51 protein-coding genes (2 of these 51 only partly in view) are annotated in these 55587 nt (G+C 70.5%); 22 read left to right on the top strand and 29 right to left on the bottom strand.

The features are described 5' to 3' along the window. On the top strand, positions 1 to 156 hold the 3' end of the coding sequence (locus tag ACIO1C_RS30910) for an enoyl-CoA hydratase/isomerase family protein (protein WP_401869663.1). Its footprint begins 648 nt before the window's first position; the window shows 156 of its 804 coding nt (coding positions 649-804); the start codon falls outside the window, past its left edge; the stop codon is at positions 154 to 156. A 314-nt stretch (positions 157 to 470) separates the two neighbouring features. Here ACIO1C_RS30910 and ACIO1C_RS30905 read toward each other — a convergent pair whose 3' ends face one another. Further along, the gene (locus ACIO1C_RS30905; protein WP_401869661.1) at positions 471 to 1061 is read right to left on the bottom strand and encodes a DNA-3-methyladenine glycosylase I; all 591 of its coding nucleotides are present in this window, start codon (positions 1059 to 1061) and stop codon (positions 471 to 473) included. Next, positions 1058 to 1411 carry a DivIVA domain-containing protein gene (locus tag ACIO1C_RS30900; RefSeq protein WP_401869658.1) on the bottom strand — a complete coding sequence of 118 codons (354 nt, stop codon included), beginning with the start codon at positions 1409 to 1411 and terminating at the stop codon, positions 1058 to 1060. Before ACIO1C_RS30900 ends, ACIO1C_RS30905 begins: the two co-directional genes overlap by 4 nt. Positions 1412 to 1586: 175 nt before the next feature. On the opposite strand from ACIO1C_RS30900, the gene folP reads away from it, so the two are divergent. Then, a complete protein-coding gene (gene folP, locus ACIO1C_RS30895; protein WP_401869656.1) occupies positions 1587 to 2456 on the top strand; it encodes a dihydropteroate synthase in 870 nt (289 codons plus the stop codon). Between the two features lie 9 nt (positions 2457 to 2465). On the opposite strand, the gene ACIO1C_RS30890 is transcribed toward folP, so the two are convergent. Together ACIO1C_RS30890 and dapE are read right to left on the bottom strand one after the other, a co-directional pair. Continuing rightward, the gene (locus ACIO1C_RS30890) at positions 2466 to 3215 is read right to left on the bottom strand and encodes a TIGR00730 family Rossman fold protein (RefSeq protein ID WP_401869653.1); all 750 of its coding nucleotides are present in this window, start codon (positions 3213 to 3215) and stop codon (positions 2466 to 2468) included. A 126-nt stretch (positions 3216 to 3341) separates the two neighbouring features. Beyond that, the gene (gene dapE, locus ACIO1C_RS30885) at positions 3342 to 4421 is read right to left on the bottom strand and encodes a succinyl-diaminopimelate desuccinylase (protein WP_401869650.1); all 1080 of its coding nucleotides are present in this window, start codon (positions 4419 to 4421) and stop codon (positions 3342 to 3344) included. Positions 4422 to 4511: 90 nt separating this feature from the next. Here dapE and ACIO1C_RS30880 point away from each other — a divergent pair, with 90 nt between their 5' ends. Together ACIO1C_RS30880 and ACIO1C_RS30875 are read left to right on the top strand one after the other, a co-directional pair. Then, a complete protein-coding gene (locus tag ACIO1C_RS30880; RefSeq protein WP_401869648.1) occupies positions 4512 to 5507 on the top strand; it encodes a hypothetical protein in 996 nt (331 codons plus the stop codon). Between the two features lie 288 nt (positions 5508 to 5795). Continuing rightward, positions 5796 to 6254: an ATP-binding protein gene (locus ACIO1C_RS30875; RefSeq protein WP_401869645.1), complete on the top strand. Its 459-nt coding sequence runs from the start codon at positions 5796 to 5798 to the stop codon at positions 6252 to 6254. Between the two features lie 93 nt (positions 6255 to 6347). On the opposite strand, the gene dapC is transcribed toward ACIO1C_RS30875, so the two are convergent. Continuing rightward, positions 6348 to 7442 carry a succinyldiaminopimelate transaminase gene (dapC, locus tag ACIO1C_RS30870; protein ID WP_401869643.1) on the bottom strand — a complete coding sequence of 365 codons (1095 nt, stop codon included), beginning with the start codon at positions 7440 to 7442 and terminating at the stop codon, positions 6348 to 6350. Positions 7443 to 7556: 114 nt separating this feature from the next. Then, positions 7557 to 7877 carry a ferredoxin gene (gene fdxA / locus ACIO1C_RS30865; protein WP_003985062.1) on the bottom strand — a complete coding sequence of 107 codons (321 nt, stop codon included), beginning with the start codon at positions 7875 to 7877 and terminating at the stop codon, positions 7557 to 7559. Between the two features lie 141 nt (positions 7878 to 8018). Here fdxA and ACIO1C_RS30860 point away from each other — a divergent pair, with 141 nt between their 5' ends. Together ACIO1C_RS30860 and ACIO1C_RS30855 are read left to right on the top strand one after the other, a co-directional pair. Beyond that, complete coding sequence (locus tag ACIO1C_RS30860; protein WP_401869640.1) at positions 8019 to 9020, top strand: GNAT family N-acetyltransferase; 1002 nt, start codon at positions 8019 to 8021, stop codon at positions 9018 to 9020. A gap of 51 nt (positions 9021 to 9071) precedes the next feature. After that, positions 9072 to 9920 carry a tetratricopeptide repeat protein gene (locus tag ACIO1C_RS30855; protein ID WP_401869693.1) on the top strand — a complete coding sequence of 283 codons (849 nt, stop codon included), beginning with the start codon at positions 9072 to 9074 and terminating at the stop codon, positions 9918 to 9920. Between the two features lie 33 nt (positions 9921 to 9953). On the opposite strand, the gene ACIO1C_RS30850 is transcribed toward ACIO1C_RS30855, so the two are convergent. Genes ACIO1C_RS30850 through ACIO1C_RS30840 form a run of 3 tightly spaced genes read right to left on the bottom strand, consistent with a single transcriptional unit; the run spans position 9954 to position 13838 of the window. Continuing rightward, positions 9954 to 10916 carry an SDR family NAD(P)-dependent oxidoreductase gene (locus tag ACIO1C_RS30850; protein ID WP_401869638.1) on the bottom strand — a complete coding sequence of 321 codons (963 nt, stop codon included), beginning with the start codon at positions 10914 to 10916 and terminating at the stop codon, positions 9954 to 9956. A 43-nt stretch (positions 10917 to 10959) separates the two neighbouring features. Continuing rightward, the gene (locus ACIO1C_RS30845; protein ID WP_401869635.1) at positions 10960 to 11544 is read right to left on the bottom strand and encodes a TetR/AcrR family transcriptional regulator; all 585 of its coding nucleotides are present in this window, start codon (positions 11542 to 11544) and stop codon (positions 10960 to 10962) included. Positions 11545 to 11585: 41 nt separating this feature from the next. Then, positions 11586 to 13838, bottom strand: a complete 2253-nt coding sequence (locus tag ACIO1C_RS30840; protein WP_401869632.1) for a prolyl oligopeptidase family serine peptidase — start codon at positions 13836 to 13838, stop codon at positions 11586 to 11588. A gap of 157 nt (positions 13839 to 13995) precedes the next feature. On the opposite strand from ACIO1C_RS30840, the gene ACIO1C_RS30835 reads away from it, so the two are divergent. The 8 genes from ACIO1C_RS30835 to ACIO1C_RS30800 all read left to right on the top strand — a co-directional run bounded on the left by ACIO1C_RS30835 (position 13996) and on the right by ACIO1C_RS30800 (position 21623). Next, the gene (locus tag ACIO1C_RS30835; RefSeq protein ID WP_161310061.1) at positions 13996 to 14190 is read left to right on the top strand and encodes a hypothetical protein; all 195 of its coding nucleotides are present in this window, start codon (positions 13996 to 13998) and stop codon (positions 14188 to 14190) included. A 45-nt stretch (positions 14191 to 14235) separates the two neighbouring features. Then, positions 14236 to 15123 carry an N-acetyl-1-D-myo-inositol-2-amino-2-deoxy-alpha-D-glucopyranoside deacetylase gene (mshB, locus tag ACIO1C_RS30830; protein ID WP_401869629.1) on the top strand — a complete coding sequence of 296 codons (888 nt, stop codon included), beginning with the start codon at positions 14236 to 14238 and terminating at the stop codon, positions 15121 to 15123. Beyond that, a complete protein-coding gene (locus tag ACIO1C_RS30825) occupies positions 15120 to 15530 on the top strand; it encodes a DUF6113 family protein (protein ID WP_401869626.1) in 411 nt (136 codons plus the stop codon). Before mshB ends, ACIO1C_RS30825 begins: the two co-directional genes overlap by 4 nt. 331 nt (positions 15531 to 15861) lie before the next feature. Continuing rightward, the gene (locus tag ACIO1C_RS30820) at positions 15862 to 17838 is read left to right on the top strand and encodes a hypothetical protein (protein WP_401869623.1); all 1977 of its coding nucleotides are present in this window, start codon (positions 15862 to 15864) and stop codon (positions 17836 to 17838) included. 232 nt (positions 17839 to 18070) lie between these two features. Beyond that, positions 18071 to 19012, top strand: coding sequence for an ABC transporter ATP-binding protein (locus tag ACIO1C_RS30815; protein ID WP_401869620.1), 942 nt, complete (start codon positions 18071 to 18073; stop codon positions 19010 to 19012). After that, complete coding sequence (locus ACIO1C_RS30810; RefSeq protein ID WP_401869617.1) at positions 19009 to 19746, top strand: ABC transporter permease; 738 nt, start codon at positions 19009 to 19011, stop codon at positions 19744 to 19746. Before ACIO1C_RS30815 ends, ACIO1C_RS30810 begins: the two co-directional genes overlap by 4 nt. 92 nt (positions 19747 to 19838) lie before the next feature. Then, positions 19839 to 20960 (top strand): sensor histidine kinase, encoded by a 1122-nt coding sequence (locus ACIO1C_RS30805; protein WP_401869691.1) that lies wholly within the window; start codon positions 19839 to 19841, stop codon positions 20958 to 20960. 48 nt (positions 20961 to 21008) lie between these two features. Next, entirely contained in the window at positions 21009 to 21623 is a 615-nt protein-coding gene (locus ACIO1C_RS30800; protein WP_401869614.1) for a response regulator transcription factor, read from the top strand. Positions 21624 to 21792: 169 nt separating this feature from the next. On the opposite strand, the gene ACIO1C_RS30795 is transcribed toward ACIO1C_RS30800, so the two are convergent. From ACIO1C_RS30795 to ACIO1C_RS30775, 5 genes are all read right to left on the bottom strand, one after another. Further along, on the bottom strand, positions 21793 to 22866 hold the full coding sequence (locus ACIO1C_RS30795; RefSeq protein WP_401869611.1) for an ABC transporter ATP-binding protein: 1074 nt from the start codon (positions 22864 to 22866) through the stop codon (positions 21793 to 21795). Continuing rightward, a complete protein-coding gene (locus ACIO1C_RS30790; protein WP_401869609.1) occupies positions 22838 to 23833 on the bottom strand; it encodes an ABC transporter ATP-binding protein in 996 nt (331 codons plus the stop codon). Before ACIO1C_RS30790 ends, ACIO1C_RS30795 begins: the two co-directional genes overlap by 29 nt. Positions 23834 to 23846: 13 nt before the next feature. Then, positions 23847 to 24845: an ABC transporter permease gene (locus tag ACIO1C_RS30785; RefSeq protein WP_401869606.1), complete on the bottom strand. Its 999-nt coding sequence runs from the start codon at positions 24843 to 24845 to the stop codon at positions 23847 to 23849. Next, entirely contained in the window at positions 24838 to 25761 is a 924-nt protein-coding gene (locus tag ACIO1C_RS30780) for an ABC transporter permease (RefSeq protein WP_161312458.1), read from the bottom strand. The genes ACIO1C_RS30785 and ACIO1C_RS30780 overlap by 8 nt, the downstream gene beginning before the upstream one ends. Positions 25762 to 25871: 110 nt before the next feature. Continuing rightward, on the bottom strand, positions 25872 to 27524 hold the full coding sequence (locus ACIO1C_RS30775; RefSeq protein WP_401869602.1) for an ABC transporter substrate-binding protein: 1653 nt from the start codon (positions 27522 to 27524) through the stop codon (positions 25872 to 25874). Between the two features lie 362 nt (positions 27525 to 27886). Between ACIO1C_RS30775 and ACIO1C_RS30770 the strand changes: the two genes are divergently transcribed. The 5 genes from ACIO1C_RS30770 (at position 27887) to ACIO1C_RS30750 (ending at position 34009) form a co-directional block, all read left to right on the top strand. Beyond that, a complete protein-coding gene (locus ACIO1C_RS30770) occupies positions 27887 to 28915 on the top strand; it encodes an ABC transporter permease (protein ID WP_401869599.1) in 1029 nt (342 codons plus the stop codon). A 77-nt stretch (positions 28916 to 28992) separates the two neighbouring features. Continuing rightward, positions 28993 to 30777, top strand: a complete 1785-nt coding sequence (locus tag ACIO1C_RS30765) for an ABC transporter substrate-binding protein (RefSeq protein ID WP_401869596.1) — start codon at positions 28993 to 28995, stop codon at positions 30775 to 30777. Between the two features lie 85 nt (positions 30778 to 30862). Beyond that, the gene (locus tag ACIO1C_RS30760) at positions 30863 to 31843 is read left to right on the top strand and encodes an ABC transporter permease (protein ID WP_401869593.1); all 981 of its coding nucleotides are present in this window, start codon (positions 30863 to 30865) and stop codon (positions 31841 to 31843) included. Between the two features lie 11 nt (positions 31844 to 31854). Next, entirely contained in the window at positions 31855 to 32916 is a 1062-nt protein-coding gene (locus ACIO1C_RS30755; protein WP_401869590.1) for an ABC transporter ATP-binding protein, read from the top strand. A gap of 25 nt (positions 32917 to 32941) precedes the next feature. Continuing rightward, complete coding sequence (locus tag ACIO1C_RS30750; protein WP_401869588.1) at positions 32942 to 34009, top strand: ABC transporter ATP-binding protein; 1068 nt, start codon at positions 32942 to 32944, stop codon at positions 34007 to 34009. 190 nt (positions 34010 to 34199) lie between these two features. On the opposite strand, the gene ACIO1C_RS30745 is transcribed toward ACIO1C_RS30750, so the two are convergent. The 8 genes from ACIO1C_RS30745 to ACIO1C_RS30710 all read right to left on the bottom strand — a co-directional run bounded on the left by ACIO1C_RS30745 (position 34200) and on the right by ACIO1C_RS30710 (position 46120). Further along, positions 34200 to 35129 (bottom strand): GNAT family N-acetyltransferase, encoded by a 930-nt coding sequence (locus ACIO1C_RS30745; RefSeq protein WP_401869585.1) that lies wholly within the window; start codon positions 35127 to 35129, stop codon positions 34200 to 34202. 133 nt (positions 35130 to 35262) lie between these two features. Then, complete coding sequence (locus ACIO1C_RS30740; protein WP_401869583.1) at positions 35263 to 36411, bottom strand: ABC transporter ATP-binding protein; 1149 nt, start codon at positions 36409 to 36411, stop codon at positions 35263 to 35265. Beyond that, positions 36404 to 37462, bottom strand: a complete 1059-nt coding sequence (locus tag ACIO1C_RS30735) for an ABC transporter ATP-binding protein (RefSeq protein ID WP_401869580.1) — start codon at positions 37460 to 37462, stop codon at positions 36404 to 36406. The genes ACIO1C_RS30740 and ACIO1C_RS30735 overlap by 8 nt, the downstream gene beginning before the upstream one ends. 11 nt (positions 37463 to 37473) lie before the next feature. Then, positions 37474 to 38430, bottom strand: a complete 957-nt coding sequence (locus ACIO1C_RS30730; RefSeq protein WP_401869579.1) for an ABC transporter permease — start codon at positions 38428 to 38430, stop codon at positions 37474 to 37476. Beyond that, entirely contained in the window at positions 38423 to 39352 is a 930-nt protein-coding gene (locus ACIO1C_RS30725; protein ID WP_401869577.1) for an ABC transporter permease, read from the bottom strand. The genes ACIO1C_RS30730 and ACIO1C_RS30725 overlap by 8 nt, the downstream gene beginning before the upstream one ends. Before the next feature lie 134 nt (positions 39353 to 39486). Next, entirely contained in the window at positions 39487 to 41124 is a 1638-nt protein-coding gene (locus ACIO1C_RS30720) for an ABC transporter substrate-binding protein (RefSeq protein WP_401869575.1), read from the bottom strand. A 448-nt stretch (positions 41125 to 41572) separates the two neighbouring features. Further along, positions 41573 to 43447, bottom strand: coding sequence for a translational GTPase TypA (gene typA / locus ACIO1C_RS30715; protein ID WP_401869572.1), 1875 nt, complete (start codon positions 43445 to 43447; stop codon positions 41573 to 41575). Between the two features lie 324 nt (positions 43448 to 43771). Beyond that, positions 43772 to 46120, bottom strand: coding sequence for an ABC transporter family substrate-binding protein (locus tag ACIO1C_RS30710; protein ID WP_401869570.1), 2349 nt, complete (start codon positions 46118 to 46120; stop codon positions 43772 to 43774). 254 nt (positions 46121 to 46374) lie between these two features. On the opposite strand from ACIO1C_RS30710, the gene ACIO1C_RS30705 reads away from it, so the two are divergent. After that, positions 46375 to 46602 (top strand): hypothetical protein, encoded by a 228-nt coding sequence (locus ACIO1C_RS30705; protein WP_401869568.1) that lies wholly within the window; start codon positions 46375 to 46377, stop codon positions 46600 to 46602. A 153-nt stretch (positions 46603 to 46755) separates the two neighbouring features. Here the strand turns inward: ACIO1C_RS30705 and ACIO1C_RS30700 are convergent, their stop codons facing one another. Then, a complete protein-coding gene (locus tag ACIO1C_RS30700) occupies positions 46756 to 47310 on the bottom strand; it encodes an isochorismatase family protein (protein ID WP_401869566.1) in 555 nt (184 codons plus the stop codon). Between the two features lie 165 nt (positions 47311 to 47475). Here ACIO1C_RS30700 and ACIO1C_RS30695 point away from each other — a divergent pair, with 165 nt between their 5' ends. Beyond that, the gene (locus ACIO1C_RS30695) at positions 47476 to 48549 is read left to right on the top strand and encodes a hypothetical protein (RefSeq protein ID WP_401869563.1); all 1074 of its coding nucleotides are present in this window, start codon (positions 47476 to 47478) and stop codon (positions 48547 to 48549) included. A 66-nt stretch (positions 48550 to 48615) separates the two neighbouring features. After that, positions 48616 to 48933 carry a hypothetical protein gene (locus tag ACIO1C_RS30690; RefSeq protein ID WP_401869561.1) on the top strand — a complete coding sequence of 106 codons (318 nt, stop codon included), beginning with the start codon at positions 48616 to 48618 and terminating at the stop codon, positions 48931 to 48933. Positions 48934 to 48965: 32 nt separating this feature from the next. Here the strand turns inward: ACIO1C_RS30690 and ACIO1C_RS30685 are convergent, their stop codons facing one another. The 6 genes from ACIO1C_RS30685 to ACIO1C_RS30660 all read right to left on the bottom strand — a co-directional run. Then, positions 48966 to 51524, bottom strand: a complete 2559-nt coding sequence (locus tag ACIO1C_RS30685) for a SpoIIE family protein phosphatase (protein ID WP_401869559.1) — start codon at positions 51522 to 51524, stop codon at positions 48966 to 48968. A gap of 199 nt (positions 51525 to 51723) precedes the next feature. Continuing rightward, the gene (locus ACIO1C_RS30680; RefSeq protein ID WP_401869557.1) at positions 51724 to 52200 is read right to left on the bottom strand and encodes an ATP-binding protein; all 477 of its coding nucleotides are present in this window, start codon (positions 52198 to 52200) and stop codon (positions 51724 to 51726) included. Between the two features lie 196 nt (positions 52201 to 52396). Then, the gene (locus ACIO1C_RS30675) at positions 52397 to 52810 is read right to left on the bottom strand and encodes a (deoxy)nucleoside triphosphate pyrophosphohydrolase (protein WP_401869554.1); all 414 of its coding nucleotides are present in this window, start codon (positions 52808 to 52810) and stop codon (positions 52397 to 52399) included. A gap of 26 nt (positions 52811 to 52836) precedes the next feature. Then, complete coding sequence (locus tag ACIO1C_RS30670) at positions 52837 to 53016, bottom strand: SPOR domain-containing protein (protein WP_327234668.1); 180 nt, start codon at positions 53014 to 53016, stop codon at positions 52837 to 52839. 223 nt (positions 53017 to 53239) lie between these two features. Beyond that, a complete protein-coding gene (locus ACIO1C_RS30665; RefSeq protein ID WP_401869551.1) occupies positions 53240 to 54937 on the bottom strand; it encodes a purine-cytosine permease family protein in 1698 nt (565 codons plus the stop codon). Between the two features lie 279 nt (positions 54938 to 55216). Beyond that, positions 55217 to 55587, bottom strand: partial view of a GntR family transcriptional regulator gene (locus tag ACIO1C_RS30660; RefSeq protein ID WP_401869549.1) — the final stretch only. Its footprint extends 382 nt past the window's final position; only the last 371 of its 753 coding nucleotides appear in the window; the start codon falls outside the window, past its right edge — the gene reads right to left on this strand; it ends in the stop codon at positions 55217 to 55219.

Raw genomic sequence — 55587 nt, 5'->3', positions numbered from 1 at the left:
CTGAAGGAGTCGCTGGCGTATGGGGCGGGGCGGACGTTGGAGGAGGCGCTGTCGAAGGAGGCGGAGTTGCAGTCGGTGGCGGGTTCCTCCGACGACCACGGAATCGCGGTCGAGGCGTTCCTGTCGAAGACGCCGGCAAGGTTCGTAGGCCGCTGACGCCCTCCGGGCCGGGCCTTTTGTCCTCAATCGCCGGACGGGCTTGATTTTGCCCGCTCCGGGGCGGGGGGAGTCGTTCACTTCCCGTCCGGCGTGAGGGGGGGGCGGGGTCGGAGGAGGTGCGTGTGTCCGGACGTAGAGCGTGTTTTGTGTCGCATGGCGACCGTTGCTAAGACAAGTCGCTGAACGCGACGTAAAACATGCAGTCCGGACATACGTACCTCCGGAGGCCCCACCCCCCGCCACCACGACAAACCAAGCCCGTCCGGCGATTGAGGACAATCAGTAACAGCAACGAACACCGGGCAAAACGATCAGCGGAACTCGCAGCCCAAAACGTGGTCGTTGACGAGCCCGCACGCCTGCATCAAGGCGTACGCCGTCGTCGGGCCCACAAAGCGGATCCCCCGGCCCTTCAAGGACTTCGCAAGCGCCGTGGACTCCTCCGTCACCGCCGGGACGTCCGCCCCCGTCCGGGGCGCCGGGCGCGTCGTCGGGTCGGGGGCGTACGACCAGATCAGGTCGTCCAGCTCCCCCGGCGACCACCCCGCCAGGACAACCGCGTTCGCCAGCGTCGCGTCGATCTTCGCGCGGTTGCGGATGATCCCCGGGTCCGCCAGCAGGCGCGTACGGTCCGCGTCCGTGAACTTCGCCACAGTGGCGATGTGGAAGGACCCGAACGCCTCCCGGAACCCCTCCCGCCGCCGCAGGATCGTGATCCAGGAAAGGCCGGACTGGAACGCCTCCAGGGAGATCCGCTCGAAGAGCGCGTCGTCGCCGTGGACGGGCCGGCCCCACTCGGAGTCGTGGTACGTGACGTAGTCCTCCGCGGACGTGCCCCACGGGCAGCGCAGGCGCCCGTCCGCGCCCACCACCGCGCCGGCCGCAGGCTCCGCACCGGTCATCGGGGGCCTTCCCAGCCGGGCTTCTTGAAGAGGTCGGGCGAGGAGACCGCCGTTGCCTGGGCCCCCGCGAGCGCCGCCTCCAGCTCGGCGATCCGCGCGTCGCGCTCCGCCAGTTCCGCGCCGAGGCGGCCGAGGGCGTCGTCCACGTCGGCCATGCGGTAGCCGCGCAGCGCGACGGGCAGGCGCAGGGCCTCGACATCCGCGCGGCCGACCGGGCGTGTCGCGGGCAGCGGGTCCACCAGCTGTTCGGGCGCGGTCTCCGGCAGGACCGCGCTGTCGCCGCCGCCGACCACCGCGAGGGTGACCCCGGCGACGACCACGACCATCGCGATGAGCAAGAACAAGAACACGTGCTTCTCCCCGGGCAGGAAACGTCCGGTGCCGATCGTGCCATGGGATCGCGGCGGAGACCGACCCGGCGCCGCTCCCGGGTGCCGGCGCCCGGGACCGAACCCCGCGCCGCCGCCACCCGGCGGAGACGCGGTCTAAGGTCGCAGGCGAGTGGACGTGAGGAAGGAAACACGCATGCGCGGGACCCTGCGGCTGGGACGGCGGGAATTCGGGGCGGACGAGCCGGTGATCATGGCGATCGTGAACCGTACCCCTGATTCCTTCTACGACCAGGGGGCGACCTTTCGCGACGAGCCCGCCCTCGACCGCGTGGAGGACGCCGTCGCGCAGGGCGCCGCGATCATCGACATCGGCGGGGTGAAGGCCGGTCCCGGTGACGAGGTGACCGCCGAGGAGGAGGCACGCAGGACGGTCGGCTTCGTGGCCGAGGTCCGCCGCCGCCACCCCGACGTGGTGATCAGCGTGGACACCTGGCGGCACGAGGTCGCCGAGGCCGTCTGTGACGTGGGAGCGGATCTGCTGAACGACGCGTGGGGCGGCGTGGACCCGAAGCTGGCCGAGGTGGCCGCGCGGTACGGCGTCGGGCTGGTGTGCACCCACGCGGGCGGCGCCGAGCCCCGGACGCGTCCGCACCGGATCGCGTACGACGACGTGATGGCGGACATCCTGCGGGTCACCCTGGGCCTCGCGGAGCGCGCGCGGGCGCTGGGGGTGCGCGAGGACGGGATCCTGATCGATCCGGGCCACGACTTCGGGAAGAACACCCGGCACTCGCTGGAGGCGACCCGGCGGCTGGGTGAGATGGCGGACACCGGCTGGCCGGTCCTGGTGTCGCTGTCGAACAAGGACTTCGTCGGGGAGACCCTCGACCGGCCGGTCAAGGAGCGGCTGATCGGCACGCTCGCGACGACGGCGGTGTCCGCGTGGCTGGGGGCGCGGGTCTACCGCGTCCACGAGGTGGCGGAGACCCGCCAGGTGCTGGACATGGTGGCGTCCATCGCGGGCCACCGGCCCCCGGCGGTCGCCCGCCGGGGACTGGCGTGACAAGAGCGTCTACTTGCCGGTCTCCTTGGTGACCAGCGCCACCGCTTCGTCCACGTCGTCCGTGAGGTGGAAGAGCAGGAGGTCCTTCTCGGAGGCCTTGCCCTGCGCCACGACCGTGTTCCTCAGCCACTCGACCAGGCCGCCCCAGTACGCCGTACCGAAGAGCACGATGGGGAAGCGGGTGACCTTGCGCGTCTGGACGAGGGTCAGGGCCTCGAACAGTTCGTCCAGGGTCCCGAGGCCGCCGGGCAGGACCACAAATCCTTGCGCGTACTTCACGAACATCGTCTTTCGTACGAAGAAGTAGCGGAAGTTCACGCCGATGTCGACGTGCGGGTTGAGTCCCTGTTCGAAGGGCAGCTCGATCCCGAGGCCGACGGAGACGCCCTTCGCCTCACGTGCCCCCTTGTTCGCCGCTTCCATCGCGCCCGGGCCGCCGCCCGTGATCACCGCGAATCCGGCCTCGACCAGGGCGCGGCCGATCCGGGTGCCTGCCTCGTACTCGGGTGTGCCGGCCGGGGTACGGGCGGAGCCGAAGACGCTGATCGCGCTCGGCAGTTCGGCGAGGGCGCCGAAGCCCTCCACGAACTCGGACTGGATGCGCATCACCCGCCAGGGGTCGGTGTGCACCCATTCCGAGTCGCCCTCGGTGTCCAGCAGCCGCTGGTCGGTCGTGCCGGCCTGCACCTGTTCCCGGCGGCGGATCACCGGTCCGAGCCTCTGCTCCTCCGGCTTCCGCGCTCCCTCAGGCATGCCCATGAGCTGCTCCCTCCGCTGCGGTGCTTTGTTCTGGGCAAGGGTAGGTCCACGGACGTGACAAATGGCGAAATTCCGGTGGTCGGCAGGGCGGAGACCTGGCGTTCCCGCCCCCGGCCCGGAAATACGTCAGGCGGTGAGCCACTCCCGCAGCCGGTTCTCGCAGTGGGTGATCCGCTCGACCGCCACGTGTTCGTCCCGTTTGTGGGCGAACAGCGGGTTGCCGGGGCCGTAATTGACGGCGGGGATCCCGAGCCCGCCGAAGCGCGCCACGTCCGTCCAGCCGAACTTGGGCCGGGCCGTGCCGCCGACCGCCGCCATGAAGGCCGCCGCGGCGGGGTGGGAGAGGCCGGGGAGGGCCGCCCCCGAGTGGTCGTCCACGACGAACTCCGCGACACCGCAGCCGTCGAAGACCTCGTGGACGTGGGCCAGGGCCTCCGCCTCGCCGCGGTCGGGGGCGTAGCGGTAGTTGACGGTGACCGTGCAGGAGTCGGGGATGACGTTGGTGGCGACGCCGCCCTCGATCCGTACGGCGTTGAGGCCCTCCCGGTACTCCAGTCCGTCGATCACGGGCCTGCGGGGCTCGTACGCGGCGAGCCGGGCGAGGATCGGCGCGGCGGCGTGGATCGCGTTGGACCCCATCCAGCCGCGCGCGGAGTGGGCGCGTTCGCCCTCCGTACGGAGGAGGACCCGCAGGGTGCCCTGGCAGCCGCCCTCGACCTCGCCCTCGGAGGGCTCCAGCAGGATGGCGAAGTCGCCCTCCAGCCAGTCGGGGTGGGCGTCGGCGACGTGCCCGAGGCCGTTGAGGTCGGCGGCGACCTCTTCGTTGTCGTAGAAGAGGAACGTGAGGTCGCGGTTGGGCTCGGGGACCGTCGCGGCGATGCGCAGCTGGACGGCGACGCCCGACTTCATGTCGCTGGTGCCGCAGCCCCACAGGATGCCGTCGCCGTCGAGCCGGGAGGGCACGTTGTCCGCGATGGGGACGGTGTCGATGTGTCCGGCCAGGACGATCCGCTCGCCGAGCCCCCGGTTCGTACGGGCCACGATGTTGTTGCCGTACCGCTCGACGGTCAGGTGCGGCAGCGGGCGCAGCGCCAGCTCGATCGCGTCGGCGAGGGCTTTCTCGTCGCCGCTGACCGAGGGGAAGTCGACGAGGGCGGCGGTGAGCGCCGGTCCGTCCAGGGTGAGGTCGAGCGCGGTGTCGGACATGGACAGGACCCTAGACGAATCGTCCGGGGTGGGGGGAATGGGCCCTGACGGACGCGATCCGGACCGGGGACCCTCCAGTACGGTGGGCGCGTGTCCGACACCGTCTCCCCCTCCCGTCGCGGCCGCCCCCTGCGGATCGCGGCCGCCTTCGCCGTCCTGCTGGGCCTGGTGGCCTATGTCGTGGTCCAGTACGTGACCGGTGGCGGCGGCCCTCCCCGGTGCACGGTCCGGGCGGCGGGTGCGGGGAGCGGCGACGGCGGTCCTGTGTACGAGATGACGCCGGAGCAGGCGGCCAACGCGGCGGTGATCTCGGCCGTGGGCACCACGCGCGGGCTGCCGGAGCGGGCGGTCACGATCGCGCTGGCGACGGCCCTCCAGGAGTCGGCCCTGCGGAATCTGGGGCACGGCGACCGTGACTCGCTGGGTCTCTTCCAGCAGCGCCCCTCCAAGGGCTGGGGTACGACGGCGCAGATCCTCGATCCGGTCTACGCGGCGGGGCAGTTCTACGACCACCTGGTCAAGGTGCCTGGCTATTCGCGGCTGCCGCTGACCGAGGCCGCGCAGCGGGTGCAGCGCAGTGGTTTCCCGCAGGCGTACGCGAAGCACGAGCCGGACGCGGCGCTGCTGTCGGCGGCGCTGACCGGCCGGGCGGCGGCGGCGCTGACCTGCTCGTCGCTGGAGAGCGCGGTGCCGGGTGATCCGGCGAAGGTACGGGCGGAGCTGGTGCGGTCGTTCGGTCCCGGGGTGCTTCCCAAGGACGCGAGCGTGTCGGCGGGGGCGCCCGCCCATGAGGTGTTCGTGCCGGTGGGAGCGGTCGTGAAGTCGGACGCCGGGGAGGACGCCGGGGAGAAGGACGCGGCCGGGGGTACCGCGAAAGGCGGCGCGGCGCAGCGGCGCGGCTGGGAGCTGGCGCAGTGGGCGGTGGCGCAGGCGTCGGTCCTGCGGATCGACGAGGTCGCCTACGCGGGCCTGGTGTGGAGCGCGAAGGACGCGGGGCAGGGCTGGCGGACGGACGGCGGGGCGGGGTCCGGTGAGACCTCGAAGGCGACGGGCGCCGCGAACGTCCAGATCCGTACCGCGCGGTAGTTCGGCCCGTCACCCGCACGAGTCCCCCGGGGGCCGGCGTGACCGCCTTTCTTCCGGCGAATCGAACGGTGTGGGCCGTCCGGGTCACTTCCCTTGCGGCGCCTGGGGAGTGACGGTTTACCACCCGCGACGGAACACACTTGTTTGCCCGTTTTTATCCGGGGCCGGCCCGGCGGCGCATTACCAACTCTTTACCCGGGCGCACCGCAACTTCCGCCGCCCTTCGAGGGGTTGTCACAGTGTCCGATCGACGGACAAGCACTGTTTCTCTCCCGTCAAAGGAGCATCATGTCCCTCCCCCTGACCCGTCGGATCGCCCGTGCCGCGCTGCTCGTCGCGGCGGGCGCAGCTCCCGTGGTCGGTGCGGCCGGCTCCGCAGGCGCCGCGGCGCTGCCGCAGACCACCGACCTCGGCGCCATCAGCGCGCTCGACGGCGCCGCCGTGGGTGACACCGTCGACAGCGGCGCCCGGACGACGACCGCCGTGGCGGGCGAAGCCGGCAGCCAGGCGGTCAAGAAGACCGTTCCCGCCGCGGGCAAGACCGTCGGCGCGGCCGGCAAGACCGTGACGCCCGCCGCGCAGAAGCTGGCCGGTGACACCGCGGGCAGCGCAGGCGAGGTGCTCGGCGAGACCGCCTCGGCCGCCTCCGGCAGCGCCGCCCCCGCCCCCGCCTCCATGCTCGGCGGCCTGCCCACCTCCGGACTCCCCACCGGCGGACTGCCGGTCGGGGGCCTGCCGATCGGCTGACCCGCGCGACGCGCCCCAGGCGTGTCCGTGACGGCGTGAAGGGGCCCGGGGAGCTGACAGCTCCCCGGGCCCCTTCACACGTGTGCCGGCCGCTCAGCCGAGCCGCTTCACCGCGGCCTCGATCCGCTCGTCGGTCGCGGTGAGCGCCACCCGTACATGACGCTCGCCCGCCGGACCGTAGAAGTCACCGGGCGCCACCAGGATGCCCAGCTCCGCGAGGTGCGCCACGGTGTCCCAGCACGGCTCGTCCCGGGTCGACCAGAGGTAGAGGCTCGCCTCGCTGTGGTCGATCCGGAAGCCGTGCGCCTCCAGCGCGGCGCGCAGGGCGTCGCGGCGGGCCGCGTACCGCTCCCGCTGCTCCCGTACGTGTGTGTCGTCGGCGAGCGCCGCGACCGTCGCCGCCTGCACGGGCGCGGGGGTCATCATCCCGCCGTGCTTGCGGATCTGGAGCAGCTCGCCGAGGACCGCCGAGTCACCGACCAGGAAGGCCGCGCGGTATCCGGCGAGGTTCGAGCGCTTGGAGAGCGAGTGGACGGCCACGATGCCGTCGTACGACCCTCCGCAGACGTCCGGGTGCAGGACGGAGACGGGCTCCGCCTCCCAGCCCAGCTCCAGGTAGCACTCGTCGCTGAAGACCAGCACGCCGTGCTCGCGCGCCCAGGCGACGATCCGGGTCAGCTCGTCCTGGCCCAGCACCGCCCCGGTGGGGTTGGACGGCGAGTTGAGCCACAGCAGCCGCAGACCGGCCGGGTCCAGCTCGGTCGGGTCGTCGTAGGGCACGGGCTCAGCGCCGCAGAGCCGCGCCCCGACCTCGTACGTCGGGTAGGCGAGCCGGGGGTACGCGACCCGGTCGCCCGCGCCGAGGCCGAGCTGGGTCGGGAGCCAGGCGACCAGTTCCTTGGAGCCGACCACCGGCAACACGTTCGAGTGGGTCACCCCGCGCGCGCCGAGCCGCGCTTCCGCCCATCCGGTGAGCGCGTCACGCAGCTCCACCGTCCCCCACACCGTCGGATAGCCGGGGGAGTTCGCGGCCCCGGCGAGGGCCCGCTGGACCGCGTCGGGGACCGGGTCGACCGGCGTGCCCACGGACAGGTCCACGATCCCGTCCGGATGGGCCGCGGCCGTCGCCTTGTAGGGCTCCAGCTTGTCCCAGGGGAAGACGGGGAGACGCGAAGAGACTGCGGACACGGTGCTCACTCTTTCTCGTACGGACGCTTTCCCGTACGGACGGACGTGCGCCGGCCACGGGAAACACCGCGGCCCCGTACGGCGGGCGCGCCGTACGGGACCGGGGGCGCGCTGTCAGCCGTTCTGGGGCGGCAGCGCGGCGATGAAGGGATGGTCCCGCTCGATGAGGCCGAGCTTGGAGGCTCCACCGGGCGACCCGAGCTCGTCAAAGAACTCCACGTTCGCCTTGTAGTAGTCCTTCCACTCCTCGGGGGTGTCGTCCTCGTAGAAGATGGCCTCGACCGGACAGACCGGCTCACAGGCTCCGCAGTCGACGCATTCGTCCGGGTGGATGTACAAGGACCGGGAGCCCTCGTAGATGCAGTCGACCGGGCACTCCTCGATGCACGCCTTGTCCTTGACGTCGACACAAGGCTGCGCGATGACGTAGGTCACGCTGTCGTTCCTCCTCGATAGGGCGGCGGCGGGCCGATCTGCGGCTCCGTCCACGGGCGCGCGGGAGCGCGGCGTCGTCGATGCCCGCATCTAGTATCTCCGTTCCTGGGCACGATCCGAACAGGAGGGGCGTACCGAGCTGTGGAATTCACCGCCGGCGGACGGTTCGAGGTCCGTATGACACAGGCTGACGTGGGCAAACGGGTATCAGTCAGACAGCTGACGGAGAACGGCGGCCCGGCGGAGAAATTCACCGACACGGTCGGCGTTCTCACATCCTGGGACGACGGTGTGCTGCTGATCACACGCAGGACCGGCGAGAGCGTCCGGGTCCCGGAATCGTCCCTGGTCGCGGGCAAGGTGGTGCCGCCCGCGCCGGCCCGGCGGCGGGGCCCCTCGGCGACGTTCGCGGAACTGGCGCTCGTCGGCGCGCGGGCCTGGCAGCCGGTGGAGAGCGAACCGCTCGGCGCGTGGCGGCTGCGCGCCGCCGCCGGATTCACCCGCAGGGCCAACTCGGTGCTGTCCCTGGGCGAGCCCGGCATACCGCTGGACGAGGCGCTGGAGCGGGTGCGGCGGTGGTACGGGGAGCGGGGGCTGCCCCCGTACATCCAGACCGCGACCGGCGCCGAGGGCACGCAGGAGGCGCTCTGCGCGGAGCTGGAGAAGCGTGACTGGTCCGCGGAGGTGAGCGCCGAGATGCGGGTCGCGGCCCTCGCGCCGCTCGGCGACCGGGACGCGGACGTGGCACGGGTGCGGCTGGACCGTACCTGCGACGAGGCGTGGCTCGGCCGCTACCAGCGCTCGTCGGAACCAGAACCGGGACCGCACGTCCTGCACGTGCTGAACAGCGGACCCTCGGTGTGGTTCGCCGGCGTCCCCGGCGAGGCCGGGAGGCCGGCCGCGATCGGCCGGTGTGTGGTCGACGGGCGCTGGGCGGGGTTCATGGCGGTGGAGGTCGGGGAGGACCAGCGGCGCCGGGGCCTGGCCACGGCCGTGATGACCGCGCTCGCGCGCCGCGCCCTGGAGGAGGGCGCGTCGGCGGCCTGGCTCCAGGTCGAGGCCGGGAACGACGGGGCGCGTGCGCTGTACGAGGGCATGGGCTTCGCGGTCCACCACCACTACCACCACTACCGGCCGGCGTGAGCGGGTGCCGGTCGTGAGGGGGTATCGGCCGTGACGGGGTACGAGTCGCCCATGGACCCGGAATCGACAGGCCGGCGGCAGCGGTTCGCCGAGGAGGCACGCGGGGAGCGCCCCGACCTGGCCACGCTGTGCCTGCTGATCGGGGCGGAGGGCGAGCCGGCCCTGGGTGAGGCGGGCCTGGACGCGGCCCAGGCGGAGCTGGACCGGCTGGCCGGGCTGCTGCCGTACGGGGTCAGGGGGTCGCGGGCGTGGGCGGCGGCCCTCGCCGAACTGCTGGGCGGACGCCTGGGCTTCCGCGGCTCCCCCGGCGACTACGACCGTCTGGAGTCCTCGCTGCTGCCCGCCGTGCTGCGGCGCAGGCGGGGGCTGCCGATCCTGCTGTCGGTGGTCTGGATGGAGGTCGCCCGGCGGGCGGGGGCGCGGGTGTACGGGGTGGCGCTGCCAGGACACTTCGTGATCGGCCTGGGCGATCCCGCCGAACAGGTGCTGGCCGACCCCTTCGCGGGCGGCAGGCCGCTCACCGGCCAGGACGCGAAGAACCTGGTCGCGGAGGCGACGGGCACCGCGCCGGGCCCCGGGGACGGCTTCTCCCCCGACCTGATCTCCCCGGCCGACCCGCTGGACATCGTGCTGCGGGTCCTGAACAACATCCGTGCCTGGGCCGCCGCCCGCCCGGAGCGCAGTGACGTGGCGCTCTGGGCGGTCGAACTCTCCCTGCTCCTGCCGTCCCACCCGGCGCGGCTGCGCTACGACCACGCGCATGTGCTGATCCAGCGCGGGGAGTTCCTCTCCGGGGCGACGGAGATGGAGGCGTACGCGGAGGTGGTGGCGGCGGTCGAGCCGTCGACGGCGGAGGCGATACGGCGCAGGGCTCGGGCGGCGCGGGCGATGCTCAACTAGGCGATGCTCAACTGGAGGCTGTCCGGGCCTTCCTCACGCGACGCCGAGGAGCCTGGTCGTCTCCGCCCACAGGAGGTCCGCCGCCTCGGGGTCGAGGGCATAGGGGGCCACTCCGCTGCGGCCGTCACCCTCCTCCGTGACGACGACGGCTTCGTTCGCGTCCTCGAAGTAGCGGCCGGTCACGCCCTGGACGAGCGGCGACGCGGCGAGCAGGACCGAGGTGGCCGCGCCCTGCTCGGCAGTCTTCCAGCCCGGGGGGACCTCCAGGCGGCGGCCCTGCTCGTCCGTGGCGCCCACGTAGCGCAGCTGGGCGTCGTCGAGGTGGCGCTGGAGGTTGGTCATGATGCCGCCGGGGTGCAGCGCGTTGGCGGTGATGCCGTCGGCGGCCCACTTCTTGGCCAGGGCCACGGCGAACAGGACGGTCGCCGTCTTCGACTGGCCGTAGGCGGACCACGCCTCGTACGGGCGCGAGACGAAGTGGATGTCGTCCAGGACGACCGGGGAGATCAGGTGGGCCGAGGAGCTGACGACGACGATCCGGGCGCCCTGGGCCGCCGTGAGCGCGTCGTGGAGGCCGAGGGTCAGGGCCACGTGGCCCAGGTGGTTCGTGGCGAACTGCGTCTCCCAGCCCTCCGGGGTCGTGGTGCGCTCGGGCAGCGCCATCACCCCGGCGTTGTTGACGAGGATGTGCAGCGGCTCCGTACGGGCGGCGGCGAACGCGCCGACGGTGGAGCGGTCGGCCAGGTCGAGGCGGGCGACGTCGACGGCGCCGCGGCCCGTGGTGGCCCTGATGTCGGCGGCGGCGCGCTCACCGGCGTCGGTGTCGCGGACGGCGAGGGTCACCCGGGCGCCGGCGGAGGCCAGGGCGCGGGCGGTCTCCCGGCCGATGCCGGAGGCGCCACCGGTGACGACGGCGTTCTTGCCGGTCAGGTCGGTGCCGGCGATCACCTCGGCGGCGGTCGAGCGGGCGTCGAAGGGGGTGGTGACACGGGACATGGCTGTGCTCCGATCGGGAGGGTGGTGGGGCGTCCGCGCGTGGTCAGCCGGCGGTGCGGCAGATCATCCGTACGGCCCGTGCGGTCCTGTCGCGGAACTCGGCGCGGGTGGCCGCGGTCTGCTTCCAGGTGAGGGCGGCCGAGAAGAGGAGGTCCATGACGTCGTCCGCGCCCAGCTCCGGGGTGAGGACGCCGGGCGGGGCCAGGGCGGCGATCCGGTCGCTGATCGTCGCCCTGGCCCGCTCCTGGTAGTCGTGGAACATGGACCCCAGCTGGGGGCCGCTGTTCTCCAGCAGCTCGCCCAGGTCCCTGGCCACCTGCGTGTCGACGTACTGGCCCATCAGCGCGTCCAGCGCGCCGACGACCCGCTCCTCGAAGCCGAGCGTCCCGTCGTCGAAGCACGCCTCCATGGCCAGCTGGGCCCGTTCCATCACGCCGCCCATCGTGGCGCGGTAGAGCTCTTCCTTGTTCGGGAAGAGCAGGTAGAGCCCCGGCCGGGAGATGCCGGCCGCCTGCGCGACCTCCGCCATCGACGTCTTCTGGAAGCCGTAGCGGCCGAAGACGCCGAGGGCGGCCGTGAGGACGGCGGCGCGTTTGGGGTCGTCGGGATCCGTCTCTGAACTGTTCACCCTTGACACATTAGACAACTTGCAGCCATCTGTCTAATGTGTCAGCGACCCGCCCCCAGGGACCGCTTGAGGAAGTCCACCTGGAGCAGCAGCAGGTTCTCCGCGACCTGCTCCTGGGGCGTCATGTGCGTGACGCCCGTCAGGGGCAGCACCTCGTGCGGGCGGCCCGCCGAGAGCAGGGCCGACGAGAGGCGCAGGGTGTGCGCCGCCACCACGTTGTCGTCGGCCAGGCCGTGGATCAGCATCAGCGGACGGGCCGGGTTCTCCGGCGCCGACAGGCCGTCGTCGGTGACCAGCGAGTTGGCCGCGTAGACCTCCGGCGCCCGGTCGGGGGTGCCGAGGTAGCGCTCGGTGTAGTGGGTGTCGTACAGCCGCCAGTCGGTGACCGGCGCGCCCGCGACCGCCGCGTGGAAGACGTCGGGGCGGCGCAGGACCGCGAGGGCGGCGAGGTAACCGCCGTACGACCAGCCCCGGATCGCCACCCGCCCGGTGTCCAGCGGGAAGCGGCCCGCCAGGTCCTGGAGCGCCTCGACCTGGTCGTCCAGGGTGAGGACGAAGTTGCCCTTGACGGCCTTCTCCCAGGCCGGGGAGCGGCCCGGCGTGCCCCGCCCGTCGGCGACCACCACCGCGTACCCCTGGTCGGCGAACCACTGCGAGGTGAGGTGGGCGTTGTGGGCGGCGACCACCCGCTGGCCGTGCGGGCCGCCGTACGGGTCCAGCAGGACCGGAAGCCGACCGTCCGACTCCTGGTAGCCGGTGGGGAGCAGGACGGCGCACGGAATGCGCCGCGCGCCCCCCTCCGTGAGCGTCACGGCCGCCGTGAGCACCGGCTGTTCGGCGTACGAGGCGACGGAGGCGACCTGTTTGCCGTCCCGGAACACCTGGGCGGAGAGCCCGGCGGCCGTCGGGCGGGCCGACACCAGGACCGTCACCCGGCCGGCCCTGACGGCGGAATGCACCCCCGCGCCCGCCGAGAAGCGCTCGATGCCCAGCTCGTTGACGCGGTAGACGTGCACCTCGCCGGTCTCGGGCTCCGCCGCCTCCTCGCCCGCCGAGGCCGAGACCAGGACGTCGTGCTCGCCGATGTCCAGCACGGCGCGCAGCTGCAACTGCGCCCCCGTGAGCGCCCGGTCGCCGACCACCAGGACCCGCGCGCCCCCTTCGTCGGCGATCCGCACCAGCCGCCCGTCGGGCGCCCAGGCGGGGGTTCCGGGGAAGAGTTCCAACCAGGCCGGGTCCTCGTCCCGGTGCACCGTCCGGGTCGTTCCGGTGGCCGGGTCCACGGCCAGGTACAGCTCACTGGTCTGGTCGCGGGACTGGACGAGCAGCAGGGGCGCGCCCGCGGCCGACCAGTGGACCCGGGCGAGGTAGGGGTGGCGGGCCCGGTCCCAGGTGACCTCCGTACGCTCCCCGCCGAGGTCGTCAATACGCCGTCCGCCCCCGTCCTCCGTACGCTCCCCGTCCCCGTCGTCCGAGGCCTGAGCCCCGTCCGCCCCCGCCGGCCCGTGCAGGCCGACCAGGAACAGCCGTACCTCCGCGTTGGGCGTCCCCGCCGCCGGGTACGCGGCCTTCACCGGCTCCCGGTCCGGGTGCGCCGGATCGGCGGTCCACCAGCGGTGCACCGGGGCCGTGTCGACGCGGGCGACCAGCAGCCGGTCGGACTCGGGCGACCACCAGTAGCCGCGCGAGCGGTCCATCTCCTCGGCCGCGATGAACTCCGCCCGGCCGTACGTGACGTTCTCCGGGTCCTCGTCACCCCCGGGGGCCGCCAGCGCCCGGTCCCCCTCGCCGTCGGCCCCGACGACCCGCAGGGCGCCGCGCGCCGTGTAGGCGATGTACCGCCCGTCGGGCGAGGGCCGGGGGTCGATGACCGGTCCCCGTACGGGCAGCGCGCGGGCGGTCCCGGCGCGCAGCTCGGCCGCGAACAGCCGCCCGGACAGGGCGAAGGCGGCCAACTCGACCGCGCCGTCCACCGCGTAGCCGACAATTCCGGCCGATCCTTCGCGGCTCCGCTCACGCCGGGCGCGTTCTTCGGCCGAAAGCCGCTCGGTGGCACCGGCGAGCAGCGTCGCGGGGTCTGCGGCGACCCGTTCGGCGGGTCCGCCCCCCGCGGCCGTACCTCCGTCGAGGTCCAGCACCCAGAGGCGGTTCACCCGGTCCGTCCCGTCGGCGGACCGCAGGAAGACCACCCGCGCTCCATCGGGTGACACGGTGAACGCGCGAGGGGCGCCCAGGCTGAACCGCTGGGTCCTGGCGTACTGACGCGGGAACGAGAGCTGCTGCCTCAAGGTCATGTGACCGAATCTAGTATCCGTGCGCCCCCTTGTGCTGCTGTGCACCGATCAATGCGTACCAACGGATAGTTATGATCCGTAGCGCTAGGTGGGTAGGAATCTGTCGGCACATGCGTCCTGCGATGTCCGGGCTGAATATTTATGGAGGTGAACCGTCGTGGCACTCTCGATTTCGGCGGTGGTGCTGCTGGCGGTCATTGTCTTCCTGCTGATCCGGAAATCCGGGCTCAAGGGAGGGCACGCGGTCGTCTGCATGCTGCTCGGCTTCTATCTGGCCAGCTCCTCCATGGCCTCCACCATCAGCGAACTCACCACGAACGTGGCGGGGATGATCGGCGGCATCAAGTTCTGACCGGGGCGTGTCGGGCGGGCGGAGCCCGCCTCGTACGCTGTCCCCATGACCGATCCAGCCGCCCGCCGTCTGCTGCTGGTGCACGCGCACCCGGACGACGAGTCGATCAACAACGGGGCCACGATGGCCCGCTACGCGGCCGAGGGCGCCCGGGTCACGCTCGTGACCTGCACCCTTGGCGAGGAGGGCGAGGTCATCCCGGCCGCTCTCGCGCACCTGGCGGCCGACCGGGAGGACCGTCTCGGCGACCGCAGGACCGGTGAACTCGCGGCCGCGATGAAGGAGCTGGGGGTCGCCGACCACCGCTTCCTGGGCGGCCCGGGGCGGTTCAGGGACTCCGGGATGATGGGGCTGCCCCAGAACGACCGCGAGGACGCCTTCTGGCACGCGGAGCCGGACACCGCCGCCGCGCACCTTGTCGCGGTGATCCGTGAGGTCCGTCCGCAGGTGCTGGTGACGTACGACCCCCACGGCGGGTACGGACATCCCGACCACATCCAGGCCCACCGCGTCGCGACGCGCGCCGCGGAGCTGTCCGGCGACGTCGGTTTCCGGCCGGATCTCGGAGCGCCCCACACCATCGCCAAGATCTACTGGAACCGCGTGCCGCGCTCGGTCGCGGAGGAGGGTTTCGCCCGGCTGCGCGCGGCCGGTGACCTCTTCCCGGGTGTCGCCGAGGTCGGCGACCTGCCGGGTGTGGTGGACGACGCGGAGATCACCGCGGAGGTCGACGGTACGGCGTACGCGGAGCGCAAAGCGGCCGCGATGCGTGCCCACGCCACCCAAATCGCCGTGGACGGGCCGTTCTTCGCCCTCTCCAACGGCCTCGGGCAGCCGCTCTTCGCCACCGAGTACTACCAGTTGGCGCACGGCACGTCCGGGGCGCCCGCGGGTGTGCGGGAGACCGACCTGTTCGCGGGTACGGTCGCATGAGCGGGCAGCGCGAACCCGGGCCGTACGGCACCACGCCGGCAGGACCGGGACGTATCGCCGCTTATCTTCTCCTGCTGGTGCTCGGCGCGGTGGTGGGGATCGCCGGTTCGCTCGTCCAAGGCGGTTGGTTCCCCGGCGGTTTGCTGCTCGCGCTGGTCGCCACGGCGGCGGTTTTCACCGGTGGGATGCGGGTAACCGGCACGCAGCTGGGCGTCGGAGCGCCCGCGGCGGGCTGGTTGGTGGCGGTCATCCTGTTGAGTATCGGCAGACCTGAGGGGGACGGAGCCTTCGCCGCGGGCCTCGGACCGCTCGTCTACCTGCTCGGCGGGATGGTGGTGGCTGTGATCTGTGCCACCATGTCGCGGTTGCCGCAACCGGGCCCGAAGTCCGGCCGACTTGGGAAGTGACGCGCCCGTCTGCTGCTGAATTGACCGTGTCCGTCACACCGCCGGGGCTCTCGCTCCGTACGGTCGTCGGTTACGGGTCGGCGCAGCCCAGTATGGTGGTGCGCGCTCCGGGCCGTCCCCTCCTGCATGGGGGACCGAGAAGTTGAGTGCCAGTAAGAACGGGCGGCGGAGCCAACCGGGAGAACCTGCTTTGAGTCGTGAAACTGACAGTTCGTCCTCCGGGCCCCAGGGGCGCGGCGGAGCAGCGTACCCCTCGGGGACACCGCCGTACGGATCCCGCCAGTATCCGTCGCCGCATCCCCAGCAGGACGCCTCGGAGGAGACCGGCGTCATGCCCGTCCCCCAGCCGGACGAGCCCAGAACCGAGACCACGCTGACCACCCGCATCCGGATCAACATCCCGGGTTCGCGGCCGATCCCCCCTGTCGTGATGCGTACGCCCATGGGCGACGGCGAGGGCACGGACGGCCGCGGCGCGGCCGCCGCCGCCGCCGAGCAGACGGGCACGTTCGCGCGCCCCGACGCCGGCCCGGAGCGGCAGGACGAGGCCGACGCGCGGCCCGAAGGGGCCGCGGAGGACGGCGCGGCGACGCCCACCAGCGACTGGTTCGCGCCACGCAAGGGCTCGAACGCGCCCCCGCCCGGCGTCGGCATGGGCGCGGGAGCGGCCGCCGTCGCGGGCACCCCGGGCCAGTCCCCGGCGGGCCAGGGCGGTGGCGAGGGCCGTCCCGAGCTGCCGTACCACCCCGAGGGGCAGCGGCAGACGCCGCACAGCTCCCTCGGCGACCTCGACACCGGGGCCGGTCCGCGCCCCGGAGCGGGGGGCAACGCCTTCACTCCGGGCGGGCACACCCCGCCGGGCGGTTTCCGGCCACCCGGGGACGGGCCCAACGGCCCGACCACGGGTCCGGTCACGGGCAGTTCGCCGCTGACCACCCCGCCCTCGGCCTTCACCCCGCCGGGGACCGGCCACGGCGCCCCCGGGTCCGGGCAGGGTCCCGGCGCGTTCGGCGGGGGTCCCGGCGGTCCGCCGCGGATGTCCGACGACACCGCCGTACTGACCCCGCAGGTGCACGCCCCCGAGCCGTCGCCCGGCGGCGGCCATGTCTCGGGCGACACCCTCACCAGCGGTATCCCCGTGGTCCCGCCGGAGCACCGCTCGCCGTTCCCGGGCTCGGCCCCGGGCGCCGGCGGCCCGCCCCCCGGCCGGACCGCGCACCCGGACGACCCGGCCGGCCGCGGCCAGGACGCCGACCGGGCGATGCCGTCCTTCCCCGGCGGCACCGGCACCACCCCCGCCGCGCCTGGCGGCCCGTCCTCCGCCCCGCGCCCCAAGGCCGCCGCCGCCCCGGCGCCGAAGAAGAAGGGCCGCTCCAAGCTGGTCCTGCTGACCGTCGCGCTGGTCGTGGTGGCCGGCGGCTTCTACGGCGCGGGCCTGCTGATGAACCACTCCGCGGTCCCCAAGGGCACCACGGTCCTCGGTGTGGACATCGGCGGCGGCACCCGCGACCAGGCGGTCAACGTCCTCGACACGCGCCTCGGCAAGCTCGCCGCGACCCCGATGGAACTGAGTGTCGGCGGCAAGACGGAGAAGCTGCCGCCGGACAAGGCGGGCCTCACGCTGGACAGCCAGGCGACCGTCAGGAACGCCGCGGGCAGCGACTACAACCCCGTGTCGGTGATCGGCTCGCTCTTCGGCGGCAAGCGGATCGTGGAGCCGGTGATCCCGGTGGACGAGGAGAAGCTGAGCGTCGCGCTCACCGACCTGGCCGGGGTCTCGGGCTCCGCCAGGGAGGGCACGATCAGGTTCGAGCCGGGCAAGGCCGTCGCCGTACCGGGCAAGGCCGGTGAGTCGCTGGACGTCAAGCGGTCGATGCTGTCCGTGCAGGACGCGTACCGGGCGCAGGTCCAGACGGGCAAGGTGACGGTCGTCGAGCTGCCCGTCACCACCCGCCAGCCGGTGATAAGCCAGGCGGAGATCGACCGGGCGATGAAGGAGTTCGCGGAGCCCGCGATGTCCGACCTGGTCACGATCCAGGCGGGGGGCAAGCAGATCCAGTTCGGTCCCGCGAAGTCCCTCCCCAAGATCCTGTCCATGAAGGCGGTCGACGGGAAGCTCGTCGAGTACTACGACCGGAAGGCCATCGACCAGCTGCTCGAAGGTGTCTTCGACGGCATCACGGTCACCCGCGCCGACGGCCAGGAGCACCCGGTCAACTCCGCGGACGTGGCCCTCGCCATGCAGAAGGCGCTGCGCGGCAAGACGCCCGCGGAGCGCACGCAGGAGATCAACCTCGACCCGAGCTGACGACGGTCGGGCGCCGTGCGACAGGCGCTCGCCCACCGCTCTCCCCGGAGCCCCCGCCCCTCACCGGGCGGGGGCTCCGTCCTTTCCCGGAGACCCGGAGACCCGGACACCCGGAGACCCCGAGACCCGGACACCGAGACCCGAAGACGTGTGCGGAAGATGACGGATGTCATACGGGGTCCACGACCCGGGACACTGACGCCGGTACGGCTCCGGGCGCCACGATGAGTCCATGACGACGACCACCGCACCCCCCACCACGACGTCCGTCGTGCGCTTCGAGGACGTGCACAAGCGGTACGGCGCCGTGCACGCCGTCGCCGGCCTGTCCCTCACGCTGCGCCCGGGCGAGACCGTGGCGCTCCTCGGCCCCAACGGCGCCGGCAAGTCCTCCGCCCTCGACCTGCTCCTGGGCCTGAGGAACGCCGACTCCGGCACGGTGACCCTGTTCGGCACGAGCCCCCAGGAGGCCCTCGCGGCGGGCCGGGTCGGGGCCATGCTCCAGAGCGGCGGGCTGATGGAGGAGGTCAGGGTGAGGGAGCTGGTCAAGCTCGCCTGCGACCTGCACCCCAAGCCGTATCCGGTCTCCGAGGTGCTGGCCAGGGCCGGGATCACCCAGATCGCCGACCGTATGGTCCACAAGCTCTCCGGCGGCCAGGAGCAGCGGGTCCGCTTCGCGCTCGCCACCGCCGGCGCCAACGACCTGATCGTCCTGGACGAGCCGACCACCGGCATGGACGTCACCGCCCGCCAGGCCTTCTGGGCGACGATGAAGGAGCAGGCGGACCAGGGCCGTACGGTCCTCTTCGCCACCCACTACCTGGAAGAGGCCGACGCGATCGCCGACCGGGTGCTGGTCCTCTACAAGGGCCGGCTGCTGGCGGACGGGACGGCCGCCGAGATCAAGGCGAAGGCCGGCGCCCGCCGGATCTCCTTCGACCTGGACCCCGGCGAGCACGGCGTGATCGACGAGAACGACCTGCGTGAGCTGCCGTTCCTGAGCACGCTGTCCGTCTCGGGGACCACCGTGCGGATCCAGTCGCACGACGCCGACGCGACCGTGCACGCGCTGTACCGGGCGGGTCTCTACCCGCAGAACCTGGAAGTGGCCGGGCTGGGCCTGGAGCAGGCCTTCGTCGCCCTCACCGAGGCCGAGGAGGCCAGGACCGCGTGAACACCCTGATCAAGCTGGAGATCACCCGCACCCTGCGGAACAAGAAGTTCATGTTCTTCTCCGTGATCTACCCGGCGGTGCTGTTCCTCGTGATCGCGGGCCCCCAGGACAACGGCGAGGTGCCTGGCACCGATCTGTCCCTGGGCGCCTTCTACATGGTCGCCATGGCCTCCTTCGGCGCCCTCACCGCCGTCCTGATGGGCAACAGCGAGAAGATCGCCAAGGAGCGGGAGAAGGGCTGGGTCCGGCAGCTGCGGCTGACCGCCCTGCCGGGGCGCGGCTATGTGCTCGCCAAGATCGCGAGCTCGGCCGTCGTCGCGCTGCCGTCCATCCTGATCGTCTTCGTCGTCGCGGGGATCTCCAAGGGCGTGCGCCTGGAGGCCTGGCAGTGGCTCGCGCTGACCGGGGTCATCTGGGCCGGCAGCCTGGTCTTCGCCGCGCTGGGGGTGGCCGTCGGCTACCTCGCCTCGGGGGACGCGGTCCGGCCGGTCACGATGATCCTGTACTTCGCGCTGTCCATCCTGGGCGGGCTGTGGCTGCCCACCACCACGTATCCGCGGTGGCTCCAGAACATCGCGGAATGGCTGCCCACCCACGCCTACGCGGCCCTCGGGCAGGCCGTCGAGCTGGGCGGCTCGCCGCACCCCAAGGACGTCGCGATCCTGGTCGCGTACTTCGCGCTCTTCGCCGGTGGCGCCGCCTGGCTCTACCGGAAGGACACACTGAAGGCGTGAGAACGAAGACCTTCGCGCCCGTGGGGCAGCCACCGGAGCAGTCCCGCGCCGGGCAGCCACCGGAGCAGTCCCGCCAGACCCTGGTGAAGCTGATGTGGATCGGCATCTGGCTCGCCTTCCTGGGCGCCCCGCTGAGCGACATCTTCAGCGGCGCGCACACACCCGGGGTGGATGTGCTCGGCGGGCTCGGGCTGACCGCCTTCGTCGCGGTCTACCTGGGCCTGATCTTCCGGCACACCGCGAGGACGCTCGACCCGCGGACGGTCTACGCGGCGCTGGCCCTCATGTTCGCCCTCTCGCTCCTGCTCTCGGCGACGCTGGACTCGCCGTGGCTGGTCCTGTTCGTGTACACGTCGGTGGCGGCCGGGGCGGCGCTGCCGCCGTCCTTCGCCAGGCCGGCGATCCTCGTCGCGGTGGCCGCGATGGTGGTGACCGGCCTGTGGACGGACGAGGGGCGCGACTTCGTCACCTCCCTGGTGATCCCCGCGCTGCTCGGCGGCTTCGCTATGTCGGGCGTACGGCAGCTGGTGCGTACGACCGTCGAGCTGCGCGAGGCGCGGGCCACCGTCGCCCAGCTCGCCGCCAACGAGGAACGGCTGCGGCTGGCGCGGGACCTGCACGATCTCCTCGGCCACTCCCTCTCGCTGATCACCCTCAAGAGCGAGCTGGCGGGCCGGATGCTCCCCGCGCGGCCGGAGCGGGCCGCCGAGCAGGTCGCGGACATCGAGCGGGTCAGCCGCCAGGCGCTCACGGACGTACGGGAAGCCGTGTCCGGCTACCGCAGGCCCACGCTGCCCGGGGAGCTGGCGGGGGCCCGTACGACGCTGGCGGTCGCCGGCATCACCGCGGACGTGCCGACCGGCCTGCCGCCGGGCCTGCCGGACGGCGGGCTCCGCGAGAAGAGCGAGGCGGCGCTCGCCTGGTCGCTGCGGGAGGCGGTCACCAATGTCGTACGGCACAGCGCGGCGCGCCGCTGCGTGGTCTGCCTGACGCCGCGCCAGACGCTGGAGGGGCCCGTGCTCGAACTCACCGTGGAGGACGACGGCGTGGGGACGGCCGGGACGGGCACCGCCGGGTTCGGCAACGGCCTGACCGGCCTGACCGAGCGCCTCGGCGAGGTCGGCGGAACGCTGGAGACGGGGTCGACGCGGGGCGGATTTGTCCTGACCGTCCGCGCCCCGCTGACCCCTGCCCCGGACGGCCCCTTGCGCTGAGGAAACCGGCCCGCCCCAGGGCGGGACCGCGCTGTCTACTCTGGCCCCATGGTGAGACCCGTGAGAGTCCTCCTCGCCGAGGACCAGTCGATGGTGCGCGAGGCGCTGGCCGCGCTGCTCGGCCTTGAGCCGGACATCGAGGTGGTCGCGCAGGTGGCGCGCGGTGACGAGGTGCTCGCGGCGGCGCGCGCCCAGGAGGTGGACGTCGCCCTCCTGGACATCGAGATGCCCGGGATGACCGGGATCGAGGCGGCGGCGGTCCTGCACGAGGAACTGCCCGGGCTCAAGGTGGTCGTGCTGACCACGTTCGGCCGGCCCGGCTATCTGCGCCGCGCGATGGAGTCGGGGGCGGACGCCTTCCTGGTCAAGGACGCGCCCGCGGCCCAACTGGCCGATGCCGTACGGCGGGTCCTCGCCGGGGAGCGGGTCATCGACCCGACCCTGGCGGCGGCGGCCCTGGCGGACGGCGCGAATCCGCTGACGGACCGGGAGCGCGGGATCCTGCGGGCGGCGGCGGACGGCTCGACCAACGCGGAACTGGCCGCGGCCCTGCACCTGTCCCAGGGCACCGTCCGCAACTACCTGTCGACGGCGATCCAGAAACTGGCGGCCCGCAACCGCGCGGAGGCGGTCCGGATAGCGCGGGAGAAGGGCTGGCTCTAGGCGGCGCCCCGCCGGCCGGAGAAGACGTGCCCGCACGGCAACCGGCCGGGACCCTGGAGTCCCGGCCGGTTTACGGCACCCGCACGGCCGTACGTTGTTCAGACTGACGCGTCCGTATATCGGTACCGGGTCCGTCAAGTTGCCTGCGTGTTAAAGAAATTGGTGTGCTTTATTCACTTTCGTCCCCCGAATCCGTACCGTCGCCGTTTTCGTCCCGCCCGGTCGGTACGATCTGCCGCTCCTCCGCGAAATGGCAGGCGGAGGGGTGCGCCGCCGGCCCGGACGCCTCCGCGAAGACCTCCGGGACCGCCAGGAGCGGCTGCTCCCGCGCGCACACCTCCTGGGCCTTCCAGCAGCGCGTACGGAAGCGGCAGCCGGACGGCGGGTTGGCCGGTGACGGCACGTCACCCACCAGGATGATCCGCTCCCGGTGCTCCCGCGCCGTCGGGTCGGGCAGCGGCACGGCGGAGAGCAGCGCCTGGGTGTACGGGTGGGTGGGGTGGTCGTAGATCTCGGCGTCGCTGCCGATCTCCGCGATCCGCCCCAGGTACATGACCCCGACCCGGTCCGAGATGTGCCGGACGATCGACAGGTCGTGCGCGATGAAGATGTACGACAGGTCGAACTCGTTCTGGAGCCGTTCCATCAGGTTGATCACCTGCGCCTGCACGGACACGTCCAGGGCGGAGACGGGCTCGTCCGCGACGATGATCTCCGGCTGGAGCGCGAGCCCGCGGGCGATGCCGATGCGCTGGCGCTGGCCGCCGGAGAACTGGTGCGGATACCGGTTGATGTACTCGGGGTTGAGTCCGACCACGTCGAGCAGGTCCTGGACCCTGCGCCGCCGCTCGCCCTTCGGCGCGACCTCGGGGTGGATCTCGAAGGGCTCCCCGATGATGTCCCCGACCGTCATGCGGGGGTTGAGCGAGGTGTACGGGTCCTGGAACACCATCTGGATGTTCCTGCGCACCGCCTTCAGCGCCCGCCCGGACAGCTTGCTGATGTCCTCGCCCTTGTACCGGATCTCCCCGGACGTCGGCCGTTCCAGGTTCACCAGCATCTTGGCCACGGTCGACTTGCCGCAGCCGGACTCCCCCACGATGCCGAGGGTCTCCCCCGCGGCCAGGTCGAAGGAGACCCCCGAGACCGCCTGGACCGCCCCGACCTGCTTCCTGACGAGGATCCCCCGGGTCAGCGGGAAGTTCTTGACCAGGTCACGCACTTCGAGAATGGCCTCGGCCATCGAGCGTCTCCCTCCAGAAGTAGCAGGCGCTCTCGCGGCCCCCGCCGACCTCGAACAGCGGTGGCACGTCCTTGCGGCAGACGTCCTGGGCCAGGGGGCAGCGCGGGTGGAAGGCGCAGCCCGGCGGGATGTTCGTCAGGTTCGGCGGCAGCCCCTGGATCGCGTACAGCTGGGATCCCTTCTGGTCGAGCCGGGGGATCGAGTCCAGCAGGCCGACGGTGTAGGGGTGGGCCGGCTTCTTGTAGATCTCGAAGACGGGGGCGGACTCGACGATGCGTCCCGCGTACATCACCGCGATCTTGTCGGCGACGTCGGCGACCACGCCGAGGTCGTGGGTGATGAGGATCAGCCCCATGTTCAGTTCGCGCTGGAGTTCCGCGAGCAGCTCCATCACCTGGGCCTGGACGGTCACGTCCAGCGCGGTGGTCGGCTCGTCCGCGATGATCAGCGCGGGCTCCAGGGCGAGCGCCATCGCGATCATGATGCGCTGGCGCATCCCGCCGGAGAACTGGTGCGGGTAGTCGTTGACGCGCTCGTGCGCGGCGGGGATCCGTACCCGGTCCATCAGCTCGACCGACTTGGCCTTGGCCTCCTTGCGGGACATCCCCCGGTGCACGATGAACATCTCGCCGAGCTGGGCGCCCACGGTGAGCACCGGGTTGAGCGAGGAGAGCGCGTCCTGGAAGATCATCGCCATCTTGGCGCCCCGGATCTTCCGCCGCTGGTCCTCCTTGAGCTTGAGGATGTCCTGGCCCTGGAAGATGACCTCGCCGCCGGTGATCTTCCCCGGTGGCATGTCCAGGATCCCCATGATCGCCTGGGCGGTCACGGACTTGCCGGAGCCGGACTCGCCGAGCACGGCGAGGGTCTCGCCCGCTTCGACGGAGTACGTGACGCCGTTGACGGCCTTGGCGACCCCCTCGCGGGTGTGGAACTCCACGTGCAGGTCGCGCACTTCGAGCAACATGGGACCGGGCTCCTCAGCGCAGCTTGGGATCGAGGGCGTCGCGTACGGCGTCGCCGAGCATGATGAACGCGAGCACGGTGAGCGCCAGCGCCCCGGCCGGCCAGAGCAGCGCGTGCGGGGCGTTGCGGACGTTCGGCGAGGCGTCCGAGATGTCGATCCCCCAGGAGACGGTGGGCGGTTTGAGGCCGACACCGAGGTACGAGAGGGTCGCCTCCAGCGAGATGAACGTGCCGAGCGCGATGGTCGCGACGACGATGACCGGGGCGATGGCGTTGGGCATGATGTGCCGGATCAGCATCCGGGTGTTGGAGGCGCCGAGCGCGCGTGCCGCCTGGACGTAGTCGTGCTGTTTGACGGTGATGACCGATCCCCGGGCGATGCGGGAGATCTGTGGCCAGCCGAGCACGATCATGAACCCGACCACGGGCCAGACCGTGGAGCTGGACACCACGGACAGCAGCACCAGGCCGCCGAGGACGACGGGGATGCCGAAGAAGATGTCGGTGATGCGGGAGAGGACCGCGTCCCAGCCGCCGCCGTAGAACCCGGCGAGTCCGCCGAGGATCGAGCCGACGAGGGCGACGCCCGCGCTGGCGCAGACACCGACGGTGACCGAGGCCCTGGCCCCGTAGACGGTACGGGTGTAGACGTCGCAGCCCTGTGCGTCGAAGCCGAAGGGGTGGCCGGAGCGGGCCCCCTGCTCGGAGTCGATCAGGTTGCAGGTGAGCGGGTTCTGGGTGGCGATCGAGTACGGCCAGATCGCGATGACCACCAGGAACAGGATGATCAGCCCCGAGATGATGAAGACGGGGTTGCGCCGCAGGTCGCGCCACGCGTCGGACCACAGGCTGCGCGCCCGCCCCTCGGAACCGCCCTCGGGGCCCTCGGGCTCCTTCTCCAGCGTGGCTCCCTCGCTGGTGGCGAGGTCCATCGCGCCACCGGCTCCGGTCGCCGCGATGGCACCACCGTCCTCCGGGGCTCCGTCCTCGGGGGGAAGCTGGGGCTCAGGCATACCGGATCCTCGGGTCGAGAACGGCGTAGAGGAGGTCGACCAGCAGATTCGCCACCAGGAAGACGATGACCAGGACGGTCACGAAGCCGACGACGGTCTGGGTGTTCTGGCGCAGGATGCCCTGGTAGAGCTGGAATCCGACGCCGTGGATGTTGAAGATGCGCTCGGTGACGATCGCGCCGCCCATGAGTGCCCCGATGTCCGTGCCGATGAAGGTGATCACCGGGATCAGGGAGTTGCGCAGCAGGTGCCGGATGACAACCCGGTGGCGCGGCAGGCCCTTGGCGGTGGCGGTACGGACGTAGTCGGAGCGGGCGTTCTCGGCGATCGAGGTCCGGGTGAGCCGGGTGACGTAGGCCAGGGAGACCGAGGCGAGCACCAGCCCCGGGACGATGAGTTCGTCGAGCGGCGCCGAGGAGGAGACGGACGGCTCGATGATGTTCCACTTCACGCCGAGCAGCAGCTGGGCCAGCAGGCCGGTGACGAAGGTCGGGACGGCGATGACGACCAGGGTCAGCAGCAGGACGCCGGTGTCGACGAAGCTGCCGCGGCGCAGTCCCGTGATCACGCCGAAGACGATCCCGATGATCAGCTCGAAGACGATGGCGACCAGCGTGAGGCGGATGGTGACCGGGAAGGCCGAGCCCATCAGGTCGATGACCTTCTCACCGTTGAAGGCGGTGCCGAAGTTCCCGGAGAACACGTGGCCCATGTACGTGAGGTATTGCTGCCAGAGGGGCTTGTCGAGGCCGAAGTCCTTGCGCAGCTGGGTGATGGTCGCCGGGTCGCACTGCTTGTCACCGCACAGGCCCGCGATGGGGTCTCCCTGAATATTGACCATCAGGAAGATCAGCAGCGTGGTGCCGATGAAGACGGGGATCATCTGCAGCAGACGCCGGATCACATAACGTCCCATGGACGGCTCCGGGGGTCGTGGGATGCGGGGCGCTCAGGGGTGGGCGGGGCCCTCGGCGAACGGTGTGCGGCCCGGCACGGGGTGCGCGCCGGGCCGTACACCGCGGTGGGTCAGTCGACCTTGATCTCGTTGTAGACGGGGACGCTGAACGGGTTCAGCGCGACGTTCGAGATCTTGTCCGAGAAGCCGGCGCTGCCGTTCTGGTACCAGAGCGGGACGGCCGCCATCTGGTCCCGTACGACACCCTCGGCCTGCTGGAAGGTCTTGACGGCCTTCGCCTCGTCGGTCTCGGCGTTGGCCTGGTTCACCAGCTTGTCGAACTGGGGGTTGCTGAACTGGCCGTCGTTGGACGAGGCGCCGGTGAAGTACAGGGGCTGGAGGAAGTCCTGGATCAGCGGGTAGTCCATCTGCCAGCCGGCGCGGAACGGGCCGGTCATCTTGTGCTGGCCGATCTGGTTGCGGAAGTCCGCGAAGGTGCCGACGGGCCGGCCGACGCAGGCCTTGTCGTTGCCCACCACGTTGTTGATGTTGTTGCAGACGGCGTCGACCCACACCTTGTGGGAGCCGGTGTCGGCGTTGTACGTGATGGTGAGCTTGCCGCCGGGGAAGCCTCCGGCGTCCGAGATCATCTTCTTGGCGGCGGACGCGTTGAACGTGCACTTCGAGCCGCAGAGGCCGGCCTGGAAGCCGCCGGCCTTGCCGAGGACCGGGGAGGTCCAGTCGGTGGCCGGGGTGCGGGTCTTCTGGAAGATGGTGTCGGTGATCTGCGGGCGGTTGATCGCCATGGAGATGCCGGTGCGGAGCTTGACGCCGTTCGGGCCGCTCCAGGCCTTGTCGTAGAACGGGAAGGCGAGGGTCTGGATGATGCCGGCCGGGGTGTTGATGTAGCGGCCGTCGAGGTCGGACTTCACGTTCCGCAGCTGGTTCGCGGGGACGTCGTCGACGAGGTCGAGGTTGCCCGCGACGAGGTCGGTGTAGGCGGTGTTGTTGTCGGTGTAGACCTTGAGGTCCACGCCACCGTTCTGGGCCTTGTCGGGGCCGGGGTACTTCTTCCAGGTGCGCAGCGACATCTGGGAGCCGCGGTCGTACTTCTGGACCTGGTACGGGCCGTTGCCGACGGGCTTGGCGAGCCAGGCCGAGTGGTTCGTGAAGAACGTCTGCGGGAGGGGCGAGAAGGCGGCGTACCCGAGGGTGTCGGGGAAGGTGGAGAACTTCTGCGAGAGACGGATCGTGAACGTCTGCGCGCCGGTGACCTTGAGGCCGGACATCGTGGTGCCGGTGGCCTTGCCCGTCTCCGGGTGGACCTGGTCGAACCCGTCGATGTACTGGAAGAACGAGGCGTTCTTCTGGTTGTTCTTCAGAGCCGCGCCGTAGTTCCAGGCGTTCACGAAGGACTTCGCGGTGACCTTCTCGCCGTTGCTGAACGTCCAGCCGTTCTTGACGGTGACGTTGAAGTTCTGGGCGTCCTTGGTGGTGATGGACTGCGCGAGCGCGTTCTCCGCCTTGGCGGTCTTCGGGTTGTAGCGCTTGAGTCCCCGGAAGATCAGGTCGAGGACCTTGCCGCCCTGCACCTCGTTGGTGTTGGCGGGTTCGAGGGGGTTCTGCGGGTCACCCCAGGAAGCGCTCACGACCCCGCTGGATCCGCTGCTGCCACTACTGCTGCTGCCGCTGCCGCTCCCACTGCTGCCGCTGCCGCAGGCCGTCGCGGCAAGAGCGACGGCCACCGTGCATGCGGCCCACTTGGCGTGCGTGGCTCCACGCATGGAACTGCCTCCTCGGAGTACGTGTCTCGCGTACGCCCAAATATCAGGGCATAAGGAACAAGACGCACACTTAACCCACCCGTATGAGCGTGACTCCATCCGGATGTACGCATTCCGGCGCTCGGGTGCCCGCATATCGGACTCATCGACCGGACTGTCCCGATATGAGGCCGAACGTCTTTTCGGTTCCCCCATGCGTGTACCAAGCACGTATCCCGGCGAGGTCATGCGCGGGTCATGGCCCAAAAGAGGGCGTCAAGCTCGTCCGGATTTCATTGACTCTGCATGAATTGCGTTGAAAAGGTCCGCATAGCCCGTGGGTCGACCGCGGATTCCTCTGTCCCCTCCGGGCCTGGAGCATCATGACGTTTTCCACTCCCCCGGCCGCCGCCCCCTTCGAGACGGTGGCCGACAGCGACGCCGCGGTGGCCGGCGCGCCCGTCCCCAAGGGCGGTGCGGGCCGCTCCCCCGGGCAGCTGGCCTGGCGGCGCTTCAAACGGGACCGCACGGGTCTTGTCTCGGCCGTCGTCGTGATCCTGTTCTTCGTCGTGGCCGTCTGCGCGCCGCTGATAGCCAAGGTGTACGGGAAGAACCCGTACGACACCTACGGCCAGGACAGCCCGGGACTGCTCAACGAGTTCGGCTTCCCGATCCGGCCCAACGGCGGCATCAGCGGGCAGTTCTGGTTCGGCCTGGAGCCCGGCCTCGGCCGGGACGTCTTCACGTTCCTGCTCTACGGCATCCGCAACTCGCTGCTGATCGCCACCGCGACCACCCTGCTGGTCACCGGCCTGGGCGTGGTGGTCGGCATCACCGCCGGCTACCTCGGCGGGAAGACCGACTTCTTCATCGGCCGGATCATCGACATCCTGCTGGCCTTCCCCGCGACGCTGTTCTTCATCGCCCTGTGGCCCGTACTGATCTCGATCCTCGTCTCACCGGAGGAGAACACCCCGGTCTGGCTGACGGTGTTCAGCCTCATCGCGGTGATGACCGCGTTCGGCTGGGCGCCCATGGCGCGTCTGCTGCGCGGCGAGGTGCTGGCCCTGCGGGAGCGGGAGTTCGTGGAGGCGGCGAAGGTGACCGGCGCCTCCCCCGCGCGGATCATCTTCAAGGAGCTGCTGCCCAACCTGTGGACGCCGATCCTCATCCAGGCGACCCTCGCGCTCCCCCTGTACGTCACCACCGAGGCGGGCCTCGCCTTCCTCGGCGTGGGCCTGACCTCGCCCACCCCCGACTGGGGCGTGATGATCCAGCGCGGCTCGAACATCTACCAGAACGACATCACTTTCATGCTCTTCCCGGGCGTGGCGATGGTCATCTTCGTCATCGCGTTCAACCTTCTCGGCGACTCGGTGCGCGACGCGCTGGACCCCAGGACCAGGCGCTGAACCAAGGACTTCCCTCCGGTCCGGGCGACGGCGCCCGTCGGACTCATCGTTTCTCTCTTCAACCAGGGCAGGAAGCAATGTCCCTCTCCCGCAGGAACTTCATGATCGCCACCTCGGTCGCCGTCGGCGGCTCGATGGCACTCGCCGCGTGCAGCAGCGGAAACTCCGGAGGTGGCGGCACCGGGGGCGCCAAGGCCGGTGCGGACAAGTACACCGGCAAGTCGGTCACCGTCGGTACGGCGTCGGACTCGACGGGTCCCGCGCCCGAGATAACCGGCGCCACCAAGGGCGGCACCCTGCGGCCGATCGGGGTGGACGACTTCTCCCACCTCGACCCGCAGCGGATCTACTTCTCCTGGAACTCCCAGGTCGGCAACTTGTACATCCGGTGCCTCACCGGCTACAAGATCGCCCCGGACGGCACCATGAAGCTGGTGGGCGACCTCGCCACCGACGCGGGCACCATGTCCGACGCCGGCAAGACCTGGACCTTCACGCTGAAGGACGGGCTCAAGTGGGAGGACGGCAGCGAGCTGACCGTCGAGGACGTGCGGCACGGCATCGAGCGCGGCTTCGCGAGCTTCACCACCGAGGGCGCCACCTACCTCCAGAACGCGCTGACCGGCAGCACCGACTTCCGGTCCGTCTACAAGGGCCCGTACAGCGGCAAGCACCTGGACTCCGTGGTCACGGACACCGCCAAGAAGACCATCACCTTCCACCTCAAGCTGGCCCGCCCCGACCTCAACTTCACGCTGGCGATGCACTCCTACGGCGCCGTGCCGGTCAAGCTGGACACCAAGGAGAAGTACGACAAGGACCCGGTGTCGGCGGGCCCGTACAAGATCAAGCAGCACTCCGTCGACAAGTCGATGACGCTGGTACGTAACCCCCAGTGGGACCCCGCGACGGACTCGATCCGCAACGCCTACCCGGACAGCTTCGCCTTCGAGTTCGGCCCGCAGGGCCTGGCCCAGACCGACCGGCTCATCGCCGACTCCGGCGACGACCAGTACGCGCTCCAGGCGTACGGCAACGTGCCCGCCGAGCGCATCCAGCAGGTCCTCACCGACGCGACGCTCAAGAAGCGCTCCATCGACGGGCTGCTGACCGGTCTGTACTACTACGCGATCAACATGAAGCGGATCCCCGACCTGAAGGTGCGCCAGGCGCTGATCCACGCGTGGCCGCTGGAGCAGATCCGTACGATCTACGGCGGCCCCTCCGCCGGCGACTACGCGACCACCATCCTGAGCCCCGACATCCTCGGCCGGGTGAAGTACGACGCCTACGGCAAACTCACCAAGCCGCAGGGCGACCCGGAGAAGGCCAAGGCGCTCCTCAAGGAGGCCGGCAAGACCGGTCAGAAGATCGTCTACGCGTTCCCGCAGAGCGACACGTACGACAAGACCAAGGTCGTCATCGAGAACGCGCTCAAGAAGGCCGGCTTCAACCCGGTCATCAAGCCGCTGGACTCGACGAGCTACTACGACCAGATCCAGCAGATCGACAACCAGTTCGACGTCATGTGGTTCGGCTGGGCCCCGGACTGGCCGACCGGCTACACGCTGATCCAGCCTCTCCTGGACGGCCGGACCATCGGCAACGGCGCGAACAACATCTCCCAGCTCAACGTCCCGGCGATCAACAAGCAGATCGACAAGGACGTCGTCATCCCGGACCCGGTGAAGGCCGGGGCCGCCTGGGCCGCGCTCGACAAGAAGATCATGACGGAGCAGGCGCCGCTCATCCCCGAGACGTACCAGCGCCGCTTCTACCTGTACGGCTCGAAGGTCGGCGGCTCCCTCTTCGACCCGCTGTTCTCCGCGTCCGTCCTCTACAAGCTGTACGCGAAGGCCTGACGCGATCCGGTGGGGCGCCGCACTCGGCGCCCCACCGGCCGGCCCCACCCACCGTCATCGGCGCCTGCCAGGGAAACCCATCGCCATGTTCCGCTTCCTCGTCCGCCGGACCTTCGGCGCACTCGTGATCCTGCTGATCATCAGCGCGATCACCTTCGTCCTCTTCTACGTCGCACCGCGCGACCCCGCGCGTGTCGCCTGCGGCAAGGTCTGCACGCCCGAGACCCTGGCTCTGGTGCGCCGCAACCTGGGGATCGCCGATCCGCTGCCCGTGCAGTACTGGCACTGGCTGCAAGCCGTCTTCGTCGGCCGCGACTACCCGTCGTTCGGGCACTGCCCCGCGCCCTGCCTCGGGTACTCCTTCCACAACCGCGAGCCGGTCCTCGGCACGATCCTCGACCGCTTCCCGACCACGATCTCGCTCTCCATCGGCAGCGCCGTGGTGTTCGTGATCGTCGGAGTCGGTACGGGCATGCTCGCCGCGGTGAAGCAGGGCAAGGCGCTGGACAAGGTGGCCTCCTCGGCCTCGCTGATCGGCTCCTCGCTCCAGATCTACATCGTCGGGGTACTGGCGGTGTACTACCTGACCGACCAGTGGCACCTCCTCAGCCGCCCCCAGTACGTCCCGCTCACCGAGGACCCCTGGGGCTGGTTCCAGGGGCTGCTGCTGCCGTGGTTCGTGCTGGCGCTGATCTTCACCGCCAACTACACCCGCATGGCCCGCTCCCAGCTGGTCGAGTCGCTCAGCGAGGACTACGTCCGTACGGCGCGCGCCAAGGGCCTCTCCCGCCGGACCGTCTTCTTCCGGTTCGCCTGGCGGGGCGCCATGGGCCCGATCGTCACGATCTTCGGCCTCGACCTCGGCTATCTGCTCGGCGGCGCGATCATCACCGAGCAGACCTTCAGCCTGCACGGCATCGGCGCCCTCTCCATCAAGGCCGTCCAGGACAACGACCTGCCCCTCCTGCTCGGCGTCGTCCTGGTCGCCGCCACCGCCATCGTCGTCTTCAACATCATCGTCGACGCGGTGTACGCCCTCATCGACCCGCGCGTACGCCTCGCCTAGGAGAGATCCCCATGACCACCCCCGCCCTCTCCGGCCCCACCCTCTCCGGCCCCGGCCCCTTCCTCGCCGTACGGGACCTGCGTGTGCACTTCTCCACCGAGGACGGCACCGTCAAGGCCGTCGACGGCCTCTCCTTCGAGGTGGAGAAGGGCAGGACCCTCGGCATCGTCGGCGAGTCGGGATCCGGCAAGTCCGTCACCAACCTGTCGATCCTCGGACTGCACGACCGGCGGCACACCACGATGGAGGGCGAGATCCTCCTGGAGGGAAAGGACCTGCTCACCGCGTCGGAGCGGGAGCTGGAGCGGCTGCGCGGCAACAAGATGTCCATGATCTTCCAGGACGCGCTGGCCTCGCTGTCGCCGTACCACACGATCGGCAGGCAGATCTCGGAGACGTACCGCAAGCACACCGGCGCCTCCAAGAAGGAGGCCCGCGCGCGGGCGGTCGAGATGCTGCGGCGGGTCGGCATCCCCCAGCCGGACGTACGGGTGGACGACTACCCGCACCAGTTCTCCGGCGGGATGCGGCAGCGCGCGATGATCGCCATGGCGCTGGTCTGCGACCCCGAGCTGCTGATCGCGGACGAGCCGACGACCGCGCTCGACGTGACCGTACAGGCCCAGATCATGGACCTGCTCAAGGATCTCCAGCAGGAGACCGGCACGGCGATCGTCTTCATCACCCACGACCTCGGTGTCATCGCCGACATCGCGGACGAGGTGCTGGTGATGTACGCGGGGCGCTGTGTGGAGCGCGGCACGAAGAAGGACGTGCTGAACGCCCCCCAGCACCCGTACACCTGGGGGCTGCTGGGCTCCATGCCCAGCCTCGACGGACCGGTGGACGTCCCGCTGTCGCCCATCCCCGGCACCCCGCCGAGCCTGCTCAACCCGCCGTCCGGCTGCCGCTTCCACCCGCGGTGCGCCTTCGCCGAGCAGGTGGGCGGCGGGCGGTGCGCGACCGAACAGCCGCCGCTCGACCTGGTGGACGGGCGCGGGGCCGCCTGCCATCTGACCGCCGCCCAACGGGTCGAGTTCTCCGCCGACTTCGCCGGTTCCCGGCTCCACTGACGTACGACAGAAGGGACTTCACCCCATGAACAGCACCGAACCCCTCCTGGACGTCGCCGGGCTCACCAAGCACTTCCCGATCAAGGGCGGTTTCCCGGTCCGGCGGACGGTCGGCGCCGTCCAGGCCGTCGACGGGCTGGACTTCACCGTCGCCGGGGGCGAGAGCCTGGGCCTGGTCGGCGAGTCGGGCTGCGGCAAGTCGACCACCGGCCGGCTGATCACGCGGCTGCTGGAGCCGACCGCGGGCCGGATCACCTACCGGGGCCGGGACATCACCCACGCCTCGCGCCGGGAGATGGCCCCGCTGCGCTCCGAGATCCAGATGATCTTCCAGGACCCGTACGCCTCGCTGAACCCCCGGCAGACCGTCGGCAAGATCATCTCGGGCCCGATGGAGATCAACGACGTCAATCCGCGCGGTGGCCGGGAGCGCCGGGTGCGGGAGCTGCTGGAGACGGTGGGGCTCAACCCCGAGCACTACAACCGCTTCCCGCACGAGTTCTCGGGCGGCCAGCGCCAGCGGATCGGCGTCGCCAGGGCCCTGGCCCTGGAGCCCAAGCTGATCGTGGCCGACGAGCCGGTCTCCGCGCTCGACGTCTCCATCCAGGCGCAGGTGGTCAACCTGCTCCAGCAGCTCCAGCGCGACCTCGGCATCGCCTTCCTCTTCATCGCGCACGACCTGGCGATCGTGCGGCACTTCTCGCAGCGGGTCGCGGTCATGTACCTGGGCCGGATCGTGGAGGTCGCCGACCGCGACGACCTGTACGGCAACCCCCGCCACCCGTACACCCGGGCGCTGCTCTCCGCCGTGCCCGAGGCGACCGCCGAGAACGTGCCGCGCCGCGAGCGGATCCTGCTCACCGGGGACGTGCCCTCACCGGTCCACCCGCCGTCCGGCTGCCGCTTCCGCACCCGCTGCTGGAAGGCCACGGACCTGTGCGCGACCGAGACTCCTCCGCTGGTACGCGTGGAAGGCAGCCGGTCCGGCCACCTGACCGCGTGCCACTACCCGGAGGACCCACAGACGGTGCCGGCGGCTCGGGGCGTTGCCGCCGGCACCCCTCTCCCCCCAGACCCCCCGGCACGGTTCTGAACACCCCTTTCTCGAACCGCGCCGCCAGAACCGGTCCCGGCCCATTGACCCGAGCCCCATGAGACCGGTTCCCGGGGAAAAAGAGAGGCCCGCGACCCGCCCCCACGGGCGGTGCGCGGGCCTTTTCCCGGTCTCGTGTCCCGTCGCGTGTCCCGTCTCGTGTCCCGTCTCGTGTCCCGCGCGCCCCGTCTCAGACCGGGAGGACGACCTCCCAGGTGTTCACCGCGAAGTGCGTCCGCATCCCGTTGTTCTCGTACAGGCGCAGCGCCCCGGTCTCGTTCGCGGTGTCCACGCCGAGGCCGACGCTCTCCCTGCCGCGCGCCGCGAACGCGGCGAAGGCGTCCCGCAGCAGGAATCCGCCGATGCCGCGGCCCCTGGCCTCCTCGACGACCCCGACGTTGTTGATCCACCCCATCGCCTCGCGGTCGTCCCTGCCGAGCATCACGCCCGCGTCGCCCAGGCCCTCGACGGAGGCGATCCTGATCAGGGACCAGTCGAGCCGCCCGGCGTCCAGGTCGTGCGACCACTGCTCGTACGTACGCGGCCGGTGGTCGAAGTGCGCCGCGAAGGTCAGCTCGCACAGCTCGTGCGCCCGCCGGTGGTCGGCCTCGGCCGTGCAGTCCCGCAGGGTCACCCCGGACGGCGGCGTGGGCGCCGGCGTGGCCCGCGGGGACACGTCACGGACCATGACCTGGTAGCGCCGCACCGGCCGCCAGCCGCGCTTCTCGATGAGCGCGGTGTCCAGCGTGGGCTCGGTGTTGAGGTGCAGGTGGACGACGGCCCGCGCGGCGCCGTTGGCCCGTACGCGCTCGACCGTCCGCGCCTCCATCAGGTCCAGCAGCCGCACCGCCACGTCCTGCCGGTCGGGCAGCACGTAGTGGTCCATGTCGATCCGCTCGGCGCCGGAGTCGCCCCACACCAGGCCGTACCCCACGAGGACGCCGTCGGCGTACGCCAGCCACGAGTCCTTCGCGAGGTCGGTCTCCGGGTGTTCGAGATCGGCCTCCATGGTGTGCAGATCGGTCTCGGGGCGCCCGATCTCGATGAGGTCGACGGCGTTGACGAGATCGGTGATCGCGGCGGCGTCGCCGGGGGTCGCCGGGCGCAGGGTGAGGGCCATGCGCCCAATCTCGGGGCCGTACGCCCCGTACGCAACGCAATTTCGCCGCCGGGGAAAGCTGCGTAAAAGCCCGGGAAAACGCCGGGCCCGTGTCCGCGGCATGCGCGGACACGGGCCCTGGACGAGGGGTGGACTACGCCGCGTGGACGACGTCCTTCTCCTCGGCGAAGTGGCACGCCGATTCGTGCGCGACCTCGCCGCCCGCCGCCACGAAGCGCTCGGGAACCGCCAGCAGCGGCACCTCGGTCGCGCAGCGGTCCTCCGCCTTCCAGCAGCGGGTACGGAAGCGGCAGCCGGACGGCGGGTTCGCCGGCGACGGCACGTCCCCGGTGAGGATGATCCGCTCCCGGCCCTCACGCGCGGTCGGGTCGGGCACCGGGACCGCCGACAGCAGCGCCTGTGTGTACGGGTGCGTGGGGTGGTCGTAGATCTGGGTGTCCGTACCGATCTCGGCCATCTTGCCCAGGTACATCACGCCGACCCGGTCGGAGATGTGCCGGACGATCGACAGGTCGTGCGCGATGAAGATGTACGACAGGTTGAACTCGTTCTGGAGCCGTTCCATCAGGTTGATCACCTGCGCCTGCACGGACACGTCCAGCGCCGAGACCGGCTCGTCGCAGATGATGATCTCGGGGTTGAGCGCGAGGCCCCGGGCGATGCCGATGCGCTGGCGCTGACCGCCCGAGAACTGGTGCGGATACCGGTTGATGTACTCCGGGTTCAGCCCCACGACGTCGAGCAGGTCCTGGACCTTCTGCCGCCGGTCACCCTTGGGCGCCGCCTCGGGGTGGATCTCGAAGGGCTCCCCGATGATGTCCCCGACCGTCATGCGGGGGTTGAGCGAGGTGTACGGGTCCTGGAACACCATCTGGATGTTCCTGCGCACCGCCTTCAGCGCCCGGCCCGAGAGCCGGGTGATGTCCTGGCCCTTGAAGAACACCTCGCCGGCCGTGGCCTTCTCCAGCGTCATCAGGAGCTTGGCGACGGTGGACTTGCCACAGCCGGACTCGCCCACGATGCCGAGGGTCTCGCCCTGGTAGAGGTCGAACGAGATGCCGTCGACGGCCTTCACGGCGCCGACGTTCTTCTTGAAGAGGATGCCCTGGGTCAGCGGGAAGTGCTTGACCAGGTTGCGCACCTGGAGGATGGGCTCCCCGCGCTCCACCGGCGCCTCGATCGCCGCGACGGCGGCGCTGTCGGTGGCCGCGTCGACTATCTCGACGTCGGTCACGTTGGGCGTGGCGTCCACCGGCTCGCCCTGCCGGCCGAGGTCAGCCATGGATCGTCTCCTTCCAGAAGTGGCACGCGCTACCCCGCCCGGGCAGTTCGGTTCCGTCCTGCTCGGTCACCGCGTGCAGCGGCGGCAGTTCGGTGCGGCAGATGTCCTGCGCACGCGGGCAGCGGGGGTTGAAGGCACAACCGGACGGGACGTGCAGCAGGTTGGGCGGCAGGCCCTTGATCGCGTAGAGCTCCTGGCCCTTCTGGTCCAGCCGCGGGATCGAGTCCAGGAGTCCCCGGGTGTACGGGTGGGCGGGCCGCTTGTAGATCTCGTGGACCGGTGCGGTCTCGACGATCCGTCCCGCGTACATCACCGCGATCTTGTCCGCGACGTCGGCGACCACGCCGAGGTCGTGGGTGATCAGGATCAGGCCCATGTTGAACTCGCGCTGGAGCTCCGCGAGCAGGTCCATGACCTGGGCCTGGACGGTGACGTCGAGCGCGGTGGTCGGCTCGTCCGCGATGATCAGGTCGGGCTCCAGGGCGAGCGCCATCGCGATCATGATGCGCTGGCGCATACCGCCGGAGAACTGGTGCGGGTAGTCGTTCACCCGGTCCTTCGCGGCGGGGATGTGCACCCGGTCCATCAGCGCGATGGCCCTGGCCTTGGCCTCCTTCTTGGAGAGGCCCAGGTGCACCCGGTACATCTCCGCGAGCTGGTAGCCCACGGTCAGCACCGGGTTGAGAGACGACAGCGCGTCCTGGAAGATCATCGCGATCTTGCGGCCGCGGAGCTGGCGCCGCTCCTCGTTCGACATGGTGAGCATGTCCTGGCCGCGGAAGAGGATCTCGCCCTTGGGTATGCGGCCGGGCGGCATGTCGAGGATGCCCATGATCGCCTGGGCGGTCACGGACTTGCCGGATCCCGACTCGCCGAGGACGGCGAGCGTCTCGCCGGCGGCGACACTGTAGTTGACGCCGTTGACGGCCCTGACGACTCCGCCACGGGTGGCGAACTCGACGTGCAGGTCACGGACTTCGAGCAACGGGCCGCCGGAGGCGGCGTCGTCCTGTGCGGCGGAGGCCGCCGAGGTCTTGTCGATGATGGTCATGTACGCCTCCCTCAGCGCAGCTTCGGATCGAGGGCGTTGCGCACCGCATCGCCGAGCATGATGAACGCCAGCACGGTGATGCTGAGCATGATCGACGGGTAGATGAGGATGTGCTGGGCCACCCGGATCTGGTTGGCGCCGTCCGAGATGTCGATGCCCCACGAGATGGTCGGCGCGGAGAGCCCGAGTCCCAGGTAGGACAGCGTGGCCTCGGCCGAGATGTAGCCGCCGAGCGAGATGGTGGCGACGACGATCACCGGGGCGAGGGCGTTCGGCAGGATGTGCTTGAACAGGATGCGGGTGGTGCCCGCGCCCAGCGCCTTGGCGGCCTGCACGTAGTCGGCCTGCTTGATGGTGATGACGGAACCGCGCATCACGCGCGCGATCTGGGTCCAGCCGAGGAAGGCCAGGGCCAGGACGACGACCCACACCTTGCGCTCCGCGAAGGAGTTCATGACGACCATCGCGCCGAGCAGGAACGGGACGCCGAAGAAGATGTCGGTGAGCCGGGACAGGATGGAGTCGACGATGCCGCCGAAGTACCCGGCGATCATGCCGACGATGCCGCCCAGCACGGTGACCAGCAGGGTCACCACGATGCCGACGATCACCGAGGCGCGGGCCCCGTAGATGAGGCGGGCGTAGACGCTGCGGCCCTGCCCGTCGTATCCGAGCCACTCCGGGGAGAAGGCGTGTCCCAGCTGCGGCTTCTGGAGGAAGTGGTTCTTCAGGTCGCCGACGCCGGGGTCCGCGCTGGTGAACAGGCCGGGGAAGGCCGTGATGAGCAGCAGCAGGAGGATCAGGACGGACGAGACCACGAAGTACGGGTTGCGGCGCAGGTCCTGCCAGGCGTCGCCCCACAGGGAGCGCGGCTTCTCGATCGCCGGTCCCGCCACTCCGGCCGCCGCGACGGCGGCCGTGGTCTCGGGTGCGGTGCTGTCGACCGCGGTCTTGGTCAGATCAGGCATAACGGATCCTCGGGTCCAGGACCGCGTAGAGCAGGTCGACGATCAGGCTGGTCGCGAGATAGACGAGGACGAGCACCGTCACCAGGCCGACCAGGGTGGTGCCCTCGCGGCGCTGGATGGACTCGAAGATCGTGCCGCCCACACCGTGGATGTTGAACAGGCCCTCGGTGATGATCGCGCCGCCCATCAGGGCGCCGATGTCCGTGCCCAGGAAGGTGACGACGGGGATCATCGAGTTGCGCATCAGGTGCACGCCGATCACCCGGCGCCGGGGCAGGCCCTTGGCCACCGCGGTCCGCATGTAGTCGGAGCGGAGGTTCTCGGCTATCGACGTACGGGTCAGCCGTGCGACGTACGCGAGGGAGAGGCCGGCCAGCACGACGGCCGGCATCACCAGCTCACTCCACTTGACGTCGTCGGAGACGTTGGGGGCGGTCCAGCCGAGCTGGAACGCGAAGACCGTCTTGAAGATGAAGCCCAGCACGAAGACGGGCACCGAGATCATCAGCAGCGTGAAGATCAGTACGGCGGAGTCGATCAGACGCCCCGCGCGCATGCCCGCCATGATGCCCAGTCCGATACCGAAGACCAGCTCGATGAGGAACGCGAGCGCGGCGAGGCGGATGGTGACCGGGAAGGCGTCGGCGAGGACGTCGGTCACCGGTCTCCGGCTGGCTATCTGGGTGCCGAAGTCACCCTGCAGCAGGCCGGTCAGGTAATGCCAGTACTGCACCAGGATCGGCTGGTCCAGGCCCAGGTCGTGCCGGATGCTCGCCACGGTCGCCGGATCGGCTCCCTTGTCTCCGAAGAGGGCACGCACCGGGTCACCGGGCAGGGCATACACCATGAGAAAGATCAGCAGGGTCGTCCCGATGAAGACCGGGATCATCTGGAGCAGTCGTCGTGCGACATAGCGCCCCATTATTCCTCCATGTCAGTCGCTGGGGCAGCCGACGGGCCCCCCTCCCGGAACTCGGAAGAAGGGCCCCCCGGCCGCCACCCGCACCCGGTGTCACTGAACTGAGTCAGGACCGGACACGTGATGCGCGATGTTTGCTACTTCTTGACCTGGACGCTGGTGAGGATCGGGTCCCCGTCCTGCGCGTAGTCGACACCGGACACCTTGTCCGAGTAACCGGCGTTGACCTTGTAGTACCAGAGCGGGATGGCCGGCATCTCGTTGACCATCTCCTTCTCGGCGTCCTGGTAGAGCTTGACGGACTCGTCCAGCGTGGGAGCCGCGTCCGCGCCCTTGATCAGGCCGTCGATCTTCGCCGAGGAGAAGCCGCTCGTGTTGCCGTCCGACTTGGTGCCGTACAGGTCACGGATGAAGTTGGCGTTCACCGGGTAGTCGAGCACCCAGCCACCGCGGTACATGGACTTGACCTCTTTCGCGTCACGCGAGTCGAGGTCGGCCTGGAAGTCGGCCTTGGAGTCCCCGGTGCAGGCGACGCCCGTGGCCTGGGTGATGCTGCCGCAGACGGCCTCGACCCATTCCTTGTGGCCGCCGTCGGCGTTGAACTGGATGGAGATCTTGTTGCCGGGCACACCGCCGCCGGCCTTGATGAGCGCCTTGGCCGCGGCCGGGTCGTACTTGAAGACGTCGCCGCCGACGTTGTCCTGGTACCCGAGCACGCCCTTGGCGACGAAGCCCGTCGCCGGCTCGCGGGTGCCCTGGAGGACCGTCTTGGTGATCGTGTCGCGGTCGATCGCCCTCGACAGGCCCTGGAGGACGCGGGGGTCGATGTCCTTCCACTGCTTGGTGTAGAAGGCCGGGACGATCGACTGGACGGCGGAGTACGCCTTGTCCACGGCGCGGTCGCCGAGGTCGTCACGGTAGACGGGGAGGTCCTTCGGCGCGATCTGCCGCAGGACGTCGACGTTGCCGGACTTGAGGTCCTCGTAGGCCGTTTCCAGGTTGGTGTAGTTCTTGAACGTCACACCACCGTTCTTGGCCTTGTCCGGACCGGTGTAGTCGGCGAAGGCCGCGACCTCGATCTTCTTCTTGTGGTCCCAGCTGACGAACTTGTAGGGACCGTTGCCAACCGGCTTCTCACCGGCGGCGGCCGGGTCGGCGTAGAAGGACTCGGGGAGCGGCGAGAAGACCTCGTAGCCGAGCTTGTAGATGAAGTACGGGATCGGCGTGCTGAGCTCGATCGTGAAGGTGGTGGGGTCGACCACCTTCAGGCCGGACAGCTCGGTCTTCTTCGGGTCACCCTTGTCGGGGTGGACGTCCGCGAAGCCGGCGATGTCCGAGAACCAGAACGAGTTCGTCTGGTTGTTCTTGATGTTCGCGGCCCAGTTCCATGCCTTGACATAGGACTCGGCGGTGACCGGGGTCCCGTCGTGGAACTTCCAGTCCTTCTTCAGCTTCACCGTGTAGGTCTTGTTGTCCGTGGTGTCCACCGACTCGGCGTTCACCATGACGATCTTGCCCGCGGCGTCGTAGTCGACGAGCTGCTGGAAGAGCGCCCCGATCACGATGCTGCCGTTGGACTCCATGGTGTTGGCGGGCTGCAGCGGGTTCTGCGGCTCACCCACCTCGACGGAGAACTTGCCGTTCGGATCGAACGAGCCTGTGCTCGCCTTGTCACCGTTGTCGTCGCTGCCACTGTCACTGCCGCCACAGGCAGTTACGGCCAGGGCGACGATTATCGCTCCCGCGACCCACTTGGCGCTCTTGGCACCACGCATGGGTTCCTCCTCATGAGTCCACTAGTCACAACAAGAAGGGCATTGTCTACGCGCGCTGACACCCCTGACAGCGAGCTGATCAAATGCCCCGAGTGTGCTCGTGAGTCGGCGCTCCCCACTGCGCGTGACCCATTGACCCGAGCTCAATGAGCCAACTATTAGGTACGGCCCGGCTGTAAACCACAGCTAAAGGGTCTCGTTTTGACAACATCAGCCTGGGCCGTCCGCCCGAAATCCGGACAAAATGATCATAGACAGACACCCCCGAAACGGACCGTTAACACATGTTCCGGTGAGCGGTGGCCGATATCCGGACACCTGGCGAGGAAAACCCATTGACGAACGGCCCGGCCCCCCGCGTTCCAGCGGGGGGCCGGGCCGTCGTCTGACAGGATGTCAGCCCCTTGTCGCGGACCAGGGCGCGCCCTGGTCCGGACGGGGTGTCACCTCAGCCGTTCTTGGCGCGGGACGCCGTGCGTCCGCGCTGCTTCTGGTCCAGGACGACCTTGCGGATACGGACCGTCTCCGGGGTCACCTCGATGCACTCGTCGTCGCGGCAGAACTCCAGGGACTGCTCCAGCGAGAGCCTGCGCGGCGGCACCACGTTCTCCGTGTTGTCGGCGGAGGCCGCGCGCATGTTGGTGAGCTTCTTCTCCTTGGTGATGTTCACGTCCATGTCGTCGGCGCGCGAGTTCTCACCGATGATCATGCCCTCGTAGACCTCCGTGCCGGCCTCGGTGAAGATGACACCGCGCTCCTGGAGGTTGATCATCGCGAAGGGGGTGACCGAACCCGAACGGTCCGCGACGAGCGAGCCGTTGTTACGGGTGCGCAGGTCGCCGAACCACGGCTCGTGGCCCTCGAAGATCGAGTGGGCGATGCCCGTGCCGCGCGTCTGGGTCAGGAATTCCGTACGGAACCCGATGAGACCGCGCGACGGGACGATCCACTCCATGCGGATCCACCCCGACCCGTGGTTCGTCATCGTCTCCATGCGGCCCTTGCGGGTCGCCATCAGCTGCGTGATGGGGCCGAGGTGCTCCTCGGGCGAGTCGATCGTCATGCGCTCGATCGGCTCGTACGTCTTGCCGTCGACCTGCTTCTTGACCACCTCGGGCTTGCCGACGGTCAGCTCGAAGCCCTCCCGGCGCATCGTCTCGACCAGGATGGCCAGGGCCAGCTCACCACGGCCCTGCACCTCCCAGGCGTCGGGACGCTCGGTGTCCAGGACGCGCAGCGAGACGTTACCGATCAGCTCGCGGTCCAGGCGGTCCTTGACCTGGCGGGCGGTGACCTTGTGGCCCTTGCCGCCCTTGCCGACGAGCGGCGAGGTGTTCGTACCGATGGTCATGGAGATCGCCGGCTCGTCCACCGTGATCAGCGGCAGCGCGATCGGGTTCTCCGGGTCGGCCAGGGTCTCGCCGATCATGATGTCCGGGATACCGGCGATGGCGCAGATGTCGCCGGGGCGCGCCAGCTCGACGGGCTTGCGGGTCAGCGCCTCCGTCATCAGCAGCTCGGTGATCCGGACGTTCGACATCGTGCCGTCGCGCTTGATCCACGCGACGGTCTGGCCCTTCTTCAGCTCGCCCTGCTCGACGCGGCAGAGCGCGATACGGCCGAGGAAGTTGTCCGCGTCCAGGTTCGTGACGTGCGCCTGGAGCGGGGCCGCCTCGTCGTACTCCGGGGCGGGGACGTGCGACAGGATCGTGTTGAAGAACGGCTCCAGGTTCTCGCTGTCCGCCGGGACGGTGCCGTCCGCCGGCTTGGTCAGCGACGCGACGCCGTCACGGGCGCACGCGTAGACGATCGGGAACTCGATCTGCTCCTCGGTCGCGTCCAGGTCCAGGAACAGGTCGTACGTCTCGTCGACGACCTCGTCGATCCGGGAGTCGGGGCGGTCCGTCTTGTTGATGCAGAGGATGACGGGCATCTGCGCCTGGAGGGCCTTGCGCAGGACGAAACGGGTCTGCGGGAGCGGGCCCTCGGAGGCGTCGACGAGCAGGACGACCGCGTCCACCATCGACAGGCCGCGCTCGACCTCGCCACCGAAGTCGGCGTGGCCCGGGGTGTCGATGATGTTGATCGTGATGGGGTCCCCGCCGGTCTTGGGGTGGTACTTCACGGCGGTGTTCTTGGCCAGGATCGTGATGCCCTTCTCACGCTCCAGGTCGTTCGAGTCCATCATCCGGTCATCGAGGTGCTCGGCGGCGTGCGCGGCGAACGCGCCGGCCTGCTTCAGCATGGCGTCGACCAGAGTGGTCTTGCCATGGTCGACGTGGGCGACGATGGCGACGTTACGGATGTCGTGGCGCGTGGGCATGCTGGCTGGCGCTTCTCTCGATCGTGGGATGCGGCGTTGTGTGCTCGTACGCCCGCCGGGCGGACAGGCCACGGCTCGTCCCATGGTACGGGGCTTGGGTGACAAGGGCTGCCCCGGCCGAGCGGAGCGGGGCCGCGGGGGCCCGGTGCGCGGGGCGCCGCGAGGACGGCGCGGGGGCGGTGCGAGAGCGGTGCGGGGGGTGCCGGGGTACGGAGCCCCTCGGGTCGGAGGGCCGGGAACGAGCTTGCCCGCCGGGGAGACCGGCGGGCAAGCGGATTGTTCTGATCCTGCGCTTCCCGGCGTCGGGAAGGCGGGGATGACCTGCTACTTCTCGGCCTCCGGCGACGTCACGACGGCGGTCGGCAGGGCGGTCGGCACCCCTGTCGGACCTGAGTTCCCGGACTTCTTGAACCCGATGTCCTGGTAGCGCGGGGCGCTGAAGCCGAAGGCTCCCGCGTTGGCCAGACCGGGCTTGGTGGCGACGAGCTGCGGACGCTGATACAGAGGAATGGATCCGGCGGCGGCCCAGATCCGGGCGTCCGCCTTCTTCATGAGGTCGCGGGCCTCGCCCTCGTCCAGCTCGGAGGCGGCCTGGTCGAAGAGCTGGTCGATGTGGTCCGTACCGACGCGGGTGTAGTTCTGCTCCACCACGAGGGAGCCGTCACTGGCCGGCACCGGCTTGGCGAAGATCGGGCGGCCGTCGGTCGCCGGGTAGGCGGTGGCGGGCCAGGAGTAGAGGGCCAGGTCGTAGTCGCCGGCGGCGATGTGGTCCTTGAAGTAGCTGTCGTCGGCGACCTTGATCGTCTCCGTGCCGATGCCGACACGGTCGAGCATGGCCGAGATGCGGCGGCCGACGGACCTCAGGGACTCCGAGCCCTCTCCGGACGGCAGGACGAAGCGGAGGGTGAGGGCCTTGCCGTCCTTGCCGAGCGGGCCGGCGTTGGGGGCGGGGGCCTCGGTGCCGCGCGGGGCGTACGCGCCGGCGACGCCGCCGGGCTTGGTGTCCTGGGCGGGCTTGTTGTCGCCGACGGTGTAGGAGCCCTCGTCGGAGGGGGTGTCGGTCTTCTTGCCGGCGCCCTCGGTGTCGGCCTTGTCAGCCTTGTCGGCCTTGTCTTCCGTCTTCTCTTCTGCCTTCTCTTCTGTCTTTTCGGCCGGGGCGCTCTTCTCGGCCTGCTTCTCGGTGTCCTTCTCGCTGCCCTTCTTGGTGGCCTCCGGGGCAGGGGACTTCTTCCCGGTGTCCGTGGACTTCTTGCCCTCGCCCTCGCTGCCCGCCTTGGTGCCCTCGTCCGTCTTGCGGGCCCCTCCCAGCGTCCAGCCCGCGTCGGCCAGCAGCGCCTGCGCCTCGTGGGTGTCCTGGGTGCCGAGCGCGTCACTGCTGTCCGCGTACCCCGGCTGTCCGGCCAGCGCCAGATGGCTGCCGAGTGGCTTCGACGGCAGTCCGAGCGGCTTGAGCACGGCGTCGGCCAGCTGCTTCCGGTCGATCGCGCGGGCCACGGCCCGCCGTACCCGCTCGTCGGCGAGCGGTCCCGACTCACCGTTCAGCGCCAGCTGCGTGTAGGCGGGCTCCAGCGACTTCCGTACGACGTACCCGCGCAGGTTCCGCTGTTCGCGGGCGTACGTCGCCGCCGCCGCGGCCGTCCGCTCGCGCGCCGACCGCGCCGCCTCGGCCTTCTCCTCGGGAGAGCCGTGCGCCATCGCGCGGGCCCGGAGCGAGGCGGCCGGCCCGGCCTCGGCCTCCGGACCGTGCGCCAGCGGCTGGCCCCCCGTACCGCCCTTGGCGCGGGCGGCCGCGGTGATACGTTCCGCCGCGCTCCTGTCGATCTCCGCGATGTCGAGCGTGCCGGCCGCCAGCGCGACGGCGCGCTTGCTCCGGGGAACCGCGCTCAGGACGATCGAGTCGAGCTTGGCCCGCTTCCCCCACCAGCGCGGATTGCGGACGAGCGTGACCTTCTTGGCCTTGCGGTCCACCGACTTGAGGGCGAAGGGTCCCGCGCTCGTCTTCAGCGTGGACCGGGCCCCGTCGTTGAAGGAGGTCGGGGAGCCCATGACCTCTTTCGGGTAGAGGGGGGTGAAGAGGGACTTCCAGTCCGCGTAGGGCCGGTCGAAGGTGACCCGTACGTCCAGGTCGTCCTTGCCGCGCTCGATCTTCTCGATCCGCTCGTACCCCGCGTTGCGCGCCGTCCAGTACGCGGAGTCCTTGCCGCGCAGCGCGTGCCACTGGGCCACGAAGTCCGGCGCCCCGATCTCGGTGCCGTCGCTCCAGACCGCCTGCTGGTTGAGCTTGTAGAGCACGACCTGCTTGGGCTCCCGGTCGACGATCTTCGCCGACTCCAGGTAGTCCCCGTTGCGCTGCGGGCTGCCGGTGCGGTCGAGCGTGAAGAGCGCGGGCAGGACGGCTCCGGCGATCCGGGTGGTGGCGGCGTCGGAGTCGGCCTGGAAGGTGTTGAGCGTCGTGGGCACGGTGTCGACCGCCCACCGGACCGTGCCGCCCTGCGCGATCGCGTCCCGCCCGGTGTGGGAGATGTCCACGGGGGCGGCCTGGGCCTGCCCGGCGGGCTTCTCCGCGGTGCACGCGGACAGGACGGTCAGGGCGAGCACGCCCGTGGTGAGGAGCGACACGCTGCGGAGGGTTCGGGAGCATGTCCTCCCGCGTGGGGCGCCGACGTGGGACATGGCTTCTACCTCTTCGTCCGGTTTGTGGAATTTAGAGATGATCACACCTATTTGCCCACTCACTGAAGTGGACAGAGGCGCGGCCATGACGGCGACACGGCGTCCAGCATCCGAAACGCCACCCGTGCGGCCCAACGGCACCCTTGCGAAAACGGCATGTGACGGGCGACACTCGAAATTGCATACTGTAGACAGTCGGGGCCACGACCCCGCTACCCCGCCTGCCACCCGAGACGTGGAAGTGAGGGCAACTCATGTCCCTGCACGAAGAATTGACCGCGGTCAAACGGTCCCTGGACGACCTGGTGCGCACGGTCGGACAGCTGGAACGACGCATCGGCGAGACCCGTGCCACCGAGGCACGCCCCCTCGCGCCCGCCCTGGTCCACGAACTGATCCCGATCCCCGACACCCCGTACAACCACGCGCTCTGGACCGACTCGGACGACGAGGGACTGGGCGTGCACAGCCGCCGCACCTAGGGCCTGTCCGCGTACGGGAAGGGCCCGCGTCCCTGTGGACACGGGCCCCTGCGTGCGTGGTGCGTGCGGCGTGTGCGGCGTGTGCGGCGTGCGTGGCGTGCGTGGCGTGTGCGGCGTGCGTGGCGTATCGGCGTATCGAGCCGTGGCGACGGCTCAGCCGAGCAGCTTCAGTACGGCCTCGGTGGTGCCGGTCTCGCCGAGCGCCGGGAAGATCTTCTCGACGGAGTGACGGTGGGCGTCCTCGTCGCCGGTGTCCGTCACGGCGTCGGTGACGACCGTGACGTGGTAGCCGTGCTCGTGCGCGGCGCGGGCCGTGGACTCGACCCCCTTGGTGGTGGCAATGCCCGTCACCACGACCTGGGTGACGCCCCGGCGGCGCAACTGGAGGTCGAGGTCGGTGCCGTGGAAGGCGCCCCAGGTGTGCTTCGTGACGACGATGTCGTCGTCCCGCTGCCCCAGTTCCGGGAGCAGGTCGGCCCAGCCGGCCTGGGGCGGGAGCCTGCGTGCCGGGCCCTCGGTGCGGCCGGGGGCCCCGCTGGTGACGCGGACGAGCACGACCGGCAGACCCTTGGCCCGGAAGGCGTCGGCGAGTTCCGCCGAGCGCGCGACGATCTCGGCGGCGGGGTGCACGGTGGGCAGCCCGGCGACGCCCTTCTGGAGGTCGACGACCACCAGGGCGGTGCCCGGGTCGAGCGTGGTGACGGTCATGAGGGTGCTCCTTGCCGCCCCGGCGCGGTGCGGGGCTCGTCGGCCATGCGTTCACCGTACGAGTTGCACAGGCAGCCTTGCAAGTTTCCCTGTGCATCTTTATTCGTCCCCTACCCTGAACCCTCACCCGGCCGGTCGGCCGGGTGTCAGGGGGAGGGGACGGCTGTGCGTACACGCCTGCGCGGATTCGGACGGACACTGACACGGGGCTGGCGCAGCCGCCGCGCCCGGTGGCCCAAGCGGATCGCCCTCGCGCTCGCGGTCCTGCTCCTCGTCCCCCTCGTCACCGCCGCCGCGGCGCTCAGGATCAACTACACCGGCGACCTGGCGGACGGCACCAGGACCCGTGGCAAGGACGCCATCTGGCTGGGCCACGCCTGGGTGGACGGCCGGAAGACGGACGCGGACCTGGACGCCTTCGCCCGGCGGATACGCAGGACGGGCCTGCGCGACCTCTACGTCCACGCCGGGCCGCTGGAACACGACGGCACCCTGCCCGCGGACCTCTACCCCCGCGCGGACTGGCTGATCAAGGGCGTGCACCGGCGGCTCCCCGGGGTACGGGTGCAGGCCTGGCTGGGCGACAAGCTGGCCACCGAGACCCCCGACGGCCTGCGCCTGGAACGTCCCGAGTCCCGCGCCGCCGTGGTGCGGTCGGCCGCGCAGATCCTGGACGCGGGCTTCGACGGGGTCCACTTCGACCTGGAGCCCCTGCACTCGGACGACCGGGACTACCTGTCCCTGCTGGACGGCCTGCGCGCGCTCACGAAGGCACGGCACGTGCCGCTCTCCGTCGCCGCGCACCAGATCGACCCGCTGCCGGCCCTGCACTCCGTGGCGGGAGCCCTCACCAACCATCCGAAATGGTGGTCCCAGGCCTTCTTCGCGCAGGTCGCCCGCCGGGTCGACCAGATCGCCGTCATGTCGTACGACACGGCGCTGCCGCTGGAGAGCCTGTACGGCGGTTACGTCGCCCAGCAGACCGCCCTGGCCCTGGAGGTCACCCCGGCCGGCACCGACCTGCTGATGGGCCTGCCCTTCTACCACACCGAGGAGTTGGGCCACCACGCCCACGCGGAGACGGCCGCGGCGGCCATCCGCGGGGTCCGGCTGGGACTCGGGCGTACCGACCGCGACCGCGCGCGTTTCGGAGTGGCGCTGTACGTCGACTTCGCGGCGACCGAGGGCGACTGGACGGCGTACCGCGACGGCTGGGGATGCGCCGCGCCGTCGTGCTGATCCCGGACGCCGCCGCGGATCCGCGCCCGGTCGCGGGTCCCGCGTGCCGGACATAGCCTCCTGAATATGTCTCCGCTGGTGCGCCGGACCCGGGTCGCGACGGCGCCGCTGATCACGGCGTGGTGGCTGGTCGTGCCCGGCACGGGGGCCGCTCGCGCGGCGGGTTCCGGGCAGAGCCCGGCGGAGTCGGGGTGGGCGGGCAATCTGGTGCTGCCGCTGAGTGTGCTGGTGCTGGTGGCGGTGGTCGCGGCGTACGTCTTCACCAAGCGCAGGCACCGGGCCGCGCGCGCCGCCGGGCGCAGGGCCGGGCGGGCGGCGGACGAGCGGCGGCGTGACAGGCGGCCGGAGCGGCAGGATCGCCAGGACACCCCCGGCGGCCCCTGACCGCCATGGCACCCTCCACAGGGTCCCCGCCCTCAGAACATGCTCAGCAGTTGCTCCACCGTCGGCTCCGCCGTCGAGTCCCCGTCGGGCAGGGGCAGTTCGAACCAGACCGTCTTGCCGCGCGGTGTCCTGCGCGACCCCCAGGCCGCGCTCAGCAGGCCCACCAGCTGGAGCCCCCGCCCGCCCTCGTCCGTGTCGCGGGCCCGCCGCCTGCGCGGCTGTACGAGGCCCGCGTCCCAGACCTCGCAGACGAGCGTACGGTCGCGCAGCAGCCGGAGCCTGATCTCGCCCTCGCCGTAGCGCAGGGCGTTGGTGACCAGCTCGCTGACCAGCAGTTCCACCGTGTCGACCAGGGGTTCCAGATCCCAGGCGACCAGCTGCGCGCGGGCCAGCTCCCTGGCCCGTCCCACCGAGCGCGGCTCACGCGGCAGCCGCCAGTCGCCCACGGCGTCGACCGGGAGCCCCTGGATCCGGGCCATCAGGAGGGCGATGTCGTCCTCGCCGTGCCGGGTGTCGAGCGTGTTCAGCACGTGGTCGCAGACGTCTTCCAGGGGCCGTACGGGATGGGACAGCGCCGCCCGGAACGCGGCCAGGCCCTCGTCCAGCGGCTGGTCCCGCGACTCGACGAGGCCGTCCGTGTAGAGCGAGAGCAGCGCACCCTCCGCCAGCTCGACCTCCACCTGCTCGAAGGGCTCGCCGCCCACACCGAGCGGCATGCCGGGCGGCACGTCGAGCATCAGCGGCTCCTCGCCCGGCTCCACGACGACCGGCGGCGGATGCCCGGCGTTGGCGAACGTACAGCGCCGGGTGACCGGGTCGTAGACCGCGTACACACACGTGGCGAGGTAGACCTCGGAGAGGTCGGCGTCCCGGGACTTGTGGGCGACCCGGGAGGCCTGCTGGGCGCCGCTGGGCGTGCCGAGGCCGCGGGCGATCTCGTCCAGGGCGGAGAGCACCTCGGCGGGCTCCAGGTCGAGGAGCGCCAGCGTGCGGACGGCGGTGCGCAGTTCGCCCATGGCGACGGCGGCCCGCAGTCCGCGTCCCATCACGTCGCCGACGACCAGGGCGGTCCGGTGCCCGGGCAGTTCGATGACGTCGAACCAGTCGCCGCCGACCTCCGTGGCGGTGTTGCCCGGCAGGTAGCGGCAGGCGATGTCGAGTCCTGCGGCCTCGGGGTCGCCCGGGGGCAGCAGGCTGCGCTGGAGGATCAGCGCGCGCTCGTGCTCCCTGCGGTAGAGGCGGGCGTTGTCGATGCAGACGGCCGCGCGCGCGGCCAGCTCGACCGCGAGGGCGCGGTCGCGGTCGCCGAACGGCTCGCTGCCCTTCGTACGGGAGAACTGGGCGAGTCCCACGACGGCGTCGTGCGCGACCAGCGGGACGGCCAGCGTCGACTGGATGAGGCTGCCCGCGCTGCCGGGGATCGACTGCACCCGGCCGGTGCGCAGGGCGCTCGCGGCGAGCGAGGCGAACGGGAAGCGGTGGACCGCGCCGACCTCCGGGGGGACGTACCCGCCCTCCAGCAGGTCGCCGGGTCCGGTCAGCGGCGCGTCCGAGACGGCGCTGGCGAAGGCGACCCGGCGCAGGGAGGCGCTGCCGCCGCCCGATTCGGAACGGGAGGAGCCGCCGCGTCCGGGCGGGGCCTCCTCGCCGGTGAGCAGGGACTGGTAGAGGTCCACGGCGGCCAGGTCGCAGAAGCCGGGGACGGCGACGTCGAGGAGTTGGCGTGCGGTGGTCTCCAGGTCCAGCGAGTTGCCGATCCGGGCGCTCGCGTCGTTGAGGAGGGCGAGGTTCCGGCGGGCGCTGGCGGCCTCGCGGGCGGCGATGTGACGGCGTGTGACATCCGTGCCGATGCCGGCCACTCCGATGGGGCGGCCCGCTCCGCTGTGGACGCGGTAGAGGTTGACCGACCAGTGCCTGCGGTCCTTGCCGCCGGGCTGGGTGCCCACGATCTGGAAGTCGTTGACCGCCTCGCCGGTCTCCAGGACCCGCTTGAGGGCGCCGGTCAGCCGCTCGGCCTCGGGGCGGGACAGGTAGTCGTGGACCGTGCGGCCGCGGTGGTCCTCGATCGCGCCGCCGAAGACCTTCGCGAAGCGCTCGTTGGCGCGCTGCACCTTGAGGTCGGTGCCGAACAGCAGGAAGCCGAAGGGAGATTGGCCGAATATGGCCTGCGAAGAGGCGAGGTCGGTTTCGATCCTCCGCAACGCCCTGACGTCGACAACGACGCAGAGCGCGCCCCGCTCGCCGGTCTCCGTCTCGCTCGGCATCACATAGATCTCGGCCAGACCGTGTGCGCCGCCCTCATGGGGCATACGGAAGGGGACGAGGCCGGTCCACTCCTTGCCGTCCAGGATCTCGGCGACCTGGCGGTGCCCGCGCGGACGCAGGTCGGCAGGCATGAACACCTCGACCGGGTCCTTGCCCCTGACCTGGTACGGAGGGATCCCGAACAGCTCAGTGGCCCGCGCGCTCCACTGGTCGACCAGGCCGTCGGGGCCGATCGAGAACGAAGCGACTCTGATGTAGTCATAGATCGAGCCGGGCGGACTGCTCTGCCATACGACGTCGCCCGTCGTCCCAGATATCTCGCTCACGCGACCGTCCCCTCCAGCTCACGCACCGGACCGGCCATTACCGCAGTATTCAGCACTACGGCCCCGGCAGGCACGGCGTTCACAATCACAGCACGGTCTCGTTCTTTTTGAGCCGAGTCCGGTCCCGGCCGTACCGGGTCCGAACGGGTCCGAACGAGTCCGACATGATCGTTCCCGTGATCGTTGTCCCTTCACACTTCTAACCAGGGAGAGGTAGCTCGAACCACACGGTCTTCCCCGTCTTCCCGCGGCGCGTCCCCCAGCGCCGGGACGAACAGGCCACGAGCCGCAGGCCGCGGCCGCCTTCGTCGTCGGGGGCGGAGGGGCGCGGGGTCGGCGGGTCCGGGAGGGGATCGGAGACTTCCACGAGCAGGGCGTGTCCCGTGGCCGTGACCACGTCCACCTGGATGTGGTCGCCCCGCGTACGGGAAGGGGTGTCCGGGCCGGGAGCGAGGTCGACGACGGTCAGCCTCACCCCGATGGGGCCGGACGTGTACCGCAGCGAATTGGTCACCAACTCGCTGACCAGCAGGATCGCCGCCTCGCAGACGGGAGCGGCGATCTCCCAGGCGCGGAGCGTGTCCCGGACGGTATGGCGGGCGGTGCGCACGGCGCCGGGCTCGGCGGGAAAGGTCCACTCGGAGCGTGCGCCCTGTGTGTCGATCAAGCCGACCACTTCTTCCCAACCCGCCGACAGAACCGCATCCCTTTTAGGGGGGTTAATCTGCCCATACCCGAAATATAGGGCCAGCTATCTCCCCAGGAGGTCAGCGCCGCCCCCCGCTCTGTTCCCGGCGGGCGCGTGGTGGCACAAACGGCGTACAGGGCGTACGGATACGGCACGCGGCCCCGCACCCTCTGGCGTACGGCCCTCAGCGCGCCGGGCCCTCCAGGGGGTCGCGCAGCAGACGGACGGCCTCGGCGACGGCCGGCCGGTCCTGGTCGAGCCAGTCGACCGTGTGGACCTCGTCGAGGCCGAGCCAGCGCAGCTCGTCGTGGTCCTCCAGGGGCCGGGGCTCACCGGAGAGCAGCCGGGCCGTCCACACCTGGAGGACATGGCCACGGCCCAGCGGCCACTGGCCGGGGATCCGCTCCACCGGCCGCGTCTCGACGCCCAGCTCCTCGCGCAACTCCCGTACCAGCGCCTGTTCGGGGCCCTCCCCCGGCTCCACCTTGCCGCCGGGCAGCTCCCAGCGGCCGGCCAGCTCGGGCGGCGCGCTGCGGCGGGCGGCCAGCAGCCGCCCCCGGTCGTACACGGCGCCCGCGACCACCACACGATCTTCCATGGGCGGGAGCGTAACGGGCCGGCCACTCAGCGGGTGGTCTGCACCACACGCTCCACCCAGTAGAGGCGACCGGGTCCGCGGGCGTCGAGGTTGTCGGCGGTCTTCTGCGCCTCGTCCTTCGTGGCGTATCTGCCCACCCGGTAGCGATTTCCGTTGCCGTCCTGCCGTATCACCAGCCAGGGGAGCGCGGCTCCGCTGTCGTTCATCGCGCCCCTCCCGCCGCCGGCCTGTATCTCTCTGAAGATTCCCGGGAAACCGCAGTACGCATATGCCCGAGCGTACGCCTGACCTTCACTCAGCGGATACGTGTTTTCACAAAGAGGTACGCGACCCGCGTACGAACCGCTGCACGGGGAGGGGGACGCACGCCAGGCGTGCGCCCCCCTACGCTTCCCATCCCCCTTGCCGTCAGGCCGGTTTCACGTCGCGTCAGACCGGGCGGACCGTCGGCAGCGGCATCAGGACCGGCGCGGCGCCCGTCACCTTCTGGCAGGCGTCCCCGCACGTCGAGTCGAGCGAGCAGCACAGCGAGCAGATCGGCCCCGACTGGACCGGGCAGTCGGCGATGTCCGGGAGCTCGTACGCCGTCTCGCAGACCGCGCAGAGATGGGTGGCGGTGATGTCGGGGACGTCGACGTCCGGGCCGTTGACCGGGTTCGGCCGCGCCAGGTAGTACTTCCCCTTCGTCAGCCAGGCGATCAACGGGCAGAGGATCAGGGCGAGTCCGGCCGCGATGAAGGTCGAGAAGGCCTCCGCGTACCTACCGAACAGCCCGAAGAAGGCCAGGATCGAGACGGTGGAGGCGATCACCATCGCCCCGAACCCGGCCGGGTTGACCGCGTACAGGTACGCGCGCTTGAACTCGATGTACGGCGGGCTCAGCCCGATCCGTTTGTTGATCACGAGGTCGGCGGCGACCGCGGTGATCCAGGCGATGCCCACGTTCGAGTAGAAGCCCAGCAGCTTGTTGAGCGCCGCGAACATGTTCATCTCCATCAGCGTCAGCGCGATGGCGAGGTTGAGGAAGATGTACCAGACCCGCCCCGGATGCTTGTGCGTGATGCGGGAGAAGAAGTTCGACCAGGACAGCGAACCGCTGTAGGCGTTGGTGACGTTGATCTTGATCTGGGAGACGATCACGAAGATCGCGGCGGCGGGCAGGGCGAAGGAGCCGAGCCACGGCTTGAGCGCCTCGATCTGCGGGGCGATGGGCTCCAGGGCGTGGGTCTTGCCGACCGCCTCCAGCGCCACGAAGGCGAGGAACGCGCCGCCGAGCTGCTTGGCCGCGCCGATGATGACCCAGCCGGGCCCGGCGGCGAGGACGGCCACGTTCCAGCGGCGCTTGTTCTCCTCGGTCTTGGCGGGCATGAAGCGCAGGTAGTCGGCCTGTTCGCCGATCTGGGCGATGAGCGAGAGCGCCACGCCCGTACCGAGACCGAAGCCGATCCAGTCGAAGCCCGAGCCGGCCCCTTCCGTACCGCCGAAGGAGCTGAACGCGCCCCAGGAGCCGGGCGCGTGGAAGGCGAGCACGATGAAGGGCAGGACGAGGCCGATGAGCCAGATGGGCTGGGTCCACGCCTGGACCTTGGCCAGCGCGCCCATCCCCCGGAAGACGATGGGGATGACGATCAGCGTGGTGACCAAGTAGCCGACCTGGACCGGGAGTCCGATGGCCTGGTGCATGGCCTGCGCCATGATCGAGCCTTCGAGGGCGAAGAAGATGAAGGTGAAGGACGCGTAGATGAGCGAGGTCAGCGTCGAGCCGAAGTAGCCGAAGCCGGCGCCGCGGGTGATCAGGTCCATGTCCAGGCCGTACTTGGCGCAGGCCCGCGCGATCGGGATGCCCGTGATGAAGATGATCGCCGCCGCCGTGAGGATGGAGGCGAACCCGCTGGTGAAGCCGTAGGTGAACACGATCGAGGCGCCGATCGCGAAGTCGGCCAGATACGCGATCCCGCCGAGCGCGGTGCCCGCGACCATCGAGGGCGACCAGCGGCGGAACGAGTGCGGCGCGTAGCGGAGCGAGAAGTCCTCGCGGCTCTCGTCGGCGGCGAGCTTGGCGTAGCTGCGCGTCGGCCGGCCCTGGTCGGGTGGGCTGTCGGGCGTAGGGATCACGGTGTCCGTCATCGCTGCCTTCCCGTTCGTCGGCGTACCGGGAGCGGTACGAACGGGAAGGTAGAAGCCGGACATGACGGGGCGCCCCAGCGCATCGTTGCCCCGCCGTTACAGCAGGGCGCCGGGAGTTAACTCGCCGTCACGGCGGCCGGACGGCGCGCTCCGACTATCGGTCGCACGACAGAAATCGACGCGGGCGGTGCCGTACGCGTCAACTCGACCACCGGCCAAGGCACTTGCCGGGTGTCACGTGTCACCCGCCGGAGCACCGCACCGGCGCGCTTCGCGGATTCACTTCACCGACAGGTGATACGCCACCCGGTACCGGTCCGCCGGCACCACCACGTCCGCCGTCTCCACCGCGCGCCCCGACGCGAAGTACGTCCGCTCCAGGACCATCACCACGTGTCCGGGGACCCCGCCGAGCGACATGAGCTCCTCCGCCAGCCCCGGCCGCGCGCCGACCTCCTCCAGCACGTTGTCCACGACGATGTCGATGGCCGCCATCCGCTCCACGACCCCGCAGCCGCCGAGCGGCCCCTCTTCGGGCAGCATCACCGGCGTCCGACCCGTGACGGCCAGGGGCTCCCAGGAGGTGGAGAGCATCATCGGCTCACCCCCGTCCCGGAAGACGTACCGCGTGCGCATCACCCGGTCCTCCG

The organism is Streptomyces sp. NPDC087420 (assembly GCF_044744165.1).
Classification (GTDB): Bacteria; Actinomycetota; Actinomycetes; order Streptomycetales; family Streptomycetaceae; genus Streptomyces.
This window is presented reverse-complemented; position numbering and strand designations above follow the sequence as displayed.

What these genes read in the sequence shown, in the direction of transcription:
- ACIO1C_RS30905 (WP_401869661.1), bottom strand. Translation starts at nt 1,061, where the DNA reads ATGACCGGTGCGGAGCCTGCGGCCGGCGCGGTGGTGGGCGCGGACGGG.
- folP (WP_401869656.1), top strand. Translation starts at nt 1,587, where the DNA reads ATGCGCGGGACCCTGCGGCTGGGACGGCGGGAATTCGGGGCGGACGAG.
- ACIO1C_RS30890 (WP_401869653.1), bottom strand. Translation starts at nt 3,215, where the DNA reads ATGGGCATGCCTGAGGGAGCGCGGAAGCCGGAGGAGCAGAGGCTCGGA.
- dapE (WP_401869650.1), bottom strand. Translation starts at nt 4,421, where the DNA reads ATGTCCGACACCGCGCTCGACCTCACCCTGGACGGACCGGCGCTCACC.
- ACIO1C_RS30875 (WP_401869645.1), top strand. Translation starts at nt 5,796, where the DNA reads ATGTCCCTCCCCCTGACCCGTCGGATCGCCCGTGCCGCGCTGCTCGTC.
- ACIO1C_RS30855 (WP_401869693.1), top strand. Translation starts at nt 9,072, where the DNA reads ATGGACCCGGAATCGACAGGCCGGCGGCAGCGGTTCGCCGAGGAGGCA.
- ACIO1C_RS30850 (WP_401869638.1), bottom strand. Translation starts at nt 10,916, where the DNA reads ATGTCCCGTGTCACCACCCCCTTCGACGCCCGCTCGACCGCCGCCGAG.
- ACIO1C_RS30840 (WP_401869632.1), bottom strand. Translation starts at nt 13,838, where the DNA reads ATGACCTTGAGGCAGCAGCTCTCGTTCCCGCGTCAGTACGCCAGGACC.
- mshB (WP_401869629.1), top strand. Translation starts at nt 14,236, where the DNA reads ATGACCGATCCAGCCGCCCGCCGTCTGCTGCTGGTGCACGCGCACCCG.
- ACIO1C_RS30825 (WP_401869626.1), top strand. Translation starts at nt 15,120, where the DNA reads ATGAGCGGGCAGCGCGAACCCGGGCCGTACGGCACCACGCCGGCAGGA.
- ACIO1C_RS30820 (WP_401869623.1), top strand. Translation starts at nt 15,862, where the DNA reads ATGCCCGTCCCCCAGCCGGACGAGCCCAGAACCGAGACCACGCTGACC.
- ACIO1C_RS30815 (WP_401869620.1), top strand. Translation starts at nt 18,071, where the DNA reads ATGACGACGACCACCGCACCCCCCACCACGACGTCCGTCGTGCGCTTC.
- ACIO1C_RS30805 (WP_401869691.1), top strand. Translation starts at nt 19,839, where the DNA reads ATGTGGATCGGCATCTGGCTCGCCTTCCTGGGCGCCCCGCTGAGCGAC.
- ACIO1C_RS30800 (WP_401869614.1), top strand. Translation starts at nt 21,009, where the DNA reads ATGGTGAGACCCGTGAGAGTCCTCCTCGCCGAGGACCAGTCGATGGTG.
- ACIO1C_RS30795 (WP_401869611.1), bottom strand. Translation starts at nt 22,866, where the DNA reads ATGGCCGAGGCCATTCTCGAAGTGCGTGACCTGGTCAAGAACTTCCCG.
- ACIO1C_RS30790 (WP_401869609.1), bottom strand. Translation starts at nt 23,833, where the DNA reads ATGTTGCTCGAAGTGCGCGACCTGCACGTGGAGTTCCACACCCGCGAG.
- ACIO1C_RS30785 (WP_401869606.1), bottom strand. Translation starts at nt 24,845, where the DNA reads ATGCCTGAGCCCCAGCTTCCCCCCGAGGACGGAGCCCCGGAGGACGGT.
- ACIO1C_RS30780 (WP_161312458.1), bottom strand. Translation starts at nt 25,761, where the DNA reads ATGGGACGTTATGTGATCCGGCGTCTGCTGCAGATGATCCCCGTCTTC.
- ACIO1C_RS30775 (WP_401869602.1), bottom strand. Translation starts at nt 27,524, where the DNA reads ATGCGTGGAGCCACGCACGCCAAGTGGGCCGCATGCACGGTGGCCGTC.
- ACIO1C_RS30770 (WP_401869599.1), top strand. Translation starts at nt 27,887, where the DNA reads ATGACGTTTTCCACTCCCCCGGCCGCCGCCCCCTTCGAGACGGTGGCC.
- ACIO1C_RS30765 (WP_401869596.1), top strand. Translation starts at nt 28,993, where the DNA reads ATGTCCCTCTCCCGCAGGAACTTCATGATCGCCACCTCGGTCGCCGTC.
- ACIO1C_RS30760 (WP_401869593.1), top strand. Translation starts at nt 30,863, where the DNA reads ATGTTCCGCTTCCTCGTCCGCCGGACCTTCGGCGCACTCGTGATCCTG.
- ACIO1C_RS30755 (WP_401869590.1), top strand. Translation starts at nt 31,855, where the DNA reads ATGACCACCCCCGCCCTCTCCGGCCCCACCCTCTCCGGCCCCGGCCCC.
- ACIO1C_RS30750 (WP_401869588.1), top strand. Translation starts at nt 32,942, where the DNA reads ATGAACAGCACCGAACCCCTCCTGGACGTCGCCGGGCTCACCAAGCAC.
- ACIO1C_RS30745 (WP_401869585.1), bottom strand. Translation starts at nt 35,129, where the DNA reads ATGGCCCTCACCCTGCGCCCGGCGACCCCCGGCGACGCCGCCGCGATC.
- ACIO1C_RS30740 (WP_401869583.1), bottom strand. Translation starts at nt 36,411, where the DNA reads ATGGCTGACCTCGGCCGGCAGGGCGAGCCGGTGGACGCCACGCCCAAC.
- ACIO1C_RS30735 (WP_401869580.1), bottom strand. Translation starts at nt 37,462, where the DNA reads ATGACCATCATCGACAAGACCTCGGCGGCCTCCGCCGCACAGGACGAC.
- ACIO1C_RS30730 (WP_401869579.1), bottom strand. Translation starts at nt 38,430, where the DNA reads ATGCCTGATCTGACCAAGACCGCGGTCGACAGCACCGCACCCGAGACC.
- ACIO1C_RS30725 (WP_401869577.1), bottom strand. Translation starts at nt 39,352, where the DNA reads ATGGGGCGCTATGTCGCACGACGACTGCTCCAGATGATCCCGGTCTTC.
- ACIO1C_RS30720 (WP_401869575.1), bottom strand. Translation starts at nt 41,124, where the DNA reads ATGCGTGGTGCCAAGAGCGCCAAGTGGGTCGCGGGAGCGATAATCGTC.
- typA (WP_401869572.1), bottom strand. Translation starts at nt 43,447, where the DNA reads ATGCCCACGCGCCACGACATCCGTAACGTCGCCATCGTCGCCCACGTC.
- ACIO1C_RS30710 (WP_401869570.1), bottom strand. Translation starts at nt 46,120, where the DNA reads ATGTCCCACGTCGGCGCCCCACGCGGGAGGACATGCTCCCGAACCCTC.
- ACIO1C_RS30705 (WP_401869568.1), top strand. Translation starts at nt 46,375, where the DNA reads ATGTCCCTGCACGAAGAATTGACCGCGGTCAAACGGTCCCTGGACGAC.
- ACIO1C_RS30700 (WP_401869566.1), bottom strand. Translation starts at nt 47,310, where the DNA reads ATGACCGTCACCACGCTCGACCCGGGCACCGCCCTGGTGGTCGTCGAC.
- ACIO1C_RS30690 (WP_401869561.1), top strand. Translation starts at nt 48,616, where the DNA reads ATGTCTCCGCTGGTGCGCCGGACCCGGGTCGCGACGGCGCCGCTGATC.
- ACIO1C_RS30675 (WP_401869554.1), bottom strand. Translation starts at nt 52,810, where the DNA reads ATGGAAGATCGTGTGGTGGTCGCGGGCGCCGTGTACGACCGGGGGCGG.
- ACIO1C_RS30670 (WP_327234668.1), bottom strand. Translation starts at nt 53,016, where the DNA reads ATGAACGACAGCGGAGCCGCGCTCCCCTGGCTGGTGATACGGCAGGAC.
- ACIO1C_RS30665 (WP_401869551.1), bottom strand. Translation starts at nt 54,937, where the DNA reads ATGACGGACACCGTGATCCCTACGCCCGACAGCCCACCCGACCAGGGC.